This window comes from Acidobacteriota bacterium, from assembly GCA_026393675.1.
Taxonomy (GTDB): Bacteria; Acidobacteriota; Vicinamibacteria; order Vicinamibacterales; family JAKQTR01; genus JBAXOX01.
Map to the genome: position 1 here is coordinate 57,672 of JAPKZQ010000042.1, position 56,294 is coordinate 113,965.

At 64.8% G+C, this 56,294-nt stretch carries 46 protein-coding genes and 1 pseudogene (1 of these 47 only partly in view); 21 read left to right on the plus strand and 26 right to left on the minus strand.

Annotated elements, in window-relative coordinates; translation table 11 throughout:
- From NT151_10490 to NT151_10510, 5 genes are all read left to right on the plus strand, one after another.
- Positions 1 to 318, plus strand: partial view of a sigma-54 dependent transcriptional regulator gene (locus tag NT151_10490; GenBank protein ID MCX6539341.1) — the 3' portion only. 1,017 nt of this gene lie to the left of the window's left edge; only the last 318 of its 1,335 coding nucleotides appear in the window; its start codon lies off the left edge, out of view; its stop codon occupies positions 316 to 318.
- Entirely contained in the window at positions 315 to 2,738 is a 2,424-nt protein-coding gene (locus NT151_10495; protein MCX6539342.1) for an HD domain-containing protein, read from the plus strand. The genes NT151_10490 and NT151_10495 overlap by 4 nt, the downstream gene beginning before the upstream one ends.
- On the plus strand, positions 2,735 to 5,176 hold the full coding sequence (locus NT151_10500; protein MCX6539343.1) for a diguanylate cyclase: 2,442 nt from the start codon (positions 2,735 to 2,737) through the stop codon (positions 5,174 to 5,176). The genes NT151_10495 and NT151_10500 overlap by 4 nt, the downstream gene beginning before the upstream one ends.
- A 37-nt stretch (positions 5,177 to 5,213) precedes the next feature.
- Positions 5,214 to 6,449, plus strand: a complete 1,236-nt coding sequence (locus tag NT151_10505; protein MCX6539344.1) for a GNAT family protein — start codon at positions 5,214 to 5,216, stop codon at positions 6,447 to 6,449.
- A 70-nt stretch (positions 6,450 to 6,519) separates the two neighbouring features.
- The gene (locus NT151_10510; protein ID MCX6539345.1) at positions 6,520 to 9,261 is read left to right on the plus strand and encodes an AMP-binding protein; all 2,742 of its coding nucleotides are present in this window, start codon (positions 6,520 to 6,522) and stop codon (positions 9,259 to 9,261) included.
- A 37-nt stretch (positions 9,262 to 9,298) separates the two neighbouring features.
- Here NT151_10510 and metK read toward each other — a convergent pair whose 3' ends face one another.
- Positions 9,299 to 10,411, minus strand: a complete 1,113-nt coding sequence (gene metK, locus NT151_10515; protein ID MCX6539346.1) for a methionine adenosyltransferase — start codon at positions 10,409 to 10,411, stop codon at positions 9,299 to 9,301.
- Between the two features lie 326 nt (positions 10,412 to 10,737).
- Here metK and NT151_10520 point away from each other — a divergent pair, with 326 nt between their 5' ends.
- Positions 10,738 to 11,559, plus strand: coding sequence for an SDR family NAD(P)-dependent oxidoreductase (locus NT151_10520; protein ID MCX6539347.1), 822 nt, complete (start codon positions 10,738 to 10,740; stop codon positions 11,557 to 11,559).
- Between the two features lie 9 nt (positions 11,560 to 11,568).
- On the opposite strand, the gene rmuC is transcribed toward NT151_10520, so the two are convergent.
- Positions 11,569 to 12,936: a DNA recombination protein RmuC gene (gene rmuC / locus NT151_10525; GenBank protein MCX6539348.1), complete on the minus strand. Its 1,368-nt coding sequence runs from the start codon at positions 12,934 to 12,936 to the stop codon at positions 11,569 to 11,571.
- 171 nt (positions 12,937 to 13,107) lie between these two features.
- Positions 13,108 to 13,443 (minus strand): hypothetical protein, encoded by a 336-nt coding sequence (locus tag NT151_10530; protein MCX6539349.1) that lies wholly within the window; start codon positions 13,441 to 13,443, stop codon positions 13,108 to 13,110.
- Positions 13,444 to 13,621: 178 nt separating this feature from the next.
- On the opposite strand from NT151_10530, the gene NT151_10535 reads away from it, so the two are divergent.
- The 6 genes and pseudogenes from NT151_10535 (at position 13,622) to NT151_10560 (ending at position 23,343) form a co-directional block, all read left to right on the plus strand.
- Entirely contained in the window at positions 13,622 to 15,121 is a 1,500-nt protein-coding gene (locus tag NT151_10535) for an ATP-binding protein (protein ID MCX6539350.1), read from the plus strand.
- A gap of 10 nt (positions 15,122 to 15,131) precedes the next feature.
- Positions 15,132 to 16,487 carry a sigma-54 dependent transcriptional regulator gene (locus tag NT151_10540; protein ID MCX6539351.1) on the plus strand — a complete coding sequence of 452 codons (1,356 nt, stop codon included), beginning with the start codon at positions 15,132 to 15,134 and terminating at the stop codon, positions 16,485 to 16,487.
- Positions 16,488 to 16,678: 191 nt separating this feature from the next.
- Positions 16,679 to 16,879 (plus strand): annotated as a pseudogene (locus NT151_10545) (DnaJ domain-containing protein).
- 132 nt (positions 16,880 to 17,011) lie between these two features.
- Positions 17,012 to 17,683 carry a J domain-containing protein gene (locus NT151_10550; protein MCX6539352.1) on the plus strand — a complete coding sequence of 224 codons (672 nt, stop codon included), beginning with the start codon at positions 17,012 to 17,014 and terminating at the stop codon, positions 17,681 to 17,683.
- Positions 17,684 to 20,287, plus strand: a complete 2,604-nt coding sequence (gene clpB, locus NT151_10555; protein ID MCX6539353.1) for an ATP-dependent chaperone ClpB — start codon at positions 17,684 to 17,686, stop codon at positions 20,285 to 20,287. It begins immediately after the preceding gene.
- Between the two features lie 119 nt (positions 20,288 to 20,406).
- The gene (locus tag NT151_10560; GenBank protein MCX6539354.1) at positions 20,407 to 23,343 is read left to right on the plus strand and encodes a carboxypeptidase regulatory-like domain-containing protein; all 2,937 of its coding nucleotides are present in this window, start codon (positions 20,407 to 20,409) and stop codon (positions 23,341 to 23,343) included.
- 90 nt (positions 23,344 to 23,433) lie between these two features.
- Here the strand turns inward: NT151_10560 and NT151_10565 are convergent, their stop codons facing one another.
- From NT151_10565 to NT151_10620, 12 genes are all read right to left on the minus strand, one after another.
- On the minus strand, positions 23,434 to 25,467 hold the full coding sequence (locus NT151_10565) for a sulfatase-like hydrolase/transferase (GenBank protein ID MCX6539355.1): 2,034 nt from the start codon (positions 25,465 to 25,467) through the stop codon (positions 23,434 to 23,436).
- Positions 25,467 to 26,720: a transcription termination factor Rho gene (gene rho / locus NT151_10570; protein MCX6539356.1), complete on the minus strand. Its 1,254-nt coding sequence runs from the start codon at positions 26,718 to 26,720 to the stop codon at positions 25,467 to 25,469. Before rho ends, NT151_10565 begins: the two co-directional genes overlap by 1 nt.
- Before the next feature lie 310 nt (positions 26,721 to 27,030).
- Positions 27,031 to 27,402 carry a CoA-binding protein gene (locus tag NT151_10575; GenBank protein ID MCX6539357.1) on the minus strand — a complete coding sequence of 124 codons (372 nt, stop codon included), beginning with the start codon at positions 27,400 to 27,402 and terminating at the stop codon, positions 27,031 to 27,033.
- A 19-nt stretch (positions 27,403 to 27,421) separates the two neighbouring features.
- Positions 27,422 to 29,062 (minus strand): phosphoenolpyruvate carboxykinase (ATP), encoded by a 1,641-nt coding sequence (gene pckA, locus NT151_10580; protein ID MCX6539358.1) that lies wholly within the window; start codon positions 29,060 to 29,062, stop codon positions 27,422 to 27,424.
- The gene (locus NT151_10585) at positions 29,059 to 30,276 is read right to left on the minus strand and encodes a pyridoxal phosphate-dependent aminotransferase (protein MCX6539359.1); all 1,218 of its coding nucleotides are present in this window, start codon (positions 30,274 to 30,276) and stop codon (positions 29,059 to 29,061) included. Before NT151_10585 ends, pckA begins: the two co-directional genes overlap by 4 nt.
- 68 nt (positions 30,277 to 30,344) lie before the next feature.
- Positions 30,345 to 30,848: a pantetheine-phosphate adenylyltransferase gene (gene coaD, locus NT151_10590; GenBank protein ID MCX6539360.1), complete on the minus strand. Its 504-nt coding sequence runs from the start codon at positions 30,846 to 30,848 to the stop codon at positions 30,345 to 30,347.
- On the minus strand, positions 30,845 to 31,417 hold the full coding sequence (gene rsmD, locus NT151_10595) for a 16S rRNA (guanine(966)-N(2))-methyltransferase RsmD (protein MCX6539361.1): 573 nt from the start codon (positions 31,415 to 31,417) through the stop codon (positions 30,845 to 30,847). The genes coaD and rsmD overlap by 4 nt, the downstream gene beginning before the upstream one ends.
- 28 nt (positions 31,418 to 31,445) lie before the next feature.
- On the minus strand, positions 31,446 to 33,530 hold the full coding sequence (gene recG, locus NT151_10600) for an ATP-dependent DNA helicase RecG (GenBank protein ID MCX6539362.1): 2,085 nt from the start codon (positions 33,528 to 33,530) through the stop codon (positions 31,446 to 31,448).
- The gene (locus NT151_10605; protein ID MCX6539363.1) at positions 33,527 to 34,168 is read right to left on the minus strand and encodes a hypothetical protein; all 642 of its coding nucleotides are present in this window, start codon (positions 34,166 to 34,168) and stop codon (positions 33,527 to 33,529) included. The genes recG and NT151_10605 overlap by 4 nt, the downstream gene beginning before the upstream one ends.
- A gap of 42 nt (positions 34,169 to 34,210) precedes the next feature.
- Positions 34,211 to 34,798, minus strand: coding sequence for a hypothetical protein (locus NT151_10610; GenBank protein ID MCX6539364.1), 588 nt, complete (start codon positions 34,796 to 34,798; stop codon positions 34,211 to 34,213).
- A gap of 98 nt (positions 34,799 to 34,896) precedes the next feature.
- Positions 34,897 to 35,493: a hypothetical protein gene (locus NT151_10615; GenBank protein MCX6539365.1), complete on the minus strand. Its 597-nt coding sequence runs from the start codon at positions 35,491 to 35,493 to the stop codon at positions 34,897 to 34,899.
- A 5-nt stretch (positions 35,494 to 35,498) separates the two neighbouring features.
- On the minus strand, positions 35,499 to 36,149 hold the full coding sequence (locus tag NT151_10620) for an RNA polymerase sigma factor (GenBank protein MCX6539366.1): 651 nt from the start codon (positions 36,147 to 36,149) through the stop codon (positions 35,499 to 35,501).
- Between the two features lie 333 nt (positions 36,150 to 36,482).
- On the opposite strand from NT151_10620, the gene lexA reads away from it, so the two are divergent.
- The 9 genes from lexA to NT151_10665 all read left to right on the plus strand — a co-directional run bounded on the left by lexA (position 36,483) and on the right by NT151_10665 (position 45,375).
- Entirely contained in the window at positions 36,483 to 37,091 is a 609-nt protein-coding gene (gene lexA, locus NT151_10625) for a transcriptional repressor LexA (protein MCX6539367.1), read from the plus strand.
- A gap of 27 nt (positions 37,092 to 37,118) precedes the next feature.
- Positions 37,119 to 37,436, plus strand: coding sequence for a DUF3467 domain-containing protein (locus NT151_10630; protein ID MCX6539368.1), 318 nt, complete (start codon positions 37,119 to 37,121; stop codon positions 37,434 to 37,436).
- A gap of 78 nt (positions 37,437 to 37,514) precedes the next feature.
- Positions 37,515 to 38,246 carry an endonuclease III gene (nth, locus tag NT151_10635; GenBank protein ID MCX6539369.1) on the plus strand — a complete coding sequence of 244 codons (732 nt, stop codon included), beginning with the start codon at positions 37,515 to 37,517 and terminating at the stop codon, positions 38,244 to 38,246.
- Positions 38,243 to 38,656, plus strand: coding sequence for a metallopeptidase family protein (locus NT151_10640; GenBank protein MCX6539370.1), 414 nt, complete (start codon positions 38,243 to 38,245; stop codon positions 38,654 to 38,656). The genes nth and NT151_10640 overlap by 4 nt, the downstream gene beginning before the upstream one ends.
- On the plus strand, positions 38,653 to 39,480 hold the full coding sequence (gene rsmA, locus NT151_10645) for a 16S rRNA (adenine(1518)-N(6)/adenine(1519)-N(6))-dimethyltransferase RsmA (GenBank protein ID MCX6539371.1): 828 nt from the start codon (positions 38,653 to 38,655) through the stop codon (positions 39,478 to 39,480). The genes NT151_10640 and rsmA overlap by 4 nt, the downstream gene beginning before the upstream one ends.
- 265 nt (positions 39,481 to 39,745) lie before the next feature.
- Positions 39,746 to 41,443: a ribonuclease J gene (locus NT151_10650; protein MCX6539372.1), complete on the plus strand. Its 1,698-nt coding sequence runs from the start codon at positions 39,746 to 39,748 to the stop codon at positions 41,441 to 41,443.
- A gap of 4 nt (positions 41,444 to 41,447) precedes the next feature.
- Positions 41,448 to 43,820 carry a DNA translocase FtsK gene (locus tag NT151_10655; GenBank protein MCX6539373.1) on the plus strand — a complete coding sequence of 791 codons (2,373 nt, stop codon included), beginning with the start codon at positions 41,448 to 41,450 and terminating at the stop codon, positions 43,818 to 43,820.
- A gap of 4 nt (positions 43,821 to 43,824) precedes the next feature.
- Positions 43,825 to 45,099: an N-acetylmuramoyl-L-alanine amidase gene (locus NT151_10660; GenBank protein ID MCX6539374.1), complete on the plus strand. Its 1,275-nt coding sequence runs from the start codon at positions 43,825 to 43,827 to the stop codon at positions 45,097 to 45,099.
- A 27-nt stretch (positions 45,100 to 45,126) separates the two neighbouring features.
- The gene (locus NT151_10665; protein MCX6539375.1) at positions 45,127 to 45,375 is read left to right on the plus strand and encodes a hypothetical protein; all 249 of its coding nucleotides are present in this window, start codon (positions 45,127 to 45,129) and stop codon (positions 45,373 to 45,375) included.
- Here the strand turns inward: NT151_10665 and NT151_10670 are convergent.
- From NT151_10670 to NT151_10720, 11 genes are all read right to left on the minus strand, one after another.
- The gene (locus tag NT151_10670) at positions 45,356 to 46,903 is read right to left on the minus strand and encodes a leucyl aminopeptidase (protein MCX6539376.1); all 1,548 of its coding nucleotides are present in this window, start codon (positions 46,901 to 46,903) and stop codon (positions 45,356 to 45,358) included. The two genes, NT151_10665 and NT151_10670, sit on opposite strands and share 20 nt — an antisense overlap.
- Positions 46,904 to 46,931: 28 nt before the next feature.
- A complete protein-coding gene (locus tag NT151_10675; protein MCX6539377.1) occupies positions 46,932 to 48,335 on the minus strand; it encodes a hypothetical protein in 1,404 nt (467 codons plus the stop codon).
- Between the two features lie 3 nt (positions 48,336 to 48,338).
- Positions 48,339 to 48,851 carry a hypothetical protein gene (locus NT151_10680; GenBank protein ID MCX6539378.1) on the minus strand — a complete coding sequence of 171 codons (513 nt, stop codon included), beginning with the start codon at positions 48,849 to 48,851 and terminating at the stop codon, positions 48,339 to 48,341.
- Positions 48,852 to 48,936: 85 nt separating this feature from the next.
- Positions 48,937 to 49,557, minus strand: coding sequence for a sigma-70 family RNA polymerase sigma factor (locus NT151_10685; GenBank protein ID MCX6539379.1), 621 nt, complete (start codon positions 49,555 to 49,557; stop codon positions 48,937 to 48,939).
- Positions 49,558 to 49,863: 306 nt separating this feature from the next.
- A complete protein-coding gene (locus NT151_10690) occupies positions 49,864 to 50,511 on the minus strand; it encodes a CoA transferase subunit B (GenBank protein MCX6539380.1) in 648 nt (215 codons plus the stop codon).
- A 29-nt stretch (positions 50,512 to 50,540) separates the two neighbouring features.
- Positions 50,541 to 51,236 (minus strand): CoA transferase subunit A, encoded by a 696-nt coding sequence (locus NT151_10695; GenBank protein ID MCX6539381.1) that lies wholly within the window; start codon positions 51,234 to 51,236, stop codon positions 50,541 to 50,543.
- Between the two features lie 75 nt (positions 51,237 to 51,311).
- Entirely contained in the window at positions 51,312 to 52,214 is a 903-nt protein-coding gene (locus NT151_10700) for a prephenate dehydrogenase/arogenate dehydrogenase family protein (protein MCX6539382.1), read from the minus strand.
- Positions 52,215 to 52,219: 5 nt separating this feature from the next.
- Positions 52,220 to 53,263 carry a 3-deoxy-7-phosphoheptulonate synthase gene (aroF, locus tag NT151_10705; GenBank protein ID MCX6539383.1) on the minus strand — a complete coding sequence of 348 codons (1,044 nt, stop codon included), beginning with the start codon at positions 53,261 to 53,263 and terminating at the stop codon, positions 52,220 to 52,222.
- Positions 53,264 to 53,334: 71 nt separating this feature from the next.
- Positions 53,335 to 54,129: a tryptophan synthase subunit alpha gene (gene trpA / locus NT151_10710; protein ID MCX6539384.1), complete on the minus strand. Its 795-nt coding sequence runs from the start codon at positions 54,127 to 54,129 to the stop codon at positions 53,335 to 53,337.
- A 5-nt stretch (positions 54,130 to 54,134) separates the two neighbouring features.
- Positions 54,135 to 55,367, minus strand: a complete 1,233-nt coding sequence (trpB, locus tag NT151_10715; GenBank protein MCX6539385.1) for a tryptophan synthase subunit beta — start codon at positions 55,365 to 55,367, stop codon at positions 54,135 to 54,137.
- A complete protein-coding gene (locus NT151_10720; protein ID MCX6539386.1) occupies positions 55,364 to 56,002 on the minus strand; it encodes a phosphoribosylanthranilate isomerase in 639 nt (212 codons plus the stop codon). The genes trpB and NT151_10720 overlap by 4 nt, the downstream gene beginning before the upstream one ends.
- Between the last annotated feature and the right edge of the window lie 292 nt (positions 56,003 to 56,294).

A 56,294-nucleotide genomic window follows, 5' to 3' on the forward strand; every position in this document is an offset into this window, starting at 1 on the left:
GATCTCATGATGGCGTACCCGTGGCCCGGCAACATCAGGGAGCTCGAAACGACCATTTCACGGGCGGCCCTCTCCGCGCGGGACGGCTTCGTGCACGCGGCGGATCTGCAGTTCCTCCACCCGGCGCTCGCGTCGGGCCGGTCCGAGCATGCCGCGCTCCTCCCGATGAAGGACGTCGAGCGCGACCACATCCGCAAGGTGCTCGGCGCGCTGAACTGGAACAAGAAACGCACCGCGCAGATTCTACAGATCAGCCGCGAGACGTTGTATCGGAAGATCGCCGAGTACAACCTGGCTCAGGACGGTAGCCGCACATGAGTCTCAGCCCCCGCGGTCAACGTCGCTTCCACCTCGCGTTCGTGACGCTCGTCTTCGTACTGGGCTTCGCGGCGTTGGCGGATTCGATCTGGCGCGTCGATTTCGACATCACGAAGGCCCCTTCATACATGTGGATTCTGCTGGCGATCCTGGTGTTTGCCAGCGGTCGATTCGCCGTGAAGGTTCCGGCGATGGCGGCCAGCATCGGCATTTCCGAGGTCTTCCTCTTCAGCATGGTCATGATGTACGGCAGTGCGCCCGCCGTCATCACCGTGGCGGTCGACGGGCTCGCCGTCTCGTTGATTCGCCGGCATCATCGCCCGAAGCTCGTGGCCTTCAACCTCGCGGAGCCAGCGCTCTCGATGTGGGTGGCCTCGAAGCTTTACTTCGCGCTGGCAGGCATTGGTCCGCTGTCTGCGCTGCCCCCCAGCACGGTGGTCACCATCGCGCAAGTTGGGCTTCCCGCCCTCGCGCTGTGCGCTGTGTACTTCCTGATGAACAGCTGGCTGAACGCGATCGCGATGACCTCGGAATCGGGCGCGTCGCCGTTTGCCATGTGGCGCAAGTACTTCCTCTGGGTATCGTTGAACTACTTCGGCGGCGCCTCGATCGCGGTGCTGCTGTCGGTCAATGCCCGGACGGTCAACACCTTCGTGCTGCTGGTGGCGATTGTCCCACTGATCATCGTCTCGTATTACATGTTCAAGTCGTCGATGGGCCGACTCGAGGACGAGAACATCCACCTGGGAGAGGTAAACCGCCTCTACCTCAAGGTGGTTGAAGCGCTCGCCATGGCCGTTGACGCCAAGGATCAGGTGACGCACGGGCACATCTGCCGCGTGCAGACCTATGCGCTCCAGCTCGCCAAGACGCTCAATGTTACCGATCCGAAGGAGATTCAGGCCATCGAGGCTGCTGCCCTGCTCCACGACATGGGTAAGCTCGCCATCCCCGAACACATTCTCAACAAGCCCGGCAAGCTGACGGCTGACGAGTTCGAGCGGATGAAGCTGCACGCGCCGCTCGGTGCGGAGATGTTGTCCTCGGTCGATTTTCCGTACCCCGTTGTGCCCATCGTCCGGCACCATCACGAGAGCTGGGACGGGACCGGCTATCCCGACGGTGTCAGTGGAGACGCGATTCCGATTGGAGCGCGCATCCTTTCGGTCGTCGACTGCTACGACGCGCTGCGCTCCCACCGCCCGTACCGCCGGGCCCTCTCGCCGGCTCAGGCGATGGAGATTATCAAGGAACGCCGGGGCACGATGTACGATCCGACCGTCGTCGATGCCTTCGCGGCGCTCCAAGGGGCGATCGAGGCGGAATCGGTCGAAGAGCCCTTGCCAGCCGTCCTCGACCAGTTCTCCCAGGTGGCCCGCGAGTCCTGCACAACCGACACGCGGCCGAGTCCCGTGCCGCTCGAGTTGCGTCTGTTCGCGACCAACGGTCTGCTCCGCCTGTACGACCAGATTTCGACACTCGGTCCAGACGCCAACCTCGCCGACACGTGCGACGTCGTCGTCAGGTATCTCAGGCGCATGGCCCCAGCCGGCCTCGTCGTGTTCTACCGGAAAGACGACACCACTGACGAGATTGTCGTCGAGCATGCGTCGGGCTTTGGCGAGGCGCTGCTGCCCGATCTCCGCATCGAGGTGGGTCATGGCATCAGCGGCTGGGTCGTGGCCAACCGCCGGTCCATCCTGAATGCCGACCCCGCACTCGACGTGGGCCCGCGCCTCGACGAACTCAACCCGAGATTCCGCAGTGCCCTGAGCATCCCGCTGACGCCTGGCACCGAGACGACCGGCGCGGTGACGCTGTATTCAGACCAGCCGAATGCGTTCACCGACGATCAGCGCCTGGCCATTGAGATGATCAGCGGGGCGGTTGCCGAGGCGATCCAGCGTGCCTACCGCCGTACGCTGGCGATGGCCGGGCATGGATCCGTGCCGGCCGGCGTACCGGTGGTCACCGGCGCCATGGAGGCGATCCTCGAACGCGACGTGTTCTGGAGAGGCTCGACCGGACGCAATCTCGGCGTCTTGTGCGTGCGCGCGATGGGAGGCGACGGCCTCATGGACCACGCGGCGGTTGCGGTGAGCCAGGCGACACGCATCGCGGATCTGATCTTCCGGCCAAGCGACCAGGAGCTGGTCGTCTTGATGCCCGATTGCGAACCTGCCGCCGGTCAGATCATCGTTGATCGCATCGGAGTTGCCCTGCCGCGGGCGGTCGTCGCACGTGCCGACCTGCCGCCTCTGCTTCAGATGGCGTTCGCCTGCGGCCCGTACGATGGCGACACGGTGCGCCAGTTGCTGGCCGTGGCGCGGCGACGCATGGACGAGGCCGGGCCCGCGACGTGTGGGATCGAATCGACCGTCGAAGTACCCGTCACCCGCGCGGAGGGGGAACGCGCATGACCAAACAGACCCCTTCGGCTCACGTGTCGGCCGACCCGAAGCCCCGCGGTAGCTTCCGGTCCCAGCCGCCAGTCGTCAGGGCGTACGTCTCGATTGTCGTCGTGGCGGGCGCGGTCGTCGTCGTGGCGGGTGCGGCCGTCGTGGCCTTCAGTTTCGCAAAGGGCCTGCCCGGAGCACTCGCGACGTTTGTCGGTCTGCTCGCCGTGTCGGTGCTCACCTCGGCCATCAAAATCTCTCTGCCACTGGCCGCCGGCGGATCGAGCCTGTCGTTTTCCTATGTGGCGAACTTCGCCTCGGTGCTCGTCCTGGGAACATGGCCGACGGTCCTGATTTCGGCGGTGACCGGGTGGAGTCAGTGCACGTTCCGGATGCATTCCCGCAACCCGGTGCACAAGACCCTGTTCAGCATCGCGACACTGGCCCTGTCGGCCGCTGGCGCCGGCGTGGCTTATCAGCTCGCCCTGCCCCCGCTCGTACACTCGTGGTGGACCCAGATCGGGGCGGCCGCGACCGCGGCGTCGGCCTATTTCCTGATCAACACGAGCCTGGTCAGCCTGGCCGTCTCGCTGACGTCCCGGGAGCCCGTGCTTCCGGTATGGCAGAAGAACTTCCTCTGGAGCGCGCCAAGTTACTACATCGGGGCCGGCCTCGCGATGGTGATCGCCCAGTTGTCGGAGAGCGGCCTTCAATGGTGGGCGGTCATTTTCTCGTTGCCGGTGTACTTGACGTACCGCAGCTTCCGGGCCTACTCCGATCGGATCGCCGATGAACAGCGGCAGGTCCGCGAACTTGCCGATGTCCAGCTGGCGACGATCGAGGCGCTTGCCTTGGCGATCGAAGCCAAGGACCGCACGTCTCACGACCACCTGCGGCGGATGCAGGCCTACTCGGAGGGATTGGGGCGGGCCATCGGTCTCACGGAACCCGAAATCCGGGGCATCAAGACAGCGGCCATGCTCCATGACATTGGCAATCTGGCCGTCCCCGAACACATCCTGTCGAAGACCGGCACGTTGAGTGACGAGGAATACAGCCGCCTGAAGATCCACCCGAGAGTCGGCGCTGAGATCATCAGGTCGGTGCCCTTCCCCTACCCGGTGGCGTCGCTGATTCTGTCGCATCACGAACGCTGGGATGGACGCGGCTACCCCGAAGGCCTCAAAGGCCACGAGATTCCCGCTGGCGCGAGAATCCTGGCGGTTGCCGACTGCTTTACCGCCATGCTTTCCGGACGGCCGCACCGCCCGGCGCGCACCTACGCCGAGGCCATCGCCACGCTGCGCGAAAACGGCGGATCGGCGCTCGATCCCACCCTGGTCGAACGGTTCATCGAAGTCCTGCCTGACGTGGAGTATCAGCTCCACGGCGGCAAGTCGCTCACCGACGCCAGCCGGACGACGTCGAAGACCGCCGGAACCGACAGGGCGCTCACCGACATCGCGGGAGCCCACCGCGAGGAGCAGATGCTCCACGACATCTCCCAAGCCCTGAGCGCATCGCTCCGCGTATCGGACACGCTCGCGCTGGTGTCGTCATCGATGGTGGAATGCGTGCCGTTTGTCTCGTGCGCGCTGTTCCTGTTCGACGAGGAATCCCAGTTGTACCTCTGCCGCCACGTCGCCGGCACCCAGCACGACGGGATCCGGGCGATGGTGGCCGCTCAGGTTGAATCGCTGGGCGAAATGCTGCCGGCCCAGCCGATCCAGGGGCGGACGCCGGGCACGCCTGGTACGCGCATCCAATCGGCGCTGGTATCGCCCCTCCAGATCGAGGATCAGACCATTGGCGCGCTCGCGCTCTACCACACCGACAGAGATGCGTTCACAGCCGACCATCGCCGGCTGCTCGGCCGGGTAGCGGCGCAGGCCGCGACCGTCATCGCCAACGCGATGGTGTTTGAACGCGCACAGGAACAATCGCTGACCGACGTGTTGACCGGGCTACCGAACCGGCGGTATCTCGACCGTCAGTTTGGACAGGAACTGGCGCGCGCACAGCGTCAACAGGGACGTCTGTCGCTGCTCGTGCTCGACATGGATCGCTTCAAACAGATCAATGACGGGTTCGGTCATCAGGCCGGCGACCGGGCACTCAAGGAAGTGGCGCACGTCCTTCGATCCAGCCTCCGCGTGTATGATGTGTGCGCGCGATTCGCGGGCGACGAGTTCGTGGTCGTGCTCGGTGACTGCGAGCCGGCCCAGGCCGAACGCCGGCGACAGGAGCTGCAATCGGCCATCGCGGCGTTGCCCTTCGAACCCGCGCCGGGCCACGTGCTGCAGCTCGGTGTGAGTATCGGCGTCGCGTCGTTCCCGGAAGACGGCCAGACGGTCGACGAAATGGTGGCGATTGCTGATCGTCGCATGTATGCCGACAAGGCGAACAGGAAATCGACTCCCGTTGGTGGCCAGGACATTACCCCCGGACATCTGTGGCCGTAAGTCCTGAACCGCGGCGTCTGGACGTGAGAGGGACCCGTTGAGTATCGACTGGCGCCAGGGACTTCCCGTGCTGCGCCTTGACGGGGTGTCACTGTGTGAACCCCGCCTCGTCGACGCCGCCGGACTCTTCGCCCGCCTGACGACCCCCAGTGTCGTCAAGTTCCTGTCGACTCCGCCGGACACGGCCGACGGCTTTGAACGCTTCATCGGCTGGGTGCAACACGAACGACAACACGGGCGTCACGTCTGCTACGCGATTGTCCCGAGCGGGTCGCCCGACCCGGTCGGCCTGATCCAGGCGCGGGAAATCGAGCCCGGATTCGGCACCGCCGAGTGGGGCTTCGCCCTGGATGAAGCCTCGTGGGGAACGGGGCTGTTCATGAGGTGCGCGACCGCGATGGCCGACTTCGTGTTCCGCCACGTCGGTGTACATCGTCTCGAAGCACGCGCGTCTGTCAGGAACGGCCGCGGAAACGGTGTCCTCCAGAAACTCGGTGCCGTCCCCGAGGGGGTCCTGCGCCGCTCGTTCGACAACGGGACTCGCAAGACCGATCAGGTGCTGTGGTCCCTGCTTGCCAGCGATTGGCTCGCCGCGCATGCGGGTCTGTCGTACGAGCTCAAAGACCCGGTGACGCTCGCTCCAGAGACCGTGCTCGATCGGGCCCGCGGGTCGCGGACCGAGGCCTGGAAGCGGGGCTTGCCCGAACTTCGCGGAGACGGCGTCATTCTGCGGGAGCTGGTGCCTGCCGATGCCCCGACGTTGACCAGAGATTTCAAGGATGCCGAGGTGGGCCGGTACATCCCTCCGCCCCCGGCCGACGTCGACGCCTTCCAGCGCTTCGTCGAGTGGGCTCGGAAGCAGCGTGAGGCTGGCAGCTACTTCTGCTACGCCGTCGTTCCCGATGATGAACGGCAGGCGGTCGGGCTCTTTCAGGTCCACCAACTCGAGCCGCCGTTCAAGAGCGCGGAATGGGGTTTCGTGTTCGCCAAGCGGTACTGGGGCACCGGCCTGTTCGCCAGGAGCGCCTGCCTCCTGCTCGACTACGTCTTCGAGTCGCTGGGCGTCAAGCGCCTGGAGGCCAGGGCCGTGGCCGACAACGCCAGGGCCAACGGCGTGCTTCGCAAACTGGGCGCCGTGGAAGAGGGCCGGCTGCGGCGATCATTCCTGCTCGGCGGGCAGTACCACGATGATGTGTTGTGGTCCATCCTCGACACAGACTGGGCGACCCGCCGCGGCCGACACCACGTCCCTGATCCTATCGCCTCGTCCTGACCAGCCGCAGAGGTTTCCCTCCACCTGCCTGACACGATACGAGTGCTGGTATGATCCTCCGGCCGGGCCCATGATGAGTAACGTCTATGACGCCTTTGCCGCTGCCGCCGACCGGTTTTCCGATCGGCCTGCGGTCGCGATCTTCTCCCGGACCGGTATCGACACGTATCGATACGCCGATCTGCGTGCGCTGACCGGGCGCGTGGCGCAACTACTCGCCGCGCAGGGCATCCGGCCGGGAGATCGGTGCGCGATCCTCGCCGACAATGATGTGCGCTGGTGTTCGGCCTATCTCGGCACGCTGCGATTGGGTTCGGTCGCGGTTCCCCTCGACACCGCGTACAAGGCGTGCCAGGTCCGAACCGTCATCGATGACGCCGGCGCCCTGGTGCTCTTCACGACAGCCAGGTACCTTGGCGTCGCGCGCGAGGCGACGGCCACGCTCTCGACACCTCCCAGGCTGGTGCTGCTGTCGGGTTCACAGGACGGGCTGTCCAGTCTCGACGATCCAGGCGACGGCGCAGCACCGCTCCCGGACTCCTGTCCCGCGACGCTGGATGACCCGGCCGTCACGCTGTACACCTCGGGCACGACGAGCGATCCCAAGGGCGTCGTCCTCACGCACGGCAACCTGCTCGCCGAGAAGACCGCCGCATTCAAGATCGTCACCATCACAGAGCAGGACAGCATCCTCGGCATCCTCCCGCTGTTTCACGCGCTCGCGCAGGTGGCAAACCTCCTGCTGCCACTGACGGCAGGCGCGCGTGTCGTGTTTCTCGAGACGCTCAACAGCACCGAGATGATGCGGGCCCTGGCCGAATGCCGCATCACGGCGCTCTGTGTGGTCCCCCAGTTCTACTACCTGCTCCACCAGCGCGTGATGGAGCGGGTCCGGGCCTCGCCGTTCCCGGTTCGGATCACCTTCACGACACTGCTCGGCCTGAACGGCTGGCTACGGAGAGCCCTCCGGGTCAATCTCGGCCGTGTGTTCTTCAGCCGCGTTCATGACGGTCTTGGCGGACGCATGCGCATCATGGTCACAGGCGGATCGCGCTTCGATCCCAGGATCGGACGCGAACTGTTCGCCATGGGGCTCAATATCATCCAGGCGTACGGCCTGACGGAGTGCTCTGGAGCCGCGACCATCACCCGGCCGGGAGATCCCCACATCGACACCGTGGGACTGCCTTTTGACGGTGTCGAGGTCAGGATTCTCGACGAGCCGGCCGAGACCAATGCCCGCGAACACCGTGACGGCGAGGTGCTGATCAAGGGACCGATCGTCATGGCCCGGTACCACAACCGCCCCGATGCCACCGCCGAAACGATTCGGGACGGGTGGTTGTACACCGGCGATCTTGGGTATTTCGACCCGTCAGGACGTCTTCACATCACGGGCCGGAAGAAAGAAATGATCGTGCTGGCGTCGGGCAAGAACATCTATCCCGAGGAGATTGAACTGGTCTACGCGCAGTCTCCGTTCATCAAGGAGATCTGCGTGATGGGCGTGGCGCGACCCGACGAGCCCGCCGCCGAACGACTGCACGCCATCGTCGTCCCAGACCTGGATGTGATGCGCGAGCGGCGGATTGTCAATACGCGCGAGATCATCCGTTTCGACATTGAAGGGCTGTCGCTGCAGCTGCCCCATCACAAGCGGGTGCTGAGTTTCGATGTCTGGCTGGAGGATCTGCCGCGCACCACCACGAGCAAGCTGAAGCGGCACGCGATTGAAGAGATCTACCGGTCCAGGCTGGCCGAGGCGGCCAGGCCCCCGGACAAGGTCGAGTGGCGCGACCAGGACCAGGTGTGGGCGGCCGACCCGCACGTCGCCGCTGCCCTGCAGGCGATCCGGGCGGCTGCCAAACCCAGCGCCGTCGTCACGCCCGATGCCAATCTCGAACTCGACCTTGGACTCGACTCAATGGAACGCGTTGAGTTGCTCGCGGGCCTCGAGCTCACGTTCAACGTCGACGTGCCTGACGAAGCCGCCCACCGCATCTATACCGTCCGCGAACTGGTCGAAGCACTCCGCCCGACCGACGGTGGCGCACAGGGTGGAACCGATTCGACCGCTGATCCGTGGGCGCGCATTTTCGACCAGCCCGTCGACGATCCCGCGATCCAGGCGATCTTGACGCGCCGCCCTCTATTTACGCCTTTTGCATTCTCCCTGATGCGATTGGTCAACCTGGCGGCCCGCGCACTGATTGGACTCCGTGTGTCCGGCCTGGAGCGCATGCCACGGGTGGGGTCGTTTATCGTATGCCCCAACCACCAGAGCTACCTCGACGCGTTTCTCCTGGTGGGCGCCCTGCCCTACCGGACGTTCAAGCGCCTGTTCTTCGTCGGCGCGAGCGAGTATTTTGCGATGCCGTTCACGGCCCGGCTCGCGACCCTGATGAACGTAGTGCCGGTTGATCCCGACGCGAACCTGGTCCGCGCGATGCAGGCGGGCGGCTTCGGCCTCAGGCGCGACAAAATCCTCGTGCTCTTTCCGGAAGGTGAACGGTCGCCGGACGGCGCGCCCAGGAAGTTCAAGAAAGGTGCCGCCATCCTGTCGCATCAACTCGGCGTGCCCATCCAGCCGGTGGCCATCGACGGCCTGCAGACCGTCTGGCCCCGCGGCAAGCCGCCCCAGTGGCGAACGTTGCTGCCTTGGGCCGCGACGCGGTCGGCCATTCGGTTCGGCGATACGATTGCGCCGGAATCAGGCGCCGGCACGGCGAGCGAGGACCGCTACGCCCATCTGACTGGCGTGCTGCGGCAGTCCATCGTGTCGATGTGGATGGAATTGGGCGCCCACCGGTGACTGATCGACGAGCGGTCACCGGCGGGCGTCGAGCGGTCTATTGCTCCCAGGGCAGATCAAGCTTGCCGAAGTGACCGTAGTTGGTCGTCTGGCGGTAGATCGGCCGGAGCAGATTCAACTGATTGATGATGGCGCGCGGCCGGAAGTCGAACGACTTGACCAGCTCGACCGCGGCCTTTTCATCACCCGTGCCAAAAGTGTCGACTTTGACCGAGATGGGCTGCGCCATGCCGATCGCGTAGGCTACCTGGATTTCGGCGCGCTTGGCGATCCCCTTCTTCACAATCTGGCGCGCGACGTAACGGCAGAAGTAGGCGCCGGTCCGATCGACCTTGGACGGGTCTTTTCCACTGAACGCCCCGCCACCGTGACGCCCGACGCCGCCGTAGGTGTCCACGATGATCTTGCGGCCGGTCACGCCGCAGTCAGCCGACGGGCCGCCATGCACGAAACTGCCCGTCGGATTGACCATGACCTTGACGTCGCCGTTGAACCACTTGCCGAGCATGCGCGGCGCCAGATCCGCCTTCACGTAGTCGAAAATGCCGGCCTGTTTGATGGCGGGTGTGTGCTGGGTCGACACCAGGACGTGTGACACCCGAACAGGGGCGCCGTTCTCGTATACCACCGACACCTGCGACTTCGCATCCGGGCGAAGCCAGGCGTACTTTCCCGCCTTGCGATCGTCGGCGAGGCCGCGGGTCAGCTTGTGCGCGAGGAAGATCGGCATGGGCATCAGCTCGGTCGTCTCGTCAGTCGCGTAGCCGTACATCATGCCCTGGTCGCCGGCCCCCTGCTCCCCTGCCTTGTTTCTGGCCGCCGTCACGCCCTGATCGATCTCGGACGACTGCTTGCTGATGGCGATGAACAGGGACACGGTGCCTGCGCTGAACGGTTCGGTATCGTCGGTGTAGCCGATTTCGGTAATCGCGTTCCGCACCAGATCCTCGTACGAGACCTTGCCCCTGGAGCTGATCTCGCCGCCCAGAATCACGAAGTTGCTCTTGCACATGACCTCGGCCGCCACGTGGCTATCAGGATCCTGGTCGATGTACGCGTCCAGAATCGAATCGGCGATGTAGTCGCAGACCTTGTCGGGATGCCCTTCCGACACCGACTCGGACGACACGGTGTAAGGCAAATGCTCCATATTTCCTGACTCCAGCAATCGGGGGACCGTCACGGGCGCCGTTATCCCCTCAAAACACAAAAGGCTCGACGACAGAGTGTCGCGAGCCCGCCCGCGACTTAGATAGTTCGGGGTCAGCCACCGGGACTGACCTGACGCGGCCCATCAAGTCGGGAAAATCGCCGCGCACCCGAAGCTATTACTATGACCGGCGGGATCAAACCCTGTCAAGGCTGATCCATCCGGTATGATCGAGGCGTCTGCTGGCGCGGGTCTGCCAGCTGACGCGAATTCGCCCGCGGGACGGCCGAACGGACCATCCGGAGCGTCATGGGGGTGGAGTGGGTATGCGAACGCTGAACGGAAAAATCGTCCTCGTGACCGGCGCGGCGTCAGGCATTGGCCGCTGCCTGGGTCATCGCTTCGCCGCCGCTGGGGCTCGTGTCGCGATTGCGGACCTGGACGTCGCTGGAGCTCAGCGAGTCGCCGCCGACATCGTCTCGACCGGTGGCCAGGCCTGCGCGTTTGAGCTGGATGTCACCAGCGCTGACAGCGCACGCGCGCTTCGGTCCCATCTGCTCGACCAGATGGGACCGCTCGACGTGCTCGTCAACAACGCGGGCATCGTGCACGGCGGAGCGTTTCTCGATGTGCCTCTCGACCGGCACCTGGCGACATTTCGCGTCAATGTCGAGGGTCTGGTCACTGTCACCTACGCGCTGCTGCCAGACCTTCTGGCCCGTCCCGAAGCGCACCTGGTCACCATCGCGAGCGCATCGAGTTTCGTGGGGCTACCCTTCGGGTCAACGTACGGGGCGAGCAAGTGGGCGGCGCTCGGCTTCACCGAGTCGTTGCGTCTCGAACTGCACCAGCTTGGCCATGCGCACGTGGGCGTGACGGCGGTCTGTCCGAGCTACGTGGGAACCGGCATGTTTGGCGGCGTGACCCCGCCACGCCTGACACGCATCCTGACCCCGGAGCGCGTGGCGGACTTGACCGTGAAAGCGGTGCTTGCCAACAAGGCCTATGTGCTGACCCCCTGGCTGGTCAAGCTGACGCCGTTTCTGCACGGCATCCTTCCTCGGCCCGTGTTCGACGTGGTCGCCGCCGCGTTTGGCGCCAACACGAGCATGGCCTCGTGGCGCGGGCGTGCAGGCGATCGTCACTGACCAGGACGGTCAAACTGTTCCGTCGCCGTCGTCGCCAGGCACCACCTCGGCATCAAGCGGGGCCTGTTCGCCGCCAGACCCGACCAGTTCCGCCGCCTGCAGCCGGCGTGGCACGTGGTCCACCGGCTCCAGCACACTGAGTTCTTTCGCCGAACTCACGCCCAGATCCCGCAGCTTGCGCGCCGGCGCGAGAATCCGCCCCTCGATGGAGCCGACCGTCGCGTTGTACGACTGGATGGTGCCCTCGAGTTTCTTCCGCAAGTCCACCAGGTGGTCGGCCATCGTGCAGATGCGCTCATAGAGGTCGCGACCAAGCGAACTGATCTCACGCGCATTGTCAGCCAACTGCTCCTGCTTCCAGCCGTGCGCAACGGTCCGCAGCAGCGCCAGCAGCGTCAACGGGCTGGCCGCGATCACATTGCGTTCGGCCCCGAATTCGATCAGCGAGGGATCGACTTGCAGCGCCGAGCCAAACAAGGCTTCGCCCGGCAGGAACATCACGACGAACTCCGGCGTGCTTTGGAACTGCTGCCAATAGGCCTTGCTCGACAACTGGTCGATATGCGTCCGCACCTGTGACGCATGCTGCTTGAGCCGAACCTCGCGCTCGGCGTCATCGCTGACGTCGATCGCGTCGAGATACGCCGAGAGCGGCGCTTTCGCGTCGACGACGACGGACTTGCCGCCGGGGAGATGGATGATGAGATCGGGCCGGTGCACGCCGGTCTCGTTGCGGACCGACACCTGTTCGTCGAAATCGCACTTCGCGACCATGCCGGCCATCTCGACCACGCGTCGAAGCTGAACTTCGCCCCAGCGTCCGCGCCCGTGCGGCGTGCGCAGAGCACGGACGAGCATCGTGGTTTCCCGATCCAGGCTCGTCAACTGCTCCGCCAGGCGCCCGTAATCCTCGCGACGCGAGTTCTCGACCTGCCCCAGCGTTGCCGCCACCTGCCCGAGCGACTCCTTCATGGGCTGCAGCAGCTCGTTGATGCTCTGGCGTCGCGCGTCCAGATCCGTGCGGGCCTGGCCCTGGAGGTCTTCGAGTTTCTTCGCCGCCAGCGTCAGGAAACGTTCGGAACTGGCATTGAGGATCTCGCTCGACAGTCCCTTGAACGCCCGTTGCAGGCGCTCTTCGGCATCCTGGTAGACCTTGACCTTGTCGTCGTGCGACGCCCGTTCGGCGGCGAGGGTCGCCTCAATGCGGGCCTTCTGCTCCGCCAGTTGCGACACCGACTGCCCCAGGCGGGCCTCCGCCTGGGCGACGGCGAGCGCCCCAGCCTGGCGGGCGTTCAACCCCGCCACGTACCAACCCGCGAGGAACCCAACGCCCAGCCCGGCGCCTAACGCCAGCGCGACTTCCAGGAAGATATCCATACCGGTTGATGATGGACTGCGATCCCCTCGCGGTCAAGCACGCCCTGCGATCCGTCGTGTTGCGCCCGCTCCTTCCGTGGGATAAGGTAGCGCCACGATCCGTGTCCACCCGGGAGCATGGAGATGCAGGATAGCTTGAGCGATCGGAAGGCACGAGGTGGCAGGTAGATCCTATGGCGCCCGCCAGACCATGACGGTCTGCGCGATGCGCTTTCCACCGGACGTGACGAACCGGACCTTGACCTTGCGTCCAACCTGGGCCGCGATCTCGCTGTCGGGCAGCACCCTCGACCCAAGATGCACGGAGGCCTTGTCGGCGAGAACGAATGCCTGGAGGTCTTTGCCGACCTTGACGGTCAATACCCGGGTCTTGGCGTCGTATCCGGACAGCGTGCCCACGACGGCGTTCTCCGCCGTCGCCTGGGCCCTGAGTACCTGGCCGGTTGGCTGGGCCACTCCTGCCATCAACGCCGCAAACGCCGCACTTCGAATGACAATACGCAACATGGGGACGCTAATAGGCCTCGCCGTACCCCGGATCACTAACAAGGGGTGTGCCAGCCACTCCGCGGGATGGTCGAACGCAATAACTGCTAACTGGTCAAGCTGTTAGCCGAACCGTAACACCATCATGTCAGGCACTGATTTGACGCAAGACCGCCCCACTGTGGCGACAATCCCTTGGTTGCGCTCTCTGCGGGTGCGAGTGGCCGTCTTCGTGGCGGTTGCCGTCGCTGCCGTCATCAGCGTCACCACGTACTTTGAACTCCGCCAGTTTGATCGCGTCGTCGAGAGCGAACTCCGAGAAGCTGGCCGGCTCACGGCCATGGCCGTCGCCGATGACCTCGAGTTGCGCGAAGGCCCTCTGCGGGCAGACGATCTGGCGCGTCACCTCCACGAGTTCATCGACGCAGCGCCAGAGATTCACAGCGTGTCGGTTGTGACAATGACCCCGAGCGGCCCTTCCATGTTCGCGAGCACCGCCGCCACGACCGCCGACGATGCCTTGGAGGTCGGCCGCCTGGCGATCGAACGCCGCGATCTGGTCTGGGGATCACAGGCGAGCGCGATCCGCTGCCTGGCCGTACCGTTGATGCGTGAGGGCCGCCTGTTCGGATCGGTCGCAGTGTCGGTGTCGTTCGGATCGCTGGACCGGCTGCGCACCACCGGGCGCACGCTGGCCTTCTGGGCCACACTGGTCGCCTGGGCGATTCTGTTCATCCTCATAGAACTGCTCGCCCGGTCGTACATCCTCCGGCCGATCAGCAGAATTCGTGAGACGATGCGCGATGCTGGGGAGGGCCGGATGTCGGTCAGGGTTCCCGTCGACCGACAGGACGAACTTGGCGCCATCGCCGCCGGTCTCAACCAGATGCTCGTCCAGATCGAGACCCTGCATGGGTCGCTGCAGCGGCGAGTGGCCGACGCGACCAATGAGCTGAGCGCACGGAACCGTGACCTGGTGGACATGTACCAGCAGATGTTCCGGCTGCGCGAAGAACTCGGCCGCACACAGCAGCTGGCGGCCGTCGGCGAAACCGCGTCGGTGGTGGCCCACCAGGTCGGGACGCCGCTGAACCTGATCTCTGGTCACATCCAGGTGCTGATCGAGGAGCAGGGGCCGGACTCGCCGGTCACCAGGCGCCTGCAAATTGCCGAAGAGCAGATCCGCAAGGTCACGGCGACCGTCAGGGGGTTGCTGGCCCGGTCGCGCCACCCCATCGAGCGCGAGATGGTCGACCTGGCCGCCTTGATCCGCCGGATGTGCACCCTGATCCAACCCGCGATCGAGGCAGCTAGCATCGCACTCACGCTCGACTGCGACGTGGTGCCGGGCGTCCAGGCCGATGCGCTCCAGTTGGAATTGGCCCTGCTCAATCTCATCAGTAACGCCCTCGACGCCATGCCGTCAGGAGGCCAGCTGAGCGTGTCGGTCCACGCCGGGCCAACCACGGTGACAATCGAGATTGGCGACACCGGAAGCGGGATCGGCCCCGACCTCATCGACCACGTGTTCGATCCCTGGGTGACCACCAAAGCCGAGGAACGGGGCACCGGCCTCGGCCTCAGCATCACGCGCAGCGTCGTCACGGAACATGGCGGGACCATCCGAGTCCGCAGCACGCCCGGAATAGGATCGGTGTTCACGGTTGAACTGCCCGTCGGCGCCGGTGCCACGCAATAGCGAGCGAGACATGCCTAACATCCTCATCGTGGACGATGATCGGGACACGTGCCAGTTCATTGCCGAACTGCTGTCGGCGCCCGGCCGTGATCTGGCCTACGAATCCGACCCGCGCGCGGCACTCGAGCGCGCGGCCCGCGAACCGTTTGACGCGGTGATCTCCGACATCAATCTAAATGCGGCGCAATCGGGACTCGACATCCTGAGGGCGGCCAAGAGCGCTAATCCGCGGTGTCAGGTGGTACTCATCAGCGGATTTGGCACGCTCGAGACCGCGATCGAGGCCGTGCGGGCTGGCGCGTTCGACTACATCAGCAAGCCATTCAACATCGCGCAGGTCAAGTCGGTCGTCGAGCGGGCCCTCGCGCAGGCGGCCTCGCCCGAGGAACGCCCGCGCGACGCGCGTGTAGCTCCCACGGGTCTCATCGGCCGCTCGGCCGAGATGCTCGACGTCTACAAGCAGATTGCGCACGCGGCCGACGCGGCGGCGCCGGTCCTGATCGTTGGCGAGAGCGGAACGGGAAAGGAGCTGGTGGCCAAGGCCATTCACGGGCACGGCCGCCGGGCGGCCCGTCCCTTCGTCGCGATCAACTGCGGTGCCATTGCCGAGACGCTTCTTGAGTCGGAACTGTTTGGTCACATGCGCGGGTCGTTTACCGGCGCCGTCGCCGATTCGAAGGGTCTGCTCGAACAGGCCCACGGCGGCACCGTGTTTCTCGACGAGGTCGGCGAGACGTCGGCCGCGTTACAGGTGAAGCTGCTGCGCGCACTCGAGGAGGGCGAGATCCGGCCGGTCGGCGCCAACCGGGTCGTCAAGATCGATGTCCGCGTCGTCGCCGCCACCAACGTCGAACTCGAACAGGCGGTGGCCGCCGGACGGTTCAGGCAGGACCTGTACTACCGGCTGAGTGTCGTGGTGATCCGGGTTCCGCCGCTCCGCGACCGACGTGCTGACATCCCCCTGCTCGTCGACGAATTCCTGCGCAACTCCTGTGCACGCGCCGGCCGCGAACGGCGGCTCTCGGCCGCAGCGCTCGAGATGTTCCTCAATTACCGGTGGCCGGGAAACGTCCGCGAACTCGAAAACACGATCGAGCGCCTGGTGCTCTTCAGCCCGGGCACCGTCATCGAAGTGGGCGACCTGCCACCGACGATGGGCGGCAAGACGCCGGGGGTCGAGCAGCGGCTGTTCGCGGACCTGCCGACGCTGGACGAAGTCGAACGCCGCTACCTGGCGCACGTCCTCGACAGCGTGAAGGGCAACCGGACACGCGCCGCAGACGTCATGGGCATCGATCGCCGGACGCTCTACCGGATGGCCGAGCGGTTCGGCATTGACCTCAAGGACGAACCCGGACGACAGTAACGTAGACATCTTCTATGGGCCTCATCCTGACGAATGAAGAAAGTGTTCGTCACCCCGGCGCAAGCCGGGGTCCAGTCCTGGATTCCTGCGTTCGCTGGAACGACGGGTTGGAAGTGCCTCTTCCGGCGCCGTTTGCCGGCGAGAGCGCTCGGCGGTTTGAGACGGAGCTTCGCTAGAGGTCTGGAGTTGCAGTGGAATTCAAGGACTACTACGCCACGCTCGGGGTCACGAAGTCGTCGACCGGCAAGGAGATCAAGCAGGCGTACCGCAAGCTGGCCCGCAAGTTCCATCCGGATGTCAATCCGGGAGACAAAGCCTCCGAGACGCGGTTCAAACAGGTGAACGAGGCGTACGAGGTGCTCGGCGACCCGGAAAAGCGACGCAAGTACGACGAACTCGGCGCCAACTGGCGCCAGTACGAACAAGCCGAACAACAGGGCGGCGCGTCGCCCTTTGGCGGCGCCGGGTGGGGATTTGGCGCGGGTGGCGCCCGCGGCGGCGTGCGCACGATGACCGAGGAGGAGATGCGGCAGGCCTTCGGAGAAGCCGATCCGTTCTCGGACTTCTTCCACGCGTTTTTTGGCGGCAGACCCGAGGCCGCGTCCTCGTCGCCGCGACCGGGCCGCGCCGCCAAGCCGCGGCGGGGACGCGACGTCGAACAGGACCTCGACCTGACGCTCGAGCAGGCCTGCCACGGCGTGACGCGCCGGCTCACCCTCAAGCACGACGGTCATGCCCGTACCGTCGATGTGCGCATCCCGGCGGGCGTCGCTGATGGCTCTCGCGTCAGGGTGGCCGGCGAAGGCGAACACGGCGTCGGCTCGGCGGCATCCGGCGACCTGTTCCTGCGCGTCCACGTCCAACCGCACAAGCGGTTCGAACGCAAAGGACGTGATCTCCACACCACGATTCAGGTGGCGGTGACCACGGCCGTGCTTGGGGGCGAAGCCGAAGTCCTCTCCCTCGACGGACACGCGCTCCGGTTGAAGATCCCACCGTCCACCCAGAATGGACAGGTGTTCAGGCTGAAAGGTCACGGCATGCCAGCCGTCGGGAAGCCCGATGACCGCGGTGACGTGTACGCCACGGTCGTCATCCGGCTTCCCCGCTCGCTGACGCCCGAACAGCACGCACTCTACGAGAAACTGGCCCGACTGGAGGACAGCCCGACGACGTCGTCGGCTGATCAGACATAGATGAACTTGAATCGATTTACGGAAAAGGCACAAGAAGCCATCCTCGGCGCGCAGCAGTCGGCCGAGCAGGCGAATCATCCTCAGGTTGAACCCGAACACCTGTTGACGTCACTGGTCGAACAGGCCGATGGCGTCGTGCCGGATGTGCTGCGTCAGATTGGCGCCGATCCGCGACAGGTGGCGGCCACGCTCCACGCCGCGCTCGGCCGCCTGCCCCAGGCGCACGGCAGCGCGACGCGGGGCGTCTCGCCCAGACTCCAGAGCGTGCTCACGGCTGCACAGCGCGAAGCCGAGCAGATGAAGGACGAGTACGTCAGCACCGAGCACCTGCTGTTGGCGGTGGCCGGCGAGACCGGACGGACCGACGCGGGCAAGGTACTGAAGGCGCTTGGTGCGTCGCGCGACCGGATCCTGGAAGTCCTCCAGACGATCCGCGGATCGCAGCGTGTCACCGACCAGAATCCGGAAGGCAAGTACCAGGCTCTTCAGCGCTATGGACGGGATCTGACTGAACTGGCGCGCGCCGGTAAGCTCGATCCCGTCATCGGCCGAGACGACGAAGTGCGCCGGGTGATCCAGGTGCTCTCGCGCCGCACGAAGAACAACCCGGTGCTCATCGGCGAGCCCGGGGTGGGCAAGACGGCGATTGTCGAGGGGCTGGCGCAGCGCATCATCCGCGGCGACGTGCCCGAAGGCCTGAAGAACAAGCGCATTGTCGGGCTCGACATGGGCGCACTGGTCGCGGGGGCGAAATACCGCGGCGAATTCGAAGAGCGGCTGAAGGCCGTGCTCAAGGAGATCACCGACTCCCAGGGCCAGGTGGTGCTGTTTATCGACGAACTGCATACCGTCGTCGGGGCGGGCGCCGCCGAAGGCTCCATCGACGCGTCGAACATGCTCAAGCCGATGCTGGCCCGCGGCGAGCTGCACACCATCGGCGCCACGACGCTCGATGAATACCGGAAGTACATCGAAAAGGACGCAGCGCTCGAACGCCGCTTCCAGCCCGTCATGGTCAACGAGCCGACTGTCGACGACACGATCAGCATCCTGCGCGGCCTGCGCGAGCGGTACGAGATTCACCATGGCGTCCGGCTCAAGGATACCGCCCTGGTGGCGGCCGCCGTCCTGTCGCACCGCTACATCGCCGATCGCTTCCTGCCGGACAAAGCCATCGATCTGGTCGACGAGGCGGCGTCGAAGCTGCGGATGGAAATCGACTCGATGCCGGCCGAGCTCGACGAAGCCGAGCGGCGAATCATGCAACTGGAAATCGAAGCGCAGGCGTTACGGAAAGAAACCGATGCGCCCTCGGTCGACCGTTTGTCGAAACTCGAACGTGAGCTGGCGGATCTGAAAGAGTCGCGCGACCGGCTTCGGACGCATTGGGGGCAGGAGAAGGACGCCATCCAGGCTGCGCGAACGCAGAAGCAGGAACTCGAACATCTGCGCCACGCCATCGAGGCCGCTCAGCGATCCGGCGACTTCGCCACCGCGTCGGAACTCCAGTATGGCCGCGTGCCTGAGGCCGAGCGGCGAATCCGGCAAGCCGAAGAGCGGCTGGCAGACCTGCAACGCGACGCGCGGATGCTCAAGGAAGAGGTCGACGAGGAAGACATCGCCGAAGTCGTCGGCAAGTGGACGGGCATCCCGGTCAGCCGCCTGATGGAAGGCGAGGTCGAGAAGCTCATCAAGATGGAAGAACGCCTGCACCGGCGCGTCGTGGGACAAGACGAGGCGATCACGGCCGTCTCGAACGCCATTCGTCGCGCACGCGCAGGCCTGCAGGATCCCAACCGCCCGCTTGGCAGCTTCCTGTTCCTCGGCCCCACAGGCGTCGGCAAGACCGAACTGGCTCGCGCCCTGGCGGAGTTCCTGTTCGACGACGAGCAGGCGATGATCCGGATCGACATGTCGGAGTATCAGGAGAAACACACCGTATCGCGGATGCTCGGGGCGCCTCCCGGATACATCGGCTATGAGGAAGCCGGCCAGTTGACCGAAGCGGTTCGCCGGCGTCCGTACGCCGTCGTGCTGCTCGACGAAATCGAGAAGGCCCACGCCGATGTGCTCAATGTCCTGCTGCAGTTGCTCGACGATGGGCGGCTCACCGACGGCAAGGGACGCACCGTGGACTTCAAGAACACCGTGGTCATCATGACGTCGAACATCGGAAGCCAGTTCATCGCGGAGAGGCCGGGACGATCCGACGACGATCTTGAAGACGGCACGCGCCGGCAGGTCATGGATGCGCTCCGGGCGCACTTCAGGCCTGAATTCCTGAACCGGGTGGACGAGATCGTCTTTTTCCACCGGCTCAGCCGGGCCCACCTGATACAGATCGTCGACATCCTGCTGCGCGGCCTGGTGCAGCGACTCGAACGCCGGAAGATTCGATTGGAACTGACCGACAAGGCCCGAAACCTGCTCGTCGAGGAGGGTTTCGATCCGTCCTACGGCGCGCGCCCGCTCAAACGGACCATTCAGAGAAAACTGCTCGATCCGCTCGCGCTCCAGATCCTCGAGGGACGCTTTGGCGACGGCGAGATCATCCGGGTCGAAGCGGCCGGAGACGATCTGGCGTTTTCTGAGTCCACGCCGTGATCCTCCGTCGGTTGACGCGATTTTCCGGCCTGAGTACTATCGCTGAATGCTATGTGTTATATGAGCGGGGCTGCGCCCGGAGCTCCGGGCCAGGCTGCCGCATCTGCGACGGAGGAATCATGGGTAGTAAGCGTGTACTTTTGATGTTGCTCTGTGTCGTCGTCATCCCCGCCGTCGCGTTCGGTCAGCAGACCGGCGGGATCGTCGGCAGGGTGATCGGCACGGACAACCTGGTCATCCCGGGGGTGACCGTTGAGGCGCGTTCCAACGTGCTGCCAGGCCCAAGGGTCACGGTCACGAGCAGTGTGGGCGAGTACCGCCTCCCTGCCCTTCCTCCTGGCGAATACGCGGTGGCATTTGAATTGTCTGGAATGGCGAAGGTCACCAAACAGGTTCAGGTCCAGCTCGCGCAGGACGCGACCCTCAATGTCACAATGAGTGTCGGCGGCGTGACGGAGACCGTCACGGTGACGGCCCAGATCGTGCCCGTCATCGATAAAGACTCGACGGCCATCAAGAGCGGCGTGTCGTCGCAGACGATCCAATCCTTGCCAACCGGTCAGGAGTACCGCGATCTCATCAAACTCATCCCCGGTGTGCAGTTGACCCAGGACGGCACGCGAGGCCCGAGTGCGGGCGGCAGCGGCCAGGACAACGTGTACAAGTTTGACGGCGTCAACGTGACCATGCCGCTGTTCGGGACGCTGTCGGCCGAGCCGGCGGCATACGACATCGCCGAGGTCACCACGATTAAGGGCGGCGCCAAGGCGGTGGATTTCGAACGGTCGGGCGGGTTCTCGGTGGACTCGGTCAGCAAAACGGGAACCAGCCGGTACTCTGGGCAGGTCAGCTATCAGTTCCAGACCGCCGGCATGGCCTCTAAGGTGCAGAACGGCAGTCTCTCGAAGTACAGCCAAGGCCTCAGCTGGTTGACGGCCAATGTCGGGGGTCCGGTGATTCCGAACCATGCGTTCTTCTATGGTTCGTACTACCGGCCGGAGCGGGATCGCGCGAACCGGGCAAACCTGTACGGCAACCTCCCGGACTACAAGAGCACTCGCAACGAGGGTTTCGGGAAGATGACGCTCACGCCGACGAGCAACATCCTGCTCAACGCCAGCTACCGGTACTCGCACCGTCTTGATAAGAGCGATCTGTTCGCACAGTCCTCCGCCGCGACGACCGGGACCGGCTACGAGTCCTGGCAGCGAATTGCGACGGCCGACGGCTCCTGGATCATCAACTCGAGGAGTTTCGCGTCGTTCAAGTACACGCATTACGAGAATCCGAACCAGGGCCGGCCGGACAACGTGTCGAACGCGGAGATCAACACGACGATTGGCACACGGCTCGACGTCAACAACCTTGACACGCTCGGCCGGTTGGAAGTGCCGAATACGGTTGCCGGACAGGATGCGTACAACGCGTTCATCCAACCCCTCATCGATCGATACGGATATACCTCGAGCGCCGGCGTCAAGACCGGTGGCGGCTTCGTTGGGTACGGCTACCAGTTTGACAAGGACGACTTCTTCCGCAATTCCTGGCAGGTCGCGTATAACTTGAACCTCGGCTCCACGACAAGCCACGACATCCACTTCGGCTACCAGCGATACACGGACTCCGAAGACCTCTTGCGAAGTTCGAACGGCTGGGGTCGAATCACGGTCCCGGGCGGGCGATCCGCGAGTCTCGGCATCAACGGCATTCCGGCCTACTACATGGTGCAATTCCAACAGCAGTCGACCGGGGCCGTGCCGCCAATCCACTCGTCGTACTGGTCGCAGAGCGTCGAGGCCAACGACACGATCCGCCACAAGAACTGGTCGTTCAACCTGGGCCTGCTCGCCAGCAACGACCGGTTGTACGGCCAGGGGCTCAAGGGAGATTCGACGACGGTGTCCGGGTACGTCGCGTCCCCGGGCACGGTCTACAAGATGTACGAGATCCCGTTCAAGAAGATGCTCCAGCCGCGTGTCGGGGCGACTTGGGCGTATAACGGCCAGGATACGATCTACGCGAGCTTCGCGACCTACGTGCCGGCGGCCAGTTCCCTGCCGCGCGCCGCTTCATGGGCCCGCAATCTGGCCGTCGAGATCTTCGGGTACTTTGATGCGAACGGTGTCCTCTATGGCACGCAGCCGAATGCGGCATCAACGGGCAAGCTGTTTGTCGAAGACATGACGCCCAAGACCGTCACCGAGTATCTGCTGGGCACGTCCAGGCAGTTCAGCCCGCACCTGACTGGACGCGCCTATCTCCGTTACCGCTACGCCGACCATTTCTGGGAAGACACCAACAATAATGCGCGACTGGCGTTCAGCATGCCGGCCGGCTGGGGGCCCTCGCTGTACTACATTGGCGACCTCGCGACTCGGCTGGCCCAGATCGGTACCGGTGGTTCCGGAAACAGCTACATCATCACCGAACTCGACCGGGCCTACACGAAGTACTACGAGGCGACCGTCGAATCGGAGTACCGCAGCACGAAGCTCTATGTCCGAGGGTCGTACACGTGGAGCAAGTACTACGGCAACTTCGATCAGGACAACACCTCGGGGGGAGCCTCCAACGATGCCAACCTCTTTATCGGGTCATCGAATATCGGTGACGGCGCCGGACGGCAGCTATGGAACTCCAAGGAGGGAAGACTACACGGCGATCGTCCGCACTCGCTGAAGATCTACGCCTACTACCAGCTGCCTTGGAATGCCAGCATCGGGGCGTTCGCCCTGGCGCAATCCGGCCAGCCCTGGGAAGCGACCAGCTACGAGCCGTACATCGCGCTGACCACCAGCACCAGCGACACGAATCGCTATGCCGAACCGGCTGGTTCCCGAAGAACCGCCGCGTGGTACCAGCTCGATCTCAACTACACGCAGAATGTCTCGCTCACCGGACACTACAAGCTGCAGCTGGTTGGCGACCTCTACAACGTCACCAACACCCAGACGGGTTACAACTACACCTCGGGTATGCACAGCTCGACGTTTAACCAGCCTCAGTCATTCCTGAGTCCGCGGCGCATCCAGGTGTCGGCGCGGTTCCAGTTCTAGGCCCTGAGCTTCGTCGAAGGATAAAGCAGACGATCTCGTGATCGGGGCAAGGGCCCGGCGGTTCATTCCGCCGGGCCCTTTTTTGGGGGCTTAGCGGATGCCCTGGAAGAGCCGCTCGCGGGCGATGAGGGCGCGCGTGGTCTGGTCCGCAGAACGACGCGCCCGCTCGATGCGGGCGGCCCGATCGGGTTCGTTCAGCAGCACGCTGACCTGGGCCCGCTTGAATAGAGCCATCGGGTAGTCGGGATGTGAGGCAGGCACACGGTCGAGAGACGTGCGCGCGTCCTGGTAGCGCCGGGACGCCAGGTAAAGGACACCGAGCTCGAGGTCGTGGGCGAAACCGTTGCCCTGCGCAACCCTCGCCTTCTCAAACGAATCAATGGCGACGGCCGTCTGTTCCGCGGTCATGGCCATTTGGCCCAACCGAACCAGTTCCGCGGCACTGGGCTTGCGCATCCCGTAGATCTTCTGGCGAAGCCTCAGCGCGTCCACGACGCGTCCCTGGCGCTCCCGAATCACGGCCAGCGCCTCGATGGCGGGTAAGCGGTCAGGCGTCTCGGCCATGATCTGCTCGAGCAGCGGCTCGGCGCGCGACCAGTCCCGACTGCGCGTGTAGTGCAAGGCCAGATACGTGCGCACATCGGGCGAACCCGGAGCCATCTCCGCGGCCTTGCGGAACATGTCCTCGGCTCGGGCTTCGTGGCCCAGAGACGAATGTGCCACCGCCAGACGCAGGCAGGCATCTAAATTGTGCGGGTCTTCAGCCAGGATTCTCGCTAGCAGCGGGATGACGCGCGCGTACTCCTCGTTCACGAACAACCCCGACGCCTTGTCGAGCAGGTCGAAGAGCCGCGTCATGTCGATCGGACGCGGTGCGTCTTTCCGCACCACCGGTGCGGCCGACGCGCTTACGTAGCCAAGACTCGCGAGCGACCGTCGGGCCTCGTCGCTAAGATCGCCCGGAGGCCTCATGGACTCCGACGAGGGCACCGGATAGTCCCGGATCGCGACCTGCATCTGCGCCGACTGGGTCGCGGTGGACGCCAGATCGCGCGATTCCTTCGGGTCGGCCACCACGTCATAGACTTCCATCCGCCCAGCCAGGATGGACTTCTGTCGGCCCTCCACTGCCATCGTCTGTGGCTGCCACCCGTACTCGAGAAACGGCTTCATCGCCTCGCCGAGTACGATCTCTGCAGCGGCGCTGCGCAGGCTTCCAGTGGCATCGACGCCTGCCCAATCCAGAATCGTGTGATACACCCTGCGCGTGCTCACGGGCGTTTCGACCGTGCCGGCGGTCACGCCCGGGCCCACCAGCACCAGCGGCACGTGCATCGTCGACTGATAGACAAGATTCCCGTGCAACGACTCGCCGTGGTCGCCCAGCCCCTCCCCGTGATCGCCCACGATCACGATCGCGACAGGTCCCCTCGCCTGATGCTCGAACGCCTGGAGCAATCGGCCAAGTTGCGCATCCATCGACGCGATCTCGCCCAGGTACGGGCTCCCCGCGTACTTTGTGCGAAACGGTTCGGGCGGGGTGTATGGGGCATGTGGATCGAAATAGTGCACCCACAGAAAAAGCGGCTGCGAGGACGCCTGACCCAGCCACGCGAGCGCAGCGTCGGTTGTCTCGGCAGCAACCCGCTCCTCCCGCCCTGCGGGCAGTTCATCGTTGTACAGATCAAATCCCCTCGCGAGCCCGAAGCGCCGCGAGAGGATGAACGACGAGGTAAAGGCGGTCGTGCGATACCCGGCCTTCCGAAGTCGCTCCGCCAGCACGGGCTGGGCCGCCGGAACGGCGCGGCCGTTCTCGTGGATGGCGTGCCCGGCCGGGTAGAGCCCGGTCATCATCGACGTATGCGACGGCAGCGTTTCTGGGACGGTCGCGTAGGCCTGGCGGAATCGCCGTCCTCGTGCCGCGACTGCGTTGAAGGCCGGTGTCTCTATCCCCACCGCCTCAGGACCGATGGCGTCCGCCCGGGTCGTATCAAGTGTGACGAGGAGGATGGACGGCAGGACGTGCGCAGGCGTTGGAGCGGCCTGCTCCGGCTTCTGACGGGTCCCGCACGCACCGGCAACCAGCGCGGCCGCGAGAATTGCGAAAAGGGGTCGGGTCGGCATCAGCCCATGCGTTGCATCGACGAGAGGAACTCGGCGTTCGACTTGGTCTTGCCCATCTTGTCGAGGAGCAGTTCCATGGCCTCGACGGGCGACAGCGGAGTGAGCACCTTGCGCAGCACCCAGATCCGGTTGAGGTCGTCGCGAGGAATGAGCAGCTCTTCCTTGCGCGTGCCGCTCTTCTGGATGTCGATGGCCGGAAACACGCGCTTGTCCACCAGCTTGCGGTCCAGGTGGATTTCCATGTTGCCCGTGCCCTTGAACTCCTCGAAGATCACATCGTCCATGCGCGAACCGGTGTCGATGAGCGCAGTCGCGATGATCGTGAGCGACCCGCCTTCTTCGATGTTGCGAGCCGCACCGAAGAATCGCTTGGGTTTCTGCAGCGCGTTCGAATCCAGACCGCCCGACAGCACCTTGCCCGATGGCGGGATCACGGTGTTGTAGGCGCGTGCCAGGCGCGTGACCGAATCCAGCAGGATGAGCACGTCCTTCTTGTGCTCGACCAGCCGCTTGGCCTTCTCGATCACCATCTCGGCCACCTGCACGTGCCGCTGTGCCGGCTCGTCAAACGTCGACGAGATGACCTCGCCCTGCACCGACCGCTGCATATCGGTCACTTCTTCCGGCCGCTCGTCGATCAGCAGGACGATGAGGTAGACCTCGGGATGATTCTGGGCCACCGACTGCGCGATGGCCTGCAGCAACATCGTCTTGCCCGTGCGAGGCGGCGCGACGATCAGGCCGCGCTGGCCCTTTCCGATGGGGATCATCAGATCCATCACGCGCGCCGACAGATTCTCGGCGACCGTCTCGAGCCGCAACGCCTCCTGCGGATAGAGGGGTGTCAGGTTCTCGAAGAAGAGCTTCTCGCGCGCCTGGTCCGGCGGCTCGAAGTTGACTGCCTCCACCTTGATGAGCGCGAAGTAGCGCTCGCCTTCTTTGGGCGGCCTGATCTGTCCCGACACCGTGTCGCCCGTCTGGAGGTCGAACTTCCGGATCTGCGACGGGGACACGTAGATGTCGTCGGGCCCAGGCAGGTAGTTGTAGTCCGGCGCGCGCAGGAATCCGAAACCGTCTGGCAGCACTTCGAGGACGCCCTCGGAGAAGATGAAGCCGCTCTGCTCGGTCTGCGCTTTCAGAATCTGGAAAATCAGATCCTGCTTGCGCATGCCCGTCGCGCCAGCCACGTTCAGGTCCTTGGCAATCTGCGTGAGCTTCTGGATACTCATGTCCTTCAGCTCGGTGATGTTCAGGCCTTCCCCTGAGCGCTTCTGGCCACCGTTGGTGGAGGCCGGCTTGGCGGCATCTGGCACCGCTTCAGCGACGGCTGGCTCGGCAGGGAGTTCTTCGTTAGACGCGCGCGGGATCGAAGCTTGGCGCTTGGGGTTGTTTGCCATGGGTCTGCTCAGAACGCTGGAACGGCTGGTTACGTACGGAACGATCAACGAGTGCGGGGTGGAAGGCCCCCGCGGCCAGAAATGACTGGGGGTGGCTCGGCCATTCAACTATAGGGCAGCCTTTTGGGCGGTGTCAACAGGCAGACGACCACGGGACACCTGCGACTCAGTACGAGGACGGCGACTCTCCAATCCCGACGATGCTGCAGGCGACGATGGGCTTGAGCCCGAGGCCGCGGGCCTTCGCCACCAGCTCCGGACTCTCGGCGCCGGGATTGATCCAGAGTTCCGCAATGCCCTTCCGGGCGACGTCCTCAATCACGCGCTCCCCGACGGCGGGTGGCAGGTAGAGGCTGGCCATGTCGATCGGCCCCGGCACGTCGAGCACCGATTTATAGGCCTTGAGCCCCTCGACTTCCGCCTCTTTCGGATGAATCGGGATGACCGTATAGCCCTGCCGGACAAACGCGCGAACGGCTTTGTTCGAGAACTTGGACCGGTCCGCCGAAGCGCCGATGATCGCCACCGTTTTGCCCATGTGATCTGATGTCCCTACTTCACACCTTCGGTCCAGCCTTCTCGACTTCCCTCGACTCGGCCGTGTCGAACTTCTTGAAGTTGTCGATGAAGCGGGCAGCCAACTGGTGGTACCGCTGGTCGTACATCTCCCGGCTTGGCCACGAGCGGGCCGGATCGAGCACGTGGTCCGGGACGTCCGGACACGTCTTCGGCACCTGGAATCCAAACACTGGGTCGGTCGTGTACTCGACGTTGAGCAGCTTGCCGTTGAGCGCGGCGTTGAGCATCGCCCGCGTGTACCGGATGCTGATGCGCTTGCCGACGCCATACGGTCCACCCACCCAGCCGGTGTTGACCAGCCAGCAGTTGACGCCGTACCGCAGCACTTTCTCCCTCAGCAACCGTGCATAGAATTCCGGCGGGTGCACCATGAACGGCGCGCCGAAACACGTGCTGAACGTGATCTCGGGCTCCTTGCCCAGCCCGACCTCGGTACCCGCGATCTTCGAGGTGTAGCCGGAAATGAACTGGTAGCCGGCCTGGTCCACCGACAGTTTCGCGATCGGCGGCATGACGCCCGACGCGTCGCAGGTGAGGAAGATGACGTTCTTTGGGTGACCCGACCGCTTGTCCGGCAGCGCGTTGTCGATGAACTCGAGCGGGTACGACGCCCGCGTGTTCTCGGTAATCGTCGGGTCATCGAGGTCGATCATCCGCGTCACCGGGTCGAAGACCACGTTTTCGAGAATCGTGCCGAACCGGTGGGTCGTCCCGAAGATCTGCGGCTCGGCCGACGCCGACAACTGGATCACCTTCGCGTAACAGCCTCCTTCGAAGTTGAAGACGCCGTTGTCGCTCCACCCGTGTTCGTCGTCGCCAATCAGGCCGCGGGTCGGGTCGGCCGACAGCGTCGTCTTCCCCGTGCCCGACAGCCCGAAGAAGATGGCCGCGTCGCCGTCCTTCCCCACGTTGGCCGACGAGTGCATCGGAAACACGCCCTGCAGCGGCATCAGGTAGTTCATCACGGTGAAGATCGACTTCTTGATCTCCCCGGCGTACGCCGTATTGCCAATGATGCAGAGCCGTTGCGCGAAGTTGAGTGCGATGAACGTGTTCGATCCGGTGCCGTCGATCTGCTGGATCCCCTTGAAGTGCGGGCAGCAGATCACGGTGAAGTCGGGGACGTGCCGCCGGTACTCCTCGTTGGTACGCGGCGGGATAAACATGTTGCGGGCAAAGAGGCTGTGCCACGCGTGCTCGGTGATAATGCGCACCGGCATCCGGTAGTCCGGGTCCGCGCCAACGTAACAGTCCTGGACAAACACGTCCCGCCCCTGCAGAAATCCCTGCATGCGCGCGAACAGTTCATCGAATTTGTCGGGCGAGAAGGGCCGATTGTACTGCCCCCACCAGATGTGCCCCTCGGTCGACGGCTCGCGGACCACGAACTTGTCGTTGGCCGAACGCGCCGTGTGCTTCCCGGTATTCATCACCACCGCGCCGTCCCGTGTGATCGTGCCTTCCTTCCGGAACACGATCTCCTCGTAGAGGGCTTCAGTCGGGAGATTCCAGTACACGCCGCCGAGGTTGAACAAGCCGTGGTTGTCCAACCCGTAGTCACTCTTCAACGCGGCAGACTGCGCCTGCGTCGGCGTCTTGATATCGAGCAGGTTGATCATAGCCAGTCCCTGATGAGCTTCTTGTCGCCGATGTAAATGTCGTTGGGCGAACTCGGATCAAGCGCCCACTTGATGCGGGCGATCCCTTCTGTCACGTCCTTGACCGACCCGGCGAAACTCAGCCGCAGGTGGCCTTCCATGCCGAAGTCGCGGCCCGGAACCGTCACGACGAGGGCTTTCTTCAGGAGGAACTTCGACAATTCAACGGAGTTGCCGTTGTACGCGCGGAAGTCCGGCAGGCAGTAAAACGTGCCGTCCGGTTTGTAGGTCTTCACGCCGTTGAACGACGACAGTTCCCGCATGGCCACATCGCGGTTGTTCTGCATCTGCAGGCGGAGTCCTTCCACGATGCTCTGCAGGCCAATCAGGGCGCCCTCGGCACCCGCCTGCATCACCGGCGATCCGCACGACGTGGTCTGGGCCTGCACATTGGTCATCACCTGGACCAGCGGCCGCGGCGCCACGCACCAGCCAATCCGGAAGCCTGTCATCCCGTAGAGCTTCGCGATGCCGTTGATGACGAGCACGCGCGAATCCTCGAGATCGCACGTCGTGAACTGGTACGCCGACGGCGCCCGTTTCCCGTCGAACACGAGCTTGTGGTAGATGTCGTCCATGATCACGTAGATCTTCTTGCGCTCGCAGAAGTCGATGATCTGGGCGATGAATTCTTCCCGATACACGATGCCGCTCGGGTTGTTCGGGCTGTTGATGATGATGGCCTTCGTGTTGGAACCGACGGCCCGCTCGATGTCGGCCATCCGTGGATGGAAGCTGCCGTCCTCAGGCGTGACGATGACCGGCACGCCGTAACACATCTTGACCATCTCGGGATAACTGACCCAGTACGGCGCAAGGATCACCACTTCGTCCTGCGGATTCAGAATGCAATACAGCAGGTTGAAGATGCACTGCTTGGCGCCGGCCGACACGATGATGTTCTCGGGGGCCACGACCTTGTCGTAGTGCTCCTCCGTATAACGGATGATGGCTTTCTTGAGAGAGGGCGTTCCGTCGGTCGGGCAGTACTTCACGTCACCCTGGCTGAGTTTGGCCGCCGAAGCCAGAATCGCGGATATGGGCGTCTTGTTCTTCGGCTCGCCGATGCCGAGGTGAATGACCGGCTCACCGCGTTCCCGCAGCAACCGGGCCTCCTCGTTGAGTCGCAGGGTCGGCGACTCGATGATGGTCCTGGCAAGCTCACTGACAGCCATGGGTCTCTCCTGTCGGGTGCGAATCCGGAGGGAGCGGGCGCACCGGCCCGGGGGGCATATTGATTCGACTATAACCTTTTTTGCTCCCGTTTTTCGCGCAGGCGGAGCTCCACCACCTCGGGCACGAGGCCCGCGATGGGGCCGCCGAGGGCGAACACCTCTTTGATCAGGCGGGAACTGACGTAGGTGTACTGCTCGGCCGGCATCATGAACACCGTTTCGATCTCGGGGCCTAGCCGGCGATTCATCAACGCCATTTGCAATTCAAACTCGAAGTCCGACACCGCGCGCAGCCCCCGCACGATGACAGAGGCCTTTCGCCGGTGCGCGTAGTCCACCAGCAGTCCCTCAAACGATTCCACATCAACGTTGGGATACTCGCGGAACACCTCACGCACGGTGTCGACGCGTTCCTCGGGAGTAAACAGCGGGGCTTTCTCGGCATTGCAAAGAATGGCCACCACGATGCTGTCGAACAGCCTGGCCCCGCGCAGGATGATATCAACATGCCCGTTGGTGAGCGGATCGAACGATCCGGGAAATACCGCCACGCGGTCGCCGGACGTACTCATGAACCCTCCGTTGTGTCACCCGAATCGGCCGGCGTCTTCCTGTAGAACGCCAGGCCACTGTCTCCGGCAACCAGCCGGCGTGCGCACGTCAGCCTGCCCACCCGTTCGGGCGCCGGCCGTCGTTTCGCGTGTTCCAGAACCAGTGTCCCATCCACCGCGAGCCACCCGGCGGCCGTCACCAGTACGTCGGCGACGTCAGTCTCGTACGGGGGATCCAGCAGGATGAGATCGAAACGCTGGCCGGCGGTCAACTGCCGCAGCCCGCCCGGAAAATCGTCGCGAATCATAACATAGCCGCTCGTGACCCCACATTGCGCGAGGTTGGCCGCAACCAGCGCGATGGCTCTCGCGTCGTGATCGACAAACACCACCTCGACCGCACCGCGACTGAGCGCCTCGATGCCGAGCGCGCCCGATCCCGCAAAGCCATCCAGCACGCGCGCGCCGGGCACGCGCGCCGCCAATACATCGAACAGTGTCTGCTTGAGCCGGTCGGAGGTCGGACGCAGGCCTTCCCACTCGGGCGCCTTCAGCTGACGTCGCTTGTACCGCCCCGCGATCACGCGCATCGCACACTCCGCCTCCGTTCCACACTGGCTACCCGACCGAGGCCAGCCCGAATCGCGCGCTCCACGTCCGTCGAACCTCGTCGAGCAAGGCCTCGCCTTCGCCGCGCCGCGAGAGCGCAACGCCCGCGAGCGTCCGCGCACGCTCCATCACCTCATGGTCGCGCAGCAGGTCCCCCGAACGCAATGTCGGCGCGCCCGATTGCCGGGTTCCGAAGAAATCGCCTGGGCCCCGAAGCGCCAGGTCCCGTTCGGCAATCACAAATCCGTCGGCGGTCTCGACCAGCGTCTTGAGGCGCTCGCGCCCCTGCACGCCAAGCGGCGCCTGATACAACAACACGCAGAAGGACTGGTGCCCTCCCCTGCCCACGCGCCCTCTCAACTGGTGCAGTTGCGCCAGCCCGAACCGCTCGGCGTGTTCGACGACCATCACAGACGCGTTCGGCACATCAATGCCGACTTCGATGACCGTCGTCGACACGAGCACGTGTACGCGGCCCGCGGCGAACTCCCGCATGATGTGGTCCTTCTCTTCGGGCTTGAGTCGCCCGTGAAGCAGCGCCACCCGGTACGCCGGGAACACCTCAGCGGCCAGGGTGTCGGCCGCCTCGGTCGCGGCTCTCAAATCCACCTTGGACGACTCTTCGATGAGCGGGTAGACAATGTAAGCCTGACGCCCCTGCTCGAGTTCGCTCCGGACACACGCGTAGATCTCGTCGCGCCTCGACTGGGGTGTCGCCGTCGTCTTGATCGGCGTCCTGCCGGGCGGCAACTCCCGAATGACGGACACGTCGAGATCGCCGTACGTCGTGAGCGCCAGGGTTCTCGGAATCGGCGTGGCCGTCATCACGAGCACGTCGGGTCGCCATCCCTTCTCGCGGAGGATGGCCCGCTGCATGACGCCAAACCGATGCTGTTCGTCAATCACCACAAGGCCGAGCCGCGAGAACGTCACCTTCTGCTGCACCAGCGCATGCGTCCCGACCACCAGTTGCGCCATGCCGGATTCGATCTCGCCCTGGACGCGCCGTCGGTCCGCGGTCGGCGTCGACCCGGTCAGCAGCGCGACGCGGTATGGCGAGGTCTCGAGCAGGCGCCTCACCGTCAGGTAGTGCTGCTCGGCGAGAATCTCGGTGGGTGCCATCATCGCCACCTGTAACCCGTTCTCGATGGCCACCACAGCGGCAAGCAGCGCGACAATCGTCTTGCCTGTCCCCACATCGCCCTGGAGCATCCGGTGCATGGCCTGCGGACGCGTCATGTCGGTGACGATCTCTTTCAGCGCGGATCGCTGTCCGTCGGTGAGCGCGAACGGCAGCCGGGCCCTGACGGCATCGCGAATCCTGTCATTCACCACGACCGCGGCAGGTTTGCGCTCGGCGTCGGCGGCCTGCCTCCGCAACAGCAACCCGAGTTGGAAGTGAAGAAACTCGTCGAAGATGAGCCGCAACTGCGCCGGGCTCCGGAACGCGTTGAGGGCAACCAGATCCGTTCCCGGAGCCGGAAAATGCGACTCGATCAGCGCCGTCCGCCAGTCGGCCAACGCGACTGAATTGAAGAGCCACGGCGGCATGAGGTCAGGCAGTTCGGCGGGCAGTTGCCGCAGCGCGTCGTGCACGATGCGGCGCTGGATACGTCCCGTCACCGATCCAGCCTTCTCGTATACCGGCACGATGCGGCCCGTGTGAATCGTGTCGGCATCCTCCTCGTCGACCAGTTCGTACTGTGGATTGGTCAGTTGCAGCCCGCCCGGGTCGCGCCGCGTGATCTCTCCGAAGAGCACGATGACGGCGCCCCGGTGGATGACGTCGGTCATGTACGGCTGATTCAGCCACGAGACGCGAAGAGTTCCACTCCCGTCCCGGACGACGGCATGAAAGATCTTGAATCCTGGGCGGCGAGTCAGACGCAGCCCGCACGAGACGACCGTGCCGCAAATCGTGGCGACCTCACCCTCGCTCACGGTGGCCATATCGCGAAACGTCGAGCGATCTTCGTATCTGAGTGGAAAACGGCTGAGCAGATCGCCGACGGTGCGGAGTCCGACGCGTTCGAGATCCGCGGCCCGGCGCGGACCGATGCCGTTCAGCGATTGCAGCGGGTCGTCGAGCGTCACTGCACGATGACGGCCTGGCGGGTCTGAATGTCGATCTCGCGGATGCCGGCCGGCAGAACGAACTGGGCGTCCAGGCTGACACCGTCAGGATGCTCGGCCGAGCGCGTGTAGTGGTTCACCACCTGCTGGAGCAGCATCTTTGGAATGGGGATGCCGGCGATCGACGCCGATTCCAGTTCGAACGTCGCGACCCCGGACCGGGTCCTGAGCACACCCGTTACGCTGACGGGCAGCCGGCCTGTCAGCAGCTGCGTCGGTTCGAGGGTCCCCTTCGCAGCTCCGCGGCGGACGGCATCAAGATCGAGGATGGCCTTCGCCGACACGCGGCCGCCGCCAAGCGCGGCGATGTACGGATCGACCATACCCGCAGGGAGCGCCGACGAAATTTTCAGACGGAGATAGGCGTTGGTCTCGGCCTCGGTCACCACCGTCCGTCGCGCCCTGCCCGGGCGGAACGGCTCCGACGAGGCCTGCGCGCCGTAGTGTGTGATGTCGAGCAGCTTCTTGTCGAATCGGTCGGCCTCGGCGGCCGACAGCGGCACCCGCGGCTGTTGGTCACCGGCGACACCGGCAGGCGCCAGTAGCAGCAGTCCGATGACGAACAGCGAGGCCGCACGTGTCCGAAGCAGAGATGTCATGCGTGAACCTCGATGGCAGTACCAGAGTCGAGTCTAGCACGGTCACGGCACGCGAATCTGCTTCGAGGTCGTCGAGGGCGGAGCGGGCGCCAGTTTCTTGATGGGCGCCTCAGGTTCCTTCTGCCGGGCCGCATTCGCCCGTCTCGCCTGCATCACCAGCTCCAGCTTTCGACGCTCCATCTGAACCTCGAAGACTCGGAATCGCGCCTGCTGCTTCACGTCCAGCGCCTGATCGATCGAGTCGTATGCCTTCCGCAGTTCGGCAGCGGCGCGTCCGGCCAGATCCTGAAGGGCCTTGAGCTTCTCCCGAACCTGCGCCTCGTCGAACTGCGCGTTCGGTCCTGTGAGACGACCCAATTCCGCCACGAGTTGGTTGTGCGCCTGCTCGTTGCGCTGGCGCGTCTGCTGCAGCGCTCTTAGTTTCGGCAGGAACTGCGTGAACTGGTCGTCGTCCAGCTTCAGGGCTTCTTGCGCGCGGATGACGATGTACGCGTCGAACAGCCGCTGGACCTCTGCCGGCCCGGATTGGTCGGCGCGGGCAGCGGGCCCGGCCCCTCTGGGCGGTTGCCTCTGCGTTTGCGCGGCCGCGGTACCCGCGGCGACCACGACGATCAGGACGAAGACCGCCATCAAACGCCCAAAACGTTCATGGCACGATGAAGATTGCGGGGTCATGCGTTGAATACTCCACCTGTCGAGGATCGGGATCGGGATCGGGATCGGGATCGTTATGGTGACACGCCGGGCTCGTCCATCTCCGCCTTCAGCAGCCGCGCCAATTCGGCCTTCTCCGCCTCCGTGAGCGATTCGAGCGCCCGATCGGCCGAACCGATCGTCGCCGGCATGTCAGCGGCCGACATCTCATCGGCTGCCACATCGGCCATCACCTGCGAGATCAGCGCCCACGGCTCGTCGTTGTCGGGAAAGGCCAGTTGAGGTTCAACCTGAATGACAACCGGGACAGCCGCCGCGCCAGCCGCCGGAGGCTGGGGCTGGTGGCTGTTCTGCCACTGGGTCAGACCGACCAGGGCGACCAGCACGATGGCTGAACCCACGGGCACTGCACGCCAGACCCAGGACAAACCGGCCCACGAACGCTCGGGCGCGGGCGCGCGCCGCACGGATTCGCCCACACGAGTGGAGAATGGCGTCCAGAACAGTGGCGACGGCTCCGGGATCTCATCGGTCGACGCAAGTAAGGTCGCGTGCCGGGCATCCTCCACCAGGGCGCGACACGCCTCACACGATTCGGCGTGGCGGACCAGGTGCCTTCGGGCGCAGCCGTCCAACACATCGACGACGTCTTCTGGTGCCAGATGGCTCATATGCGTCACCCGAGATCCTGCTTCGCCAACGCCCGCTTGAGGTTGCCAAGCGCGTGGAAGAAGTTGGCCTTCACCGCGCCCTCCGACGTCTGCAGCACACCAGCGATTTGCTTGTGCGACAGTTCCTGATAGACGCGCAGGATGAGCGTCGCGCGCTGTTTGCGCGGCAGCCGCGCCACGGCCGCCCGCACCCGCCGGGCTCGTTCCTCCCGCAGCACCGCACCAGCGGCGTCCTCTCCCCGCGCCGGCAGAGGAGCCGTCTCATCGAGCGAGGTCAGCACAGGCGTCCGAATCGACACCTTGTTGAGGCACACATTCACGCCGATGCGGTAGAGCCAGGTGGCCAGCGACGAGTCCCCGCGGAATCGGCGAAGGCCTCGATAGGCGCGCAGGAACACGTCCTGCGACAAGTCCGTCGCGTCTTCGTGCCGCCCGACGAACCGATAACACAGCCGGTAGACCGTGCGGCGATGCCGCTCGACGATCACGTCGAACGCCTCGGTCCGCCCGTCCAGGCACGCCCGCACGAGCGCCGCGTCGTCACACTCCCCCAACGGCGGATTGGCGTCGGTGCCCGCCGTCGAGTCGCTCACCACGCTGCCGATCCAGTTGATCGGGATCGCTTCAGCCCCGCACGTCGCTGTTGCATCCGCCATCTCGCGCTCGGTCCTCTCGTACCAATCGCGTCGCTCGGAACCTGTACTGGCGCTGAACGTCGAGGCGCCGGCAGGACCATCGCCCCATGCCTGAATAGACCGAGAAAGCGAAGAGAAAGTGACATTGGCGAGGCCCATCGTAGCATGGCGTTTGACTTTCGCCTTTCCTTTGCATAGAGTGGTTCGCGTACTTCGCCTCAGTCCTTCGACTCGTAGGTCCGGCAAGGGACCTACTCGCTCAGGACTGAGTGCTGAGCGAGCATGTTTCATCGGATCGACTCGTACGATTAGGCTGCTGCGGTTGCGAGTCGAAGCACTCAGGAGGGCGCTCACGTGGCCTTTCCACTTACACGACGCCAGAGGGAAATCCTCGACTACCTCGGAGAATTCATCCAGCAGCACGGCTATGCCCCGAGCCTCGAAGAAATCGGCCGGCGCTTCGGATTGTCTTCACTGGCCACCGTGCACAAGCACCTGACCAACCTGCAGGAGAAGGGCTTCATTCGCCGTGCGTGGAACCGCAGCCGGTCGGTTGAACTGGTGCCGACACGTGGCGGTGGCCGGGCAGTTGAGTTGCCGCTGCTCGGGTTTGTCGCGGCCGGCGTGCCTATCGAGGCCGTCGCCACATCCGAGTCGATCGCGGTGCCCGAAGATCTGGTCGGCAAACGCGACACGTACGTGCTGAAGGTCCGCGGCGATTCGATGATCGACGAGCAGATTCGCGACGGCGACTTCGTGGTCGTCGAGGATCGAAAAACCGCCGAGAACGGAGAGATGGTGATTGCGCTGCTCGGCGGGTCGGACGTCACGTTGAAGAAGTTCTACCGCGAAGACGGGCGCATCAGGCTCCAGCCGGCCAACCCGGCCATGCAGCCGCTGCTGGTGACACCAGACCAACTGCAGATTCAGGGCGTGGTCGTCGGTGTCATGCGAAAATACTGACATTTTCATCTCATCGGGAGTGCCTTCATGGCTGACGAATCGCGTCAGGTCAACTTCACCATCGTTCCAGCCGACTCGGCCGATCAGGAACGCACGTATGCCAACTTCTGCGCCGTCTCCCACACGCCGTTCGACTTCACGCTCACGTTCTGTGAAGTGCTGCCGCTCTCGGAACAGGATGTGAAGCACGCCGAGGCCGACCATGTCGTCCGCGCGCCCGTGCGCGTCAAGGTCGTGGTTCCGGTCCAGGTGATGCCCAGCCTGATCGCGGCGCTTCAAGATCAGTTCCGGTCGTTCAACGAGTCGTACGCCAACGTGGGCTGGTCGAAGGGACCGGTGCATTAGGAGCTTCGCTGATCGGGATTCGGGGTTCGGGATTCGGGAGTCGGGATTCGGGAGTCGGGGTCGGGAGCCAACCGGCACGTGAAAACCGCTGAAGTGGTTCAGGGCGTTCTCGAGGCGCTGTCGCGCCAGCACCCCGGTGCCGACACGGAGCTGCGCCACGGAAACGCCTTCGAGTTGCTGGTTGCCACCATCCTCTCGGCCCAGGCCACCGATGTCGGCGTGAACCGGGTCACGCCGGATCTATTCGCCCGGTACCCCGACGCGGCCACGCTGGCCTCGGCGGCGCAGGAAGATGTGGAGCGGCTGGTCAAATCGACGGGCTTTTTCCGTCAGAAGACCCGCGCCATCATCGGAATGTCGCAGGCGCTGATCGAGCGGCATGGTGGTGACGTGCCGCGCACCATGGACGCGCTCGTCAAACTGCCGGGCGTCGGGCGGAAAACGGCCAACGTCGTCCTGGGCCACGCGATGGGCATTCCCGGACTGGCCGTCGATCGGCACGTGCTGCGCGTGAGCAATCGCATCGGCATCGCGTCGTCCGATGATCCCGAACGCGTCGAACAGCAGTTGACCGGCGCGCTACCACCTGGGTGGTGGACGCGTGCAGCCGACACCATGACGCTCCACGGGCGCCGGATCTGCAAGCCCACGCCGCAATGCGAGCGCTGTGCGGTCAATGCGCTGTGCGATTTCCGTCGCTCGACTGGACGCGCAGCCCGAGCGCCCGTGGTAAGCAAACACTCCCCAGCTCCAGCCAGATCGCGCGGGCGACGTCCCGCAGCCACTGGCCGGCGCACTCCCAAGCGATGACCCGGGCGCGCTTCGAGCAACTCGTGGCCAACGCGGTGCAGACGATTCCCCGGCGTTTCCGACAGCAGATCCAGAACCTCGCCATCATCGTCGAAGACGAGCCCGACGACGAATTGCTCGACGACATGGAGATCGAGCCGCCGGACACGTTGTTCGGCCTCTACCAGGGCACGCCGTTGACGGAACGGCGGTGGGATCACGGCAATGTGCTCCCGGATCGGATCGTGCTGTACCAGGGCCCGATCGAGGACGTCTGCGAATCAGACGACGAGGTCGTCGCCACCATTGGCGAGACGTTGATTCACGAGGTCGGTCATTACTTCGGCATGACCGAAGAAGAACTCGAGGAGATCGAAGAGCGATACTGGCGCAGCTATGACGTGGGCAGCGGGCCGGAGGACAACCGATGACGACGGCCCGGCGGCGCTTCGGACAGCACTTTCTGGAACCAGTCTGGATCGACAAGGTGCTGGCTGCGGCCGGCCCCAGAGCCGGCGACCATTTCGTCGAGATTGGTCCAGGCCGGGGCGCTATCACGCGGCCGCTCGCCGAACGGGTGGCAAGCGTCACGGCCATCGAGCTCGATCGCGATCTGGTGACGTGGCTGGAACCGCGCGTCGCTCGAAACGTCAGGGTGCTGTCGGGCGACTTCCTCACGCTGACGCGAGACGCGATCTTCTCCGGTGTGAGACCGGATGAATCGGTTCGCATCATTGGCAATCTGCCCTACAACGTGTCGTCCCCGATCCTGTTCCGCCTGCTCGAACTCCATCGCGAGACAGGCCGACTGATTGACGCGTCGCTGATGCTCCAGCGCGAAGTCGCCGATCGCATCGCGGCCGCACCGGGTTCACGGGAGACTGGCGTGTTGTCGGTCATGGTCCAACTCGATGCCGACGTCGAGACCGTCCTGACGCTGCCGCCGGGCGCCTTCCGGCCTGCTCCGAAGGTGTGGTCAGCGGTCGTGCGGGTACGGTTCAGGCCCCCGATTGTGCCGATTTCGGCCGACTCGAGGCGGCTGTTCGAGACCCTGGTTCGATCGATCTTCGCCCAGAGAAGAAAGACTCTGGCCAACTCCCTCCGCGCGCTGGCCACCTCGCTCGGCGCAGAGCCGAGAATGGTGCTCCTCTCGGCAGGCATTGACCCGTCCCGACGGCCCGAGACGCTGCATCTTGTGGACCTGGCGAAGCTTGCGGACACGCTGCGGTCGTTATCCCGACCTTCTGTGGTATAGTCCGCCTATCGCGTTTGGCTGGATCTTGCCTGCCTTCAAGGCTATCCCAGCGGCCCTGACAGGTCCCGATCGAGCCGATACCGTCACCGGGCGTCCCGCGCCCGTTGAGGCGGTGTGTTGGTCTTGTCCCCCAAAGGACGGACCGGCGCATCCTGGTATCGATCGGTCACGAGTAATGGACGTCCGGGTTCCGGGCTGATTCGTTGACGAGAAGAGAACTGGATCCGCGGCGACTGCTTTGCCGCCGGGTCTGGAGAGGACGCTGATGTCCGACCAGTCGGCTGTACCTGTTTGCGCCCAGCCCCTGCTCGAAGTCGTGCCTCTCGGCGGCCTCGGAGAGTTCGGCCTCAATATGATGGCCGTCTCCTACGCCGACACCCTGCTCATCGTGGATGCCGGTTCCATGTTCCCGGAGCCCGAACTGCTGGGCGTCGATCTCATCATCCCGGATCTGACCTACCTCCAGCAGCACGCCGCCCACACGTCCGCGGTCGTCTTGACGCACGGCCACGAAGATCACATCGGCGCGCTCTCGCATGTCATGCGTACGGTCAAGGGCCCGGTGTACGGTACGCCGCTCACGCTGGCGCTGGCCGAGTCGAAACTCGCTGAGCACAACCTTGACACGGGGGACCGCTTGATTGGCGTGCGGCCGCGCGATAAGGTCGTCGTCGGCGACTTCACGGTCGAGTTCCTGCGGGTCACGCACAGCATGCCGGATTGCGTCGCGATCGCGATCCATACACCGGTCGGCATCATCATCTGCACGGGCGACTTCAAGATCGATCAGACACCGATCGACGGTGAGCACTTCGATTTCCACCGGCTGGCGCAGTTGGGCAGCGAGGGGGTCCTGGCGCTGTTCTCGGACAGCACGAACATCGAACGCCCCGGCTTCACGGGCTCGGAACTCTCCGTCATCGAGGCGTTCGAGGAGATCTTCTCGAGCACCAAGGGCAAGATTGTCGTGACGTCGTTTGCGACAAGCATCTTCCGTATCCAGCTCCTGGTGAATCTCGCGGCGCAGTTCAACCGCAAGGTCGCCTTCGTTGGCCGCGGCATGGTGGAAACCTCGCAGATTGCCCAGCGACTTGGCTATCTCAAAGTGCCCGCCGGCCTGGCGATCCGCGATGTGGAGGTGAAGTCGCACGCGCCGGAATCCGTGCTGTGCCTGGTGACCGGCAGCCAGGGCGAGCCGCTGTCGGCGCTCTCCCGTATCGCCATCAACGATCACCGGCACGTCAGTTTGTCTCCCGAAGACGTCGTGGTGTTCTCGGCACGGGAAATTCCTGGCAACGAACGATCGATCGACCGCGTCGTCAACCATATCGCCCGGCGCGGGGCCGAGATTATCAACCAGGGCGACAAGCACGTCCACGTCTCCGGACACGCCAGCGAAGAAGAACTCAAGCTGATGCTCTCGCTGGTGCGGCCGCGGTGTTTCGTGCCCATTCACGGCTCGTTCAGGCAACGATCCCGACATGCGCGCGTGGGCGAGCGGTTGACACGGGACCTGCCCGACCGGGTCAAGGTGCTCGTTGCGGAAAACGGCGACCTGCTGAGCTTTGACCGCGCCGGCGGCTCGATCACCGGCAAGGTCCCAACCGGGCGGGTGCTCATCGATGGCTCGGCGATCAGCGGCCTGGGCGAAGAGGTGCTGCGGGACCGCCGGCATCTCGCCGAGGACGGCCTGATCGTGCCGGTGATTGCGATCAACAAGCAGACCGGGATGATTGAAGGTGTGCCGGAGATCATCACCAGGGGGCTCGCCATGGAGCAGGGCGACGACAGCCCGCTGCGTGACGCCGCCAGGCTCATCGCCGAGCTGCTGGAATCGGCCAGCGTCGAGGAGCGGACCGACTACGGCATGATGAAAGACAAACTGGGCGTCGAACTGCGGCGCTTTATCCGAAAGCGCTTCGGGCAGCGGCCGCTGGTGCTGCCCGTGATCATGGAGATTTGAGTCGGTGGCTGCTTCCTCAACCCTCTCGCGCCGGGTGAGCGAAATCGTCGGCGTGCTGCTGTTCGGGCTCACGCTGATGTGGCTGGTCGCGCTGGCGACCTACGTCGCGACCGATCGGGCGTGGTTCTTCAACCCGAACCCGATCGGGCCGGCGGCCAACCTCATCGGCACCGCGGGTGCGTTCGTCGCCGAACTGTCGTACCAGGTGGTCGGGTACGCGGCCTACCTGTTCCCCATGCTCGCGGCCGCCATCGGTTGGCATCGGTTCTGGTGCCGCAAGATCGATTCGATCCTGACCAAGCTCGTTGGCGTCGCTCTCCTCTTCTGCTCGTCGAGTGCGTTTCTCAGCCTCGCGCTGTCGTCGGCTCGCACGACCGGACAGTCGTTCGAGCCGGGGGGATGGCTGGGCGATCAACTCGGATGGGCCCTGGCCGCCTCGTTCAACCGCACGGGCTCGTCGATTATCCTGCTGACGCTGTTCTTCTTCGGGATCATCCTGTCGACCCACTTCTCGTTCGGCCGCATGTTTTCGGCCATCTCGGCCGCGGCGCGAGGCTGGGCGGAGCGCCGGGTGGACGCCTACCAGACGTGGCGCGTGGAGCGTAAGCGAGACCGCCAGCGACGCGACATCGTGGCTAAGCACGCGAAGCAGCGAGCTGACAAGGCGCCGCTTCCGGAAGCTGCGAGGGCCGCTACGCCGCCTGTCGCGTCCCCGTCAAACGGCAGCAAATCCGCGCCGGCCGCCACGGCGACCCAGCCGCGGTCCGCGAGGCTGCCCGAGCCCCAACCGCCCGCACCGGCGCAGAGCGGCGGCGCGTGGCCTGGCAATCGGAAGGCCCCCGCCATCCAGGTGGTCCCGCCGACGGCATTGCCTGCTGCCCAGGTCGCCGAGACCGGTCGCACGCCTGCCGAGAAGAAACGGGGCGGAGCCTCCCTGCCGCCCGTGACACTGCTGGACGCGCCGCGAACCGAACGGAAGATCGACGAACGCGAACTGATGGAGTCGGCCCACCTGCTGCAGGAGAAGTGCGCCGAGTTTGCGGTGGCCGGGTCCGTGGTGCAGATTCACCCGGGTCCGGTGGTCACGACCTTCGAGTTCAAGACCGAGGCGGGCGTGAAATACAGCAAGGTGACAGGCCTGGCCGACGACCTGTCGCTCGCCATGCGTGCCGAGTCGGTGCTCATCGAACGCATCCCCGGCAAATCGACCGTCGGCATCCAGATTCCGAACCAGAATCGCGAGCCGATTTCGCTGCGCGAATTACTGGAAGCCGATGCTTACCGGCGGTCTGGATCAAAGCTGACGATGGCGCTGGGCAAGACAATTCGCGGCGAGCCGTTCATGTGGGACCTCGCCACGATGCCCCACCTGCTGATCGCGGGAGCCACAGGCACCGGCAAGTCGGTCGCGATCAACTCGATGCTCACGAGCATCCTGTTCCGGGCCACGCCTGATGACGTGCGGCTGATCCTGATCGATCCGAAGCGGCTCGAGCTCGGCATGTACGAACAAATCCCGCACCTGCTGACCCCGGTCGTCGTGGATCCCAAACAGGCGGCCAACGCGTTGCACTGGGCCGTACGAGAGATGGAAGAACGCTACAAGACACTGGCGGCCGAAGGGGTGCGCAACATTGATCAGTTCAATCGCAACGTGCGTTACCAGGCCGAAGGCAAGCTCACACCGCGCGAAGGCGCCGCCATCCCGAAGCCGCTGCCCTACATCGTCATCGTCATCGACGAACTGGCGGACCTGATGATGGTGGCCGGCAACGAGGTCGAACTGTCGATCTGCCGGCTGGCGCAGATGGCACGCGCGGTGGGTATCCACCTGCTGCTGGCCACGCAGCGCCCCTCGGTCGATGTGATTACCGGCGTCATCAAGGCCAACCTGCCGGCGCGCATCTCGTTCCGGGTGTCGTCAAAAGTCGATTCCCGGACGATTCTCGACGCCAACGGAGCGGAACAGCTCCTGGGCAAGGGCGACATGCTGTTTCTCCCGCCGGCTTCGTCTCGTCTCATCCGTCTCCACGGCCCGTACATCTCGGAACAGGAGTCGGCGAGGCTGGCGGCGTTTCTCAGACGGCAAGGGCAACCGGTGTACGACGAGACGATCACGGCCGAGGATAAACCGCAGGAGTCCATCGAATTCGAGAAAGACGATCTCTACGACGAGGCGGCGCGCATCGTCGTAGGCAGCGGACAGGCGTCGATTTCCTACCTGCAGCGGCGTCTGCGCATCGGGTTCAGTCGGGCCGGGCGGCTGGTCGACATGATGGAAGCCGAGGGGATCGTCTCGGCGGCCGCCGGCGGCAAACCTCGCGAAGTCCTCGTCGACAAGGGGTACTTCGATGACGTGGATCAGCATCCCCGTTAGCACCGTGACGACCCGTTTATTCTCGATCGCGCGAGCACGACACGTGGTACTGGTGGTGGTGTGCCTGCTGGCGATGGAATCTGCTGGCACAACGGTTTCGGCGCAGACGCCGTCCGCGCGGGACCTCTACCAGGCTGCGCAGGCGAGCGATCGCGAAGCCCGGGTCGCCCTGGCCCAGTCGTCCGATCGGCCCGACGCGACGCTCAGCCTGGTGCGTGTTGCCATGCGGGCCTACAAGACCGTCGTGCTGCGCCACCCGACCAGCGGCTACTGCGACGATGCACTCTGGTACGGCGCGCAGTTGGGGGCAGACGCGTTCGCGCGATTTGGACAGGAACGCGATCGGAAGTCGACCGTCGCGCTGCTGAAGCTGCTACAGTCCGAATACCCCGCTAGTCCGTTCATCCCTCGCGTCGAGGAGAAGCTCGACCACCTCGTGGCGCCAGAAGGGGCGACCACGGCCCCGGCCCGATCGGCTGCGGCGGCGGGGTCGCCACCTGCCACGCCCGCCACCAACAGCCGCGGCGGATATTCCATCGCGCGCCAGCTCGGTCTGCGCGTCGGCCGTGTTGTGATTGATCCCGGGCATGGCGGATCGGATCCGGGTGCGCTCGGCGCGGACATCTCGGAAGCGGCGATCACGCTCGATATCGCCCTCAAGCTGGAGGCCCTGCTCGCGCAGGCCACCGGAGTCGACGTGGTGCTGACGCGCCGGTCGGATGTCTATGTCGGGCTGCAGGAACGCACGGCGATCGCCAATCGCGACGGTGCGGACCTGTTCGTATCCATCCATGTCAACGCGAATCGCGATCGATCAATCCAGGGGATCGAGACCTTCCTGCTGAATTTTGCGTCGACGCCTGGCGCCGCCGCCGTGGCCGCCCGCGAGAACGCCGGGTCGACCACCACGATGAGCCGCCTGGATACGATGGTGAAGCAGATTGCGCTCACCAACAAGCTCGACGAATCGCGGGATCTGGCGGCGCAGTTGCAGGCGGCCCTAGTCAAGCGACTGCGTGGCACCGACAAGGGGCTGAGGAATCTCGGCGTCAAGCAGGTGCCGTTTGTCGTGCTCATTGGAGCCTCGATGCCGAGCGTGCTGGTCGAAGTGGCCTTTCTGACCAACCGCCACGAGGGCCAGTTGCTCGCAACCAAAGCCTATCGTCAGCGTATTGCCGAATCGCTGTCAGATGGGGTGACCCGGTACCTGCGGTCGTTGAAGAAGGGCGACGGCGTCGCTGGCCTCCCGTCCGAGAAGTCCGCTGCCAAGCTGCGCTAATCGACCAGTAGAATAGATCCCGACCTCATGATCCAACTGCAGCCCATCACGCCGACCATTGTGCAGATTGTTCCGCCACTCACGCAGGGAGTTGGCGTCCTCGATGTGCTGGTGGGTTCGCTCGGGCTGACGGGCGTGATTGCCCTGGGATCGGTCGTGCTGGGCGCGGCACTCGGCGCGCTCATCATTGGCTACAAGAAATGGCGCGCGAACAAATCCGACGCCGATGGCAGCTCGGATCTGACGCGACTTGATCTCAGCTCGCGTCCCCGCTGAGATCCGCGGCCCATTCCTCTGCCGTGAATGCCAGTTCGGCCAGCGTCCGCACCGTGACGCCCGTCGGCCCTTTGGGCTGATGCGGCTGCGCCTCCTCTGCCCACGCCGTGCTGCCAATATCGAGGTGTGCCCACGGCAGGCCGCCCGTAAACTCCTTGAGGAACACCGCGGCGGTAATCGCTCCGGCCGGGCGGCCACCCACGTTGGTGATGTCGGCGATGTCGCTGCGCAGTTGCTCGCGATAGTCCTCGAAGATCGGCATCAGCCAGGTGCGGTCGCCGGCGCGGGCGGCCGTGCGCTGGACCAGCCCCGTCCACCAGTCGGGTGACCCGAACAACCCGGTGGTCGACCGGCCGAGCGCCACGCCAATCGCACCGGTGAGCGTGGCCACGTCAATCAGGTGCGTGGCGCCGAGTTGTCGCGCGTACCACAACGCGTCCCCGAGGATTAGTCGGCCTTCCGCATCGGTATCGAGCACCTCGACGGTCTTGCCCTCGGCGCTGCGCAACACGTCGCCAGGCTTGAGCGCCCTGCCGCCCGGCATGTTCTCCACGAGCGGAACGATGCCTGTCACACGAACATTCGGCTTCAGCGTGGCAATGGCCTTCATCGCCGCCACGACCGCCGCGCCTCCGGACATGTCGCCCTTCATCTTGTGCATGCCCTCGGCCGACTTCAGCGAGATACCGCCTGCATCAAACGTCACGCCCTTGCCCACCAGGCCGAGCAGGACGCCCGGCCGTGGATGCTCGGGCTCATAGCGCATCACGACCATCCGCGGCCGTTCGGCGCTCCCCCGCGCGACGCCGAGCATCAGGCCCATGCTGAGCGCCGCCAATTGGGCCTCTTCGAGCACCTCGATGCCGAGCCCGCACTCCTGAGCCACGGCGACCGCAGCATCGGCAAATGTCGCAGGTGTGACCGCGTTGCCGGGTTCGTTCACCAACGCCCGCGCCAGATTGCTGCACGCGCCGAGCACTGATCCGCGGCGGGCAACCGCCCGTACGTCCTCGGCGGAGTCGTGTGGCGTGCCCTCAGGCATGACGATGACGCCCTGGAGCGATAGAGGCTTCGATTCGGGGTCGGTCTTGTAGCTGCCGGTGTGATACGCGGCCAGCGTCAGCCCTTCGGCAACCGCCTGAACTTCATCGACCGCGCCGCTTCCACCCGAGAGCAGGATCGCCAGGGTCCGCTGCTTCCGATCGCGGGCAGCGAGGGCGGCGGCCGTGGCGGCGCGACGCGAACGATCGGTGGTGTAAGACGAGCGGGATCCAAGGCCCACGAGCATGATGCGCCGGGGCCGCCATGCGTCATCATCGACGGGCGTGAGAAACAGCGTGCCCGGCTTGGCGGTGAATTCCCTGGAGACGATCGCCTCAGACACGCGCCGGGAGGCCACCGGACCGAGCCCGACCATCGGCGCAGCGGCGTCCCCTTCAAACACTGGGACCACCAGCGTGTCCACATCAAGCGAGGACGCCGACGTCGACACAACCTCAATGGGAAGCGACAAATCGTCGAAGTGCATTCCCTGATTATGCACGACGCCGTGAGTCTTAGGTTGGCCTCGGCGATCCGCGCCGACCGAAACGGCTGAGGAGCACGCCCCCGAGCCCCATGGTCCAGGCCACGTACTCGACGACAAAACCGACGAGCAGCACACCGCCCACGACCACACGTAGCGGCATGCCCGCCAGTCCCACGAATCTCGCGACCAGGGTTAGCGCCCAGATGATCGCCAGCCCGACGACAAGCGGCACGATCAGATTCCGAATCTCCCCGCTCCCCCTGCGGCTGATCTTCTGACCAATGGCGCACCCGACGCCGGTAAACCCAAGCAACAGCGCCGCCAGCGCCGTCACCAGCACGAACGGCACCAGCAGCAGGAGCGGGATGCCGATAATCGACACAGCCAGCACTAGCACGGTCAACACCAGCAGCGGCACGAACAGCACTTGGGCAACGAGTCCCGTAAGCGCGGCCCGCCACGGCTCGGCCGCCACCCTCTCGGACACCCGCTGCACGGGTACGGGGAACACGGCAACAATCAGCGCGGCCAGCAATCCAATGACACCGATTCGCACCAGCGTTCCGACCAACTCCACCGACGCCCCAAACGGCGTCGTCCACCACGTCCAATCCCGCCACGGACTGAAGTGCACATAGGGGCGAACCGATGGAATCGTGATCTTCACCTCGTTGATCTGGCCGGACACCCTGGCGTCGGCAGACCGTTCGATGCCGCCGCCGACACTGGTCACGTCGCCGCGCACATCAGCCTTCGGACCGAGGTACACGCCGCCGCCGACGGCGACCACTTCCCCATTCACCTTGCCATCGATGTAGATGGACCCGAGGATGGCGACGACGTCGTTGCCAACCTCCTCGTTCTCCCTGACTCGAATGTCGCCTCCGACTCGCACGCGAGCGCCGCCATACCTGTGGCGATCACGGTTGGCCGACTCGTCATCAGACGAGCGGGAGTCCGATGGGGCTGCAACCTCTGGAGGCTCCGACGTCTTCGGCGCGCCCTTCGCCTGAGGCGCGGGCTCAGCGGGACTGGTCGGCTTTGGACTCTCAAACAGCTGACGCCTCACCGTGGCATCAAGAAACGACAACTGGACGATGAGCTCAGAATCGACACCGACGCGCTGCTTCAGTTCCGAGCCTGTCACGGGACTTCCATCCAGCAGGACCGATCCATCGGAGAGTTCGATGCTGCCGACGTTTTTCAGCGGCGACTTCGGGACAAGGACAAAGCCCTGGCGCAGCAGGAGGACCTGGAACCGTTGCTCGACACGATGCTTCAATTGCTGCAGGTCGGGGCGCACGCCAGGCGGGGTGTCGCCGCCCGACTGCGCCGCGAGACCTCCGGCCATGCCGACGGCCATCACTGCCAGCACAAGCAGCGCCGCGCGGAGTGGGCGGCCGAACAGAGCACGACGAGCATTCGTACGCATCGGTCAATTCTCCTGCGATGCCAGCAGATGCTGCAACGCGGCACACGCGCATGCAGCAACGGCCAGATTCGCGCACACCAACATCGCGGGGCCTGGTGTGATGAGCAGCCGGCCTATCACAACCGCCGCGTGAGCCGCACTTCCCCACATCGTGAGGGCGGTCTCAATCCAGACCACGCTTCCCGTCACAACCTGATCGAGTCCCCAGACGAAGGTCTGGGCGCTGGCGACCGCCGCGAAGAGCATGGATCGCGGCGACCAGGTCCCAAGCACCACGCCGAGCGTCACCATGGAGGCCGCCACGGCAGTCCGCACGCCCCACAACGTCCACCAATCCGCCAGCGGCGGCGTGCGCAACGCCACCTGCGCCATCACGTTGGCGGCAAACCGTCGCGACGGCTGCCGTTTCGGCAGCGCCAGAGCGACAGACGCGAACGCCCGGTCGGCCTCCTCGGACCTCCCGGCCCGTTCCGCCGCCAGCCAGTCGCCGACGATGTCCCGATGGTCAGTTGGCATCGGTCCCTACAACCGGTTTCATAACCCGTTCTCGCGGCCCGAACAAGCCGCCGTACGCAGGTTACGAAACCGTCCCCAGTAATTCCTACGAGGCGGACCCCCTGGAAGGTTGCACCGGACCCGATTCCCGGGCCGATTCGGGTGCCCAGCCAGCCTTTGTCATCAGCCTGGCCAGCTCCTGCCTGGCCCGGTGGAGGTGACTCTTGACCGTGCCCAGCGGCAGATCCAGCGTCTCGGCAATCTCCTCGTACGCCTGGTCTTCCTGGTAGCGGAGCACGATGAGCCGACGGTATTCCGGACGAAGCTGCGCCAGTGCCCGATCGAGATCCCGAGCCAGATCGGCGCCTTCCGCATGGTCAAACGGCGTCGGTTCCCGCTCGTCAACCAGCAGGTCGCGCAGATCACGGCCCGGCGTATCGACGTCGAACGACACGGTCGGCAGCTTCAGCCTGCGCAGATGATCAATGGCGGTGTTGTGCGCAATCCGGAAAATCCAACTCGAGAACTTGTAGGCGGGATCGAAACTCTTGAGTGCACCGCACGCCTTGACGAAGGCATCCTGGGCCAGTTCTTCGGCCACGCCTGCGTCTCGGACCATCCGCGCGATCAAGTTGAAGACGGAGTGGCTGTAACGGTCCACCAACTCGCGGTAGGCGTCCTGCCGCCCGCGAAGCGCCCCCGCGACCAGATCCGCGTCGGTAGGCATCGCTGCCCCATTCTTCACACGCCGCTCAGTCCTTCGATTCATGAATTCGGCAGCGAATTCATTCCCTCAGGACTGAGTGCTGAGCGAGCATCTTCACGGGATCGCCCTGCAGGAATACGCGACCGCAATTGCGAGTCTAAGTGCCCCGATTCCGAAGTCCGCCGACGTATTCCGGGCGGGGCATCCCGCCTCGCCGCGTTGCTCCTTCCTCGAATATTCCCGATATTCTCGGTCGTCGCGCCTTGCGATCCGGGCGCCGCGCTCCGGACTACTGTTGCCGTACTTCGGAATCGGGGCACTAAGCCCTCAGAACGTCCCGGGCTCGCCGCTCACCAGGAGATGGGCCTCCGTCGCCGCGCGCACCTGGTCAACCGTCACGCCCTCGGCCACTTCATTCAGACGAAGGCCTTCCGGGGTGACCTCGATCACGGCCAACTCAGTCACGATCAGGTCGACGACACCCATGCCTGTCAGCGGCAGCGAACAGGCCTTGAGAATCTTGGGTTCGCCTTCGCGCGTCGTGTGTTCCATGGCGACGATGACGCGGCGCGCGCCGGCCACCAGGTCCATCGCGCCGCCCATGCCCTTCACCATCTTGCCAGGCACCATCCAATTGGCGAGGTTGCCTGCCTGATCAACCTGCAACGCTCCCAGCACGGTCAGATCGATGTGCCCACCGCGAACCATGGCAAACGAATCGGCACTGCTGAAGTAGCTGGCGCCGGCAAGCTCGGTGACCGTCTCCTTGCCCGCGTTAATCAGATCGGCATCGACCTCAGCGTCGGTTGGATAAGGCCCCACGCCCAGCATGCCGTTTTCGGAGTGCAGCGTGATCTGCACATCCGAAGGCACAAAGTTGGCGACCAGCGTCGGCATGCCAATCCCCAGGTTGACGTAGTCACCATCACGAAGTTCCCTCGCGACACGTCGCACGATTCGTTCCCGCTTGTCCACGTCAGTGCTCCTCCGCGTTGCTCGCCGGTCTACGCCTTGCGGGTCGTCCTGCGTTCGATGCGTTTCTGATAGCCCGATCCCTGGAACAGGTGCCGGACGAAAATGCCCGGCGTGTGGACGCCATCGGCGTCGATGCCACCGGGCTCGACCAGGTGCTCCACTTCGGCAATCGTCACCCTGGCGGCCGTGGCCATCATCGGACTGAAGCTGCGCGCCGTCTTCCGGTACACCAGGTTGCCGGCATGATCCCCTTTGTAGGCCTTGATCAGCGCGAAATCGGCCTTGAGCGGCATCTCGAGCACGTAGGGCACGCCGTCGATGATGCGAGTCTCCTTGCCATCCGCCACGATCGTGCCGTAACCAGCCGGCGTGAAGAACCCCCCGATTCCCGCCCCGCCCGCGCGAATCCGCTCGGCGAATGTCCCCTGAGGCACCAGCTCAACGTCGAGTTCGCGGCTCAGATACTGGCGCTCGAATTCCTGGTTCTCGCCGACGTAGGTGGCGACAATGCGGGCGATCTGCCGCGATTCGAGCAGGACGCCCAATCCGAACCCGTCGACCCCGGCGTTGTTGCTGATGATCGTCAGGTTGCGCGTGCCACGCTTACGGAGCGCGCCGATCAGATTCTCGGGAATCCCGCACAGGCCGAATCCCCCGACCATGACCGTGGCGCCATCGGGAATGAGTGCGACCGCCTCGTCGGCGCCGCTGATGACTTTACGCATAGGCGGGATTATAGCGCGGACTATTCACGGCGGTCGAAACAGTGCGACCAAACGGTGCGACGGTCAAGGGTGATGTCAGGAGCGCGACGGCATTTGATCACGCCAGATGGCTGCGGCATCGAAGAGTTCCTCGATGGCCACTCCATCGCCGAGTCGCCCGCGCAGCGCGGTAAGGGCGGCGAGCAACGCATCGATGGCGGCGCCGACATTGTCGGCGTTATCGGCGAACACGTCTTTCCAGGCCTCGGGTGGGCACGCGGCCAGTCTCGTCATGTCGGCCAGGCCCTTGCCCGTCAACGCCAGCCCGTCGGCGCCAATGCCCGCCCCGACCGTCCTCATCAGGGCACTCGCCACCAGTTGCGGAAGGTGATTGAGGTACGCCGCCAGCTGATCGTGTTTCTCGGGCGTCATCTCGATGGGTATGCCCCCAACGCCACGAACAAACTGCGAGAGGCGAGCCACCGACAGTGACGCCCCGTCTGGCGGCGTGAGCACCCAGGGCCGATCGGCAAACAGATCGGCCCGTGCCGACTCGATGCCCCGGCGTGGCGCACCGGCAAGCGGATCACCACCGATGAATCTCAGCCGCGCGGGAAGCGACCGGGCCGCTTCGACAATGGTCCGTTTGGACGCCCCCACATCGGTGACGATGCACTCGCGGTTCAGGTATTCCGGGAGGTCGGCGAGCAGCTTCAGGTTTGCGGCCACTGGGGCGGCGAGCACCACCAGGTCGGCATCGGCAGCCACGACCAGGTCGTCCGCGCCGACGTCAACCGCGTGCAAGTGGACCGCACGCTCCAGCACATCGTTGGTGTCGACGCCAATGACCAGCGCCTTCGGCCAGGCCTGCCTCGCCGCCAGCGCGAGCGATCCGCCGATCAACCCAAGACCGACAATAGCGATCCGCTCGAACAGGGGCTCCGCCTCAGGCAGCCGGCCCGCCTCACGCAACGACAGGCGTCGTCCGCCATCCGTCATTCCCGTCACCAACCGCGTCGCGCCACTGGCTCAACGCAGATCGATCGACCGATGGCCGGCGCGATGATCCGCAATTCGGCCATCAGCCGGTCGAACTGCGATGGGAACAGCGACTGCGCGCCGTCGCTCAACGCGCGGTCGGGATCGACGTGCACCTCGATGATCAGTCCATCGGCGCCGGCCGCCACAGCCGCTCGCGCCATCGGAGCCACCTTGTCGCGGCGTCCCGTGCCGTGACTGGGATCGACGAGGATCGGCAGATGACTCAATTTCTTGACGATGGGAATCGCCGAAATGTCGAGCGTGTTGCGGGTATAGGTTTCAAAGGTCCGAATCCCGCGCTCGCAGAGCATCACATCCATGTTGCCGCCGCCCAGCAGGTACTCAGCCGACAGCAGCCATTCTTCAATGGTCGCGGAGATCCCGCGTTTGAGCAGCACGGGCTTGCGCGTCTTCCCCAGCTCGCGCAGCAGCGAGAAGTTCTGCATATTGCGCGCACCGACCTGGAAAATGTCCGCGTAGCGGTCGACAATGTCGATCTGGCTCGTGTCCATCACTTCGGACACGAGCTTCATGTTCTGGGCTCGCGCCGCGTCGCGTAACATCCGCAGACCGTCCTCACCAAGCCCCTGAAAGCTGTAGGGCGAGCTTCTCGGCTTGAAGGCACCACCCCGCAGCACCTTGGCGCCGGCCCGTCTGACGGCGGCTGCGCTCGCATGGACCTGCTCCTCGGTTTCGGCTGAACACGGTCCGGCCATCACGATGACTTCGTCGCCGCCGATGCGCACATCATCGAGGATGATGACCGTCCCCTGCGGACGGAACGCGCGGCTCGCCAGCTTGTAGGGCTCGGAGATCTGGACGACCTCCTGCACGCCGTCGAACGTCTGGACCAGCTGCGGGTCGCCGCGTGGGCTCTCGCCCACCACACCGAGCAGAGTCCGGTTCGCGCCAATGGAACGATGCACCGCAAAGCCCATCTGCTCCAGGTGCGCGACGACCCGGTCCACCTGTGCAGGAGCCGCGCCTTCTTCCATTACAACAACCACAGTTGGCCACCCTCCGTGTGCATCAAGCCTATATCCGTCACTCTCACGCCGCAACGCGCGTCAGGCACGCGTCAGGCGGGATCACCCTTGAGCTGCCGCACGTACTGTTCCACGCGCGCAACCAGGTCGGGGGACGCGCCGTGCTGTTCGATCACCTTGACGAGGGCGCTCCCGACAACCGCTGCGTCTGCCCATTTGCAGACCTCCGCAACGTGTGCGGCTGTCGAGACGCCGAAGCCGACCGCCACCGGCATGGTTGTCGCTTCGCGAATGCGTGTCACCAAATCCTGGATGCCGAGTGCGAGGACGTCGCGAGCCCCCGTCACCCCCAGACGCGAAATCGCATACACGAATCCGCTGCCGAGTTCACCTGCCCGTCGCATGCGCTCCGGGCTCGTCGTCGGGCTGAGCAGGAAGATCATGTCCAGGCCGACGCCGCGCAGGCAACCTCGAAGCCCCTCGGCTTCTTCCAGCGGCAAGTCCAGAGCAAGGACACCGTCAACCTCCGCCGCGGCCGCACGCGTCGCGAAGCGGTCGAATCCCATTCGATAGAGTGGGTTGGCGTACGAGAACAGGACGATCGGCGCTCGAACGACGGGGCGAATCTGCGCGACCATGTCCAGCACGCCGTCGAGGGTGGCGCCGGCTGCCAAGGCACGTTCACTCGCGCGCTGGATGACCGGACCATCGGCCATAGGGTCAGAAAACGGCACACCGACTTCGAGGACGTCGGCTCCGGCCCGATCGAGTGCCTCGAGAATCTCGCCGCTTCTGGCGAGATCCGGATCGCCGGCCGTGATGTAAGTGACCAGTCCCGGGCGACCCTGTTGACGAAGGCGATCAAACGTGCGCGCGATTCGTGACATCGTCGTCAGTCTCCGACCACGCCGAGTTCGGCGGCAACCGTCTGAACATCCTTGTCGCCACGCCCGGAGAGATTGACGAGGATCGTCCGACCCGGGCCAATCTGCCTGGCGAGAACTGACGCATGCGCGACGGCGTGTGCCGATTCGAGCGCCGGGAGAATGCCCTCGAGGCGAGCCAGGGTCCGGAACGCCTCGAGCGCCTCGGCATCAGACACATGGGTGTATTCGGCACGTCCAACCGCATGCAGCCACGCGTGCTCGGGACCGATAGCCGCGTAGTCGAGACCAGCGGAAATCGAATGGGTGCCCTGGATATTGCCGTGCGGGTCCTGGAGCACCAGCGTGTGGGTACCCTGGAAGATGCCCGGTGCACCGCCGGCCAGCCGCGCGGCATGTTCGCCTGGCGCAATGGCGCGTCCACCGGCTTCGACGCCAATCAGTCGAACCGACGCATCGTCGATGAACGCGTCGAAGATGCCGAGCGCATTGCTGCCGCCTCCCACGCAGGCGACGATGACGTCGGGAAGACCACCAACCAGCGCCTCACACTGTTGTCTGGCCTCGCGACCGATGACGGACTGGAATTCACGAACCATCAGCGGGTATGGATGAGGTCCAAGGACCGATCCGAGCAGGTAGTGTGTGGTATCGACGTTGGTGACCCAGTCGCGCATCGCCTCGTTGATCGCGTCCTTGAGCGTTTTGCTCCCCGCCTCGACGCGGGTGACGCGCGCGCCCAGCAACCGCATCCGCACGACGTTGAGTGCCTGCCGCCGCATGTCTTCGGCGCCCATGTAGACTTCGCAGTCCAGACCGAGCAACGCGCACGCGGTCGCGGCGGCAACGCCGTGCTGTCCAGCGCCAGTCTCGGCGACGACCCGGCGCTTCCCCATCCTGACGGCGAGCAGCGCCTGCCCGATGGCGTTGTTGATCTTGTGCGCGCCGGTGTGGGTCAGATCTTCGCGCTTCAGCAGGATCCGCGCGCCCCCACATTCCGCGGCAAGACGGCGGGCGTCGAAGAGCGGCGTTGGCCGTCCGGCGTACGTCGTCAGCAGCCGGCGCAATTCGTCTCGGAACGATTGGTCGGCGCGGGCCGCCAGGTACGACTCCCGCAATTCAGTGATCGGTGCCATCAACGTCTCTGGCACGAAGCGGCCACCGAAATCGCCGAAGTACCCGCGGGCATCCGGATCGCGAAGGCCGAAACGCGGCTCGACCGCGGACTCGAAGACGCTCATCGTGTTCTCCCACCAGCCGCGCGCGCGACGGCCGCGAAGAAGGCCCTGAGGCGGTCGGCGTCCTTCACGCCAGGTTGACGCTCGACGCCCGACGACACATCGACCGCGTACGGTGCGACGATGTCGATGGCTCGCTCCACGTTGTCAGGCCGAAGACCACCCGCCAGGACGACACGCCGCTTGTTCGCTGCCGCAGCAGCGCGCGTCCAGTCAATCGACTGCCCCGTTCCTCCGCGGCGTTCCGGGTCGAATACGTCCAGCAGCGGCATGACCGTGCTGGGCCATGCCGTCAGCGACGCGGCGTCAAACGCCGCGTCCACGCCGACGGCCTTGATGGTCTGGCAGGGCATCGTCGTCCACTCCTCGGCCGGCTCGTCGCCGTGCAGTTGCACCGCCCCAAGTCCCACTTCCTCGACCACGCGCCGGATCTGGTCGGGCGGCTGATTGACAAACACGCCAACGGCTGTCACAAACCGCGGAAGGGTGGCGACAATCACGCCGGCTCGCTCGGGCGTGATGTACCGTTTGCTTGCCGGCCAGAACACGAACCCAACCGCGTCCGCGCCCAGATCGACTGCGAGTTGAGCGTCGTCGATGCTGGTCAGGCCGCAGATCTTGATTCGGGTACGGCTCACCGTCTCTCCCTTCCAGTAGCGCTCGCTGCGTCCTCGCCACGCTCCTGCGTGACCCCGACGCAGGCCGGGCTGGAGCCCGGCGTTCCCAGGCATTCACCTGTTTACACCCCAACCCCGAATTCCGCTCGCCGCGCCTTAACCCTCAAGCAGACTCCCTGATAGGGGTAGGGAGAGACGATTGTGTTCGTCCCCCCCTCCCTCCGAACTGGACGGGCGGTTCTCCCGCATCCAGCTCTCCAGTTGGTGGTGTCACCTCGATGAGGGGTGACGCGCAGCAGCGTAGGCGTCGACC

Bases quoted from the DNA above. Each gene is read 5' to 3' on its own strand.
- NT151_10585 (MCX6539359.1), bottom strand. From the start codon at position 30,276: ATGGCTGTCAGTGAGCTTGCCAGGACCATCATCGAGTCGCCGACCCTG.
- clpB (MCX6539353.1), top strand. From the start codon at position 17,684: ATGAACTTGAATCGATTTACGGAAAAGGCACAAGAAGCCATCCTCGGC.
- NT151_10500 (MCX6539343.1), top strand. From the start codon at position 2,735: ATGACCAAACAGACCCCTTCGGCTCACGTGTCGGCCGACCCGAAGCCC.
- NT151_10665 (MCX6539375.1), top strand. From the start codon at position 45,127: ATGATCCAACTGCAGCCCATCACGCCGACCATTGTGCAGATTGTTCCG.
- NT151_10605 (MCX6539363.1), bottom strand. From the start codon at position 34,168: ATGACATCTCTGCTTCGGACACGTGCGGCCTCGCTGTTCGTCATCGGA.
- NT151_10670 (MCX6539376.1), bottom strand. From the start codon at position 46,903: ATGCACTTCGACGATTTGTCGCTTCCCATTGAGGTTGTGTCGACGTCG.
- NT151_10495 (MCX6539342.1), top strand. From the start codon at position 315: ATGAGTCTCAGCCCCCGCGGTCAACGTCGCTTCCACCTCGCGTTCGTG.
- NT151_10550 (MCX6539352.1), top strand. From the start codon at position 17,012: ATGCGGCAGGCCTTCGGAGAAGCCGATCCGTTCTCGGACTTCTTCCAC.
- NT151_10640 (MCX6539370.1), top strand. From the start codon at position 38,243: ATGACCCGGGCGCGCTTCGAGCAACTCGTGGCCAACGCGGTGCAGACG.
- NT151_10510 (MCX6539345.1), top strand. From the start codon at position 6,520: ATGATGAGTAACGTCTATGACGCCTTTGCCGCTGCCGCCGACCGGTTT.
- NT151_10575 (MCX6539357.1), bottom strand. From the start codon at position 27,402: ATGGGCAAAACGGTGGCGATCATCGGCGCTTCGGCGGACCGGTCCAAG.
- coaD (MCX6539360.1), bottom strand. From the start codon at position 30,848: ATGAGTACGTCCGGCGACCGCGTGGCGGTATTTCCCGGATCGTTCGAT.
- NT151_10620 (MCX6539366.1), bottom strand. From the start codon at position 36,149: ATGGCGGATGCAACAGCGACGTGCGGGGCTGAAGCGATCCCGATCAAC.
- NT151_10610 (MCX6539364.1), bottom strand. From the start codon at position 34,798: ATGGCGGTCTTCGTCCTGATCGTCGTGGTCGCCGCGGGTACCGCGGCC.
- trpB (MCX6539385.1), bottom strand. From the start codon at position 55,367: ATGAGCGTCTTCGAGTCCGCGGTCGAGCCGCGTTTCGGCCTTCGCGAT.
- pckA (MCX6539358.1), bottom strand. From the start codon at position 29,062: ATGATCAACCTGCTCGATATCAAGACGCCGACGCAGGCGCAGTCTGCC.
- NT151_10565 (MCX6539355.1), bottom strand. From the start codon at position 25,467: ATGCCGACCCGACCCCTTTTCGCAATTCTCGCGGCCGCGCTGGTTGCC.
- NT151_10615 (MCX6539365.1), bottom strand. From the start codon at position 35,493: ATGAGCCATCTGGCACCAGAAGACGTCGTCGATGTGTTGGACGGCTGC.
- NT151_10680 (MCX6539378.1), bottom strand. From the start codon at position 48,851: ATGCCAACTGACCATCGGGACATCGTCGGCGACTGGCTGGCGGCGGAA.
- NT151_10675 (MCX6539377.1), bottom strand. From the start codon at position 48,335: ATGCGTACGAATGCTCGTCGTGCTCTGTTCGGCCGCCCACTCCGCGCG.
- NT151_10700 (MCX6539382.1), bottom strand. From the start codon at position 52,214: ATGACGGATGGCGGACGACGCCTGTCGTTGCGTGAGGCGGGCCGGCTG.
- NT151_10695 (MCX6539381.1), bottom strand. From the start codon at position 51,236: ATGCGTAAAGTCATCAGCGGCGCCGACGAGGCGGTCGCACTCATTCCC.
- NT151_10530 (MCX6539349.1), bottom strand. From the start codon at position 13,443: ATGTTGCGTATTGTCATTCGAAGTGCGGCGTTTGCGGCGTTGATGGCA.
- NT151_10685 (MCX6539379.1), bottom strand. From the start codon at position 49,557: ATGCCTACCGACGCGGATCTGGTCGCGGGGGCGCTTCGCGGGCGGCAG.
- metK (MCX6539346.1), bottom strand. From the start codon at position 10,411: ATGGAGCATTTGCCTTACACCGTGTCGTCCGAGTCGGTGTCGGAAGGG.
- trpA (MCX6539384.1), bottom strand. From the start codon at position 54,129: ATGTCACGAATCGCGCGCACGTTTGATCGCCTTCGTCAACAGGGTCGC.
- NT151_10630 (MCX6539368.1), top strand. From the start codon at position 37,119: ATGGCTGACGAATCGCGTCAGGTCAACTTCACCATCGTTCCAGCCGAC.
- NT151_10540 (MCX6539351.1), top strand. From the start codon at position 15,132: ATGCCTAACATCCTCATCGTGGACGATGATCGGGACACGTGCCAGTTC.
- rsmA (MCX6539371.1), top strand. From the start codon at position 38,653: ATGACGACGGCCCGGCGGCGCTTCGGACAGCACTTTCTGGAACCAGTC.
- rmuC (MCX6539348.1), bottom strand. From the start codon at position 12,936: ATGGATATCTTCCTGGAAGTCGCGCTGGCGTTAGGCGCCGGGCTGGGC.
- NT151_10560 (MCX6539354.1), top strand. From the start codon at position 20,407: ATGGGTAGTAAGCGTGTACTTTTGATGTTGCTCTGTGTCGTCGTCATC.
- NT151_10650 (MCX6539372.1), top strand. From the start codon at position 39,746: ATGTCCGACCAGTCGGCTGTACCTGTTTGCGCCCAGCCCCTGCTCGAA.
- NT151_10520 (MCX6539347.1), top strand. From the start codon at position 10,738: ATGCGAACGCTGAACGGAAAAATCGTCCTCGTGACCGGCGCGGCGTCA.
- rsmD (MCX6539361.1), bottom strand. From the start codon at position 31,417: ATGCGCGTGATCGCGGGGCGGTACAAGCGACGTCAGCTGAAGGCGCCC.